At 44.2% G+C, this 57,671-nt stretch carries 43 protein-coding genes and 1 pseudogene (1 of these 44 running past the window's edge); 29 read left to right on the forward strand and 15 right to left on the reverse strand.

Annotated features, from left to right (window positions below; genetic code table 11):
• A pseudogene (locus tag L2755_RS06945) lies at positions 1-375 on the forward strand (chloride channel protein); the annotation flags it as partial.
• Between the two features lie 136 nt (positions 376-511).
• Positions 512-1,624, forward strand: coding sequence for a glucosaminidase domain-containing protein (locus L2755_RS06950; RefSeq protein ID WP_248979964.1), 1,113 nt, complete (start codon positions 512-514; stop codon positions 1,622-1,624).
• Positions 1,625-1,732: 108 nt separating this feature from the next.
• Here the strand turns inward: L2755_RS06950 and L2755_RS06955 are convergent, their stop codons facing one another.
• Complete coding sequence (locus L2755_RS06955; protein WP_248979965.1) at positions 1,733-3,595, reverse strand: methyl-accepting chemotaxis protein; 1,863 nt, start codon at positions 3,593-3,595, stop codon at positions 1,733-1,735.
• 324 nt (positions 3,596-3,919) lie between these two features.
• Between L2755_RS06955 and lhpI the strand changes: the two genes are divergently transcribed.
• From lhpI to L2755_RS06975, 4 genes are all read left to right on the forward strand, one after another.
• Positions 3,920-4,879: a bifunctional Delta(1)-pyrroline-2-carboxylate/Delta(1)-piperideine-2-carboxylate reductase gene (gene lhpI / locus L2755_RS06960; protein ID WP_248979966.1), complete on the forward strand. Its 960-nt coding sequence runs from the start codon at positions 3,920-3,922 to the stop codon at positions 4,877-4,879.
• A gap of 210 nt (positions 4,880-5,089) precedes the next feature.
• Positions 5,090-5,623, forward strand: a complete 534-nt coding sequence (locus L2755_RS06965) for an RNA polymerase sigma factor (protein ID WP_248979967.1) — start codon at positions 5,090-5,092, stop codon at positions 5,621-5,623.
• Positions 5,624-5,875: 252 nt separating this feature from the next.
• Complete coding sequence (locus L2755_RS06970) at positions 5,876-6,406, forward strand: hypothetical protein (RefSeq protein ID WP_248979968.1); 531 nt, start codon at positions 5,876-5,878, stop codon at positions 6,404-6,406.
• A complete protein-coding gene (locus tag L2755_RS06975; protein WP_248979969.1) occupies positions 6,403-7,344 on the forward strand; it encodes a DUF4097 family beta strand repeat-containing protein in 942 nt (313 codons plus the stop codon). The genes L2755_RS06970 and L2755_RS06975 overlap by 4 nt, the downstream gene beginning before the upstream one ends.
• A 76-nt stretch (positions 7,345-7,420) precedes the next feature.
• On the opposite strand, the gene L2755_RS06980 is transcribed toward L2755_RS06975, so the two are convergent.
• Complete coding sequence (locus tag L2755_RS06980; RefSeq protein ID WP_248979970.1) at positions 7,421-8,326, reverse strand: LysR family transcriptional regulator; 906 nt, start codon at positions 8,324-8,326, stop codon at positions 7,421-7,423.
• Positions 8,327-8,975: 649 nt separating this feature from the next.
• Here L2755_RS06980 and L2755_RS22155 point away from each other — a divergent pair.
• Entirely contained in the window at positions 8,976-13,955 is a 4,980-nt protein-coding gene (locus tag L2755_RS22155; RefSeq protein ID WP_283102743.1) for a S8 family serine peptidase, read from the forward strand.
• A 305-nt stretch (positions 13,956-14,260) separates the two neighbouring features.
• Positions 14,261-14,434, forward strand: coding sequence for a DUF4097 family beta strand repeat-containing protein (locus tag L2755_RS06995; RefSeq protein WP_248979971.1), 174 nt, complete (start codon positions 14,261-14,263; stop codon positions 14,432-14,434).
• 206 nt (positions 14,435-14,640) lie between these two features.
• On the opposite strand, the gene L2755_RS07000 is transcribed toward L2755_RS06995, so the two are convergent.
• Positions 14,641-15,537: a LysR family transcriptional regulator gene (locus L2755_RS07000; protein ID WP_248979972.1), complete on the reverse strand. Its 897-nt coding sequence runs from the start codon at positions 15,535-15,537 to the stop codon at positions 14,641-14,643.
• A 444-nt stretch (positions 15,538-15,981) separates the two neighbouring features.
• On the opposite strand from L2755_RS07000, the gene L2755_RS22160 reads away from it, so the two are divergent.
• Complete coding sequence (locus tag L2755_RS22160) at positions 15,982-20,913, forward strand: S8 family serine peptidase (RefSeq protein WP_283102744.1); 4,932 nt, start codon at positions 15,982-15,984, stop codon at positions 20,911-20,913.
• A gap of 284 nt (positions 20,914-21,197) precedes the next feature.
• Here the strand turns inward: L2755_RS22160 and rsuA are convergent, their stop codons facing one another.
• Positions 21,198-21,890: a 16S rRNA pseudouridine(516) synthase RsuA gene (gene rsuA, locus L2755_RS07015; protein WP_248979973.1), complete on the reverse strand. Its 693-nt coding sequence runs from the start codon at positions 21,888-21,890 to the stop codon at positions 21,198-21,200.
• 116 nt (positions 21,891-22,006) lie between these two features.
• On the opposite strand from rsuA, the gene L2755_RS07020 reads away from it, so the two are divergent.
• From L2755_RS07020 to L2755_RS07040, 5 genes are all read left to right on the forward strand, one after another.
• Complete coding sequence (locus L2755_RS07020) at positions 22,007-22,561, forward strand: sugar O-acetyltransferase (protein ID WP_248979974.1); 555 nt, start codon at positions 22,007-22,009, stop codon at positions 22,559-22,561.
• 225 nt (positions 22,562-22,786) lie between these two features.
• The gene (locus L2755_RS07025; protein ID WP_248979975.1) at positions 22,787-24,871 is read left to right on the forward strand and encodes a M13 family metallopeptidase; all 2,085 of its coding nucleotides are present in this window, start codon (positions 22,787-22,789) and stop codon (positions 24,869-24,871) included.
• A gap of 171 nt (positions 24,872-25,042) precedes the next feature.
• The gene (locus tag L2755_RS07030) at positions 25,043-25,825 is read left to right on the forward strand and encodes a RelA/SpoT domain-containing protein (RefSeq protein ID WP_248979976.1); all 783 of its coding nucleotides are present in this window, start codon (positions 25,043-25,045) and stop codon (positions 25,823-25,825) included.
• A 119-nt stretch (positions 25,826-25,944) separates the two neighbouring features.
• Positions 25,945-26,346: an SMI1/KNR4 family protein gene (locus tag L2755_RS07035; protein ID WP_248979977.1), complete on the forward strand. Its 402-nt coding sequence runs from the start codon at positions 25,945-25,947 to the stop codon at positions 26,344-26,346.
• Positions 26,347-26,382: 36 nt separating this feature from the next.
• Positions 26,383-26,883 (forward strand): DUF4447 family protein, encoded by a 501-nt coding sequence (locus L2755_RS07040; protein ID WP_248979978.1) that lies wholly within the window; start codon positions 26,383-26,385, stop codon positions 26,881-26,883.
• A 158-nt stretch (positions 26,884-27,041) separates the two neighbouring features.
• Here L2755_RS07040 and L2755_RS07045 read toward each other — a convergent pair whose 3' ends face one another.
• Positions 27,042-27,683: a glutathione S-transferase family protein gene (locus tag L2755_RS07045; RefSeq protein ID WP_248979979.1), complete on the reverse strand. Its 642-nt coding sequence runs from the start codon at positions 27,681-27,683 to the stop codon at positions 27,042-27,044.
• A 225-nt stretch (positions 27,684-27,908) separates the two neighbouring features.
• Here L2755_RS07045 and L2755_RS07050 point away from each other — a divergent pair, with 225 nt between their 5' ends.
• From L2755_RS07050 to L2755_RS07085, 8 genes are all read left to right on the forward strand, one after another.
• A complete protein-coding gene (locus L2755_RS07050) occupies positions 27,909-28,439 on the forward strand; it encodes a PH domain-containing protein (RefSeq protein WP_248979980.1) in 531 nt (176 codons plus the stop codon).
• A 337-nt stretch (positions 28,440-28,776) separates the two neighbouring features.
• On the forward strand, positions 28,777-29,934 hold the full coding sequence (locus tag L2755_RS07055; protein ID WP_248979981.1) for a serine hydrolase domain-containing protein: 1,158 nt from the start codon (positions 28,777-28,779) through the stop codon (positions 29,932-29,934).
• Between the two features lie 70 nt (positions 29,935-30,004).
• A complete protein-coding gene (locus L2755_RS07060) occupies positions 30,005-30,481 on the forward strand; it encodes a YehS family protein (RefSeq protein WP_248979982.1) in 477 nt (158 codons plus the stop codon).
• Positions 30,482-30,688: 207 nt separating this feature from the next.
• Positions 30,689-32,377: an NAD-dependent malic enzyme gene (locus L2755_RS07065; protein ID WP_248979983.1), complete on the forward strand. Its 1,689-nt coding sequence runs from the start codon at positions 30,689-30,691 to the stop codon at positions 32,375-32,377.
• A gap of 881 nt (positions 32,378-33,258) precedes the next feature.
• Positions 33,259-34,203, forward strand: coding sequence for a hypothetical protein (locus L2755_RS07070; protein ID WP_248979984.1), 945 nt, complete (start codon positions 33,259-33,261; stop codon positions 34,201-34,203).
• A gap of 12 nt (positions 34,204-34,215) precedes the next feature.
• Positions 34,216-34,620: a TerB family tellurite resistance protein gene (locus tag L2755_RS07075; RefSeq protein ID WP_248979985.1), complete on the forward strand. Its 405-nt coding sequence runs from the start codon at positions 34,216-34,218 to the stop codon at positions 34,618-34,620.
• 3 nt (positions 34,621-34,623) lie between these two features.
• Positions 34,624-35,535 carry a DNA repair protein gene (locus L2755_RS07080; RefSeq protein WP_248979986.1) on the forward strand — a complete coding sequence of 304 codons (912 nt, stop codon included), beginning with the start codon at positions 34,624-34,626 and terminating at the stop codon, positions 35,533-35,535.
• A gap of 16 nt (positions 35,536-35,551) precedes the next feature.
• Positions 35,552-37,315, forward strand: coding sequence for a hypothetical protein (locus L2755_RS07085; protein ID WP_248979987.1), 1,764 nt, complete (start codon positions 35,552-35,554; stop codon positions 37,313-37,315).
• A 102-nt stretch (positions 37,316-37,417) separates the two neighbouring features.
• On the opposite strand, the gene L2755_RS07090 is transcribed toward L2755_RS07085, so the two are convergent.
• Positions 37,418-37,855, reverse strand: coding sequence for a DUF3069 domain-containing protein (locus L2755_RS07090; RefSeq protein WP_248979988.1), 438 nt, complete (start codon positions 37,853-37,855; stop codon positions 37,418-37,420).
• Between the two features lie 177 nt (positions 37,856-38,032).
• Between L2755_RS07090 and queG the strand changes: the two genes are divergently transcribed.
• Positions 38,033-39,217, forward strand: a complete 1,185-nt coding sequence (gene queG / locus L2755_RS07095) for a tRNA epoxyqueuosine(34) reductase QueG (RefSeq protein WP_248979989.1) — start codon at positions 38,033-38,035, stop codon at positions 39,215-39,217.
• Positions 39,218-39,256: 39 nt separating this feature from the next.
• On the opposite strand, the gene L2755_RS07100 is transcribed toward queG, so the two are convergent.
• Together L2755_RS07100 and L2755_RS07105 are read right to left on the reverse strand one after the other, a co-directional pair.
• Complete coding sequence (locus tag L2755_RS07100; RefSeq protein ID WP_248979990.1) at positions 39,257-39,466, reverse strand: dodecin; 210 nt, start codon at positions 39,464-39,466, stop codon at positions 39,257-39,259.
• 167 nt (positions 39,467-39,633) lie between these two features.
• Positions 39,634-40,137, reverse strand: coding sequence for a carboxymuconolactone decarboxylase family protein (locus tag L2755_RS07105; RefSeq protein ID WP_248979991.1), 504 nt, complete (start codon positions 40,135-40,137; stop codon positions 39,634-39,636).
• A gap of 129 nt (positions 40,138-40,266) precedes the next feature.
• Here L2755_RS07105 and L2755_RS07110 point away from each other — a divergent pair, with 129 nt between their 5' ends.
• On the forward strand, positions 40,267-41,160 hold the full coding sequence (locus L2755_RS07110; RefSeq protein ID WP_248979992.1) for a LysR family transcriptional regulator: 894 nt from the start codon (positions 40,267-40,269) through the stop codon (positions 41,158-41,160).
• 101 nt (positions 41,161-41,261) lie between these two features.
• On the opposite strand, the gene L2755_RS07115 is transcribed toward L2755_RS07110, so the two are convergent.
• From L2755_RS07115 to metE, 3 genes are all read right to left on the reverse strand, one after another.
• Entirely contained in the window at positions 41,262-41,786 is a 525-nt protein-coding gene (locus tag L2755_RS07115) for a protein disulfide oxidoreductase (RefSeq protein ID WP_248979993.1), read from the reverse strand.
• 137 nt (positions 41,787-41,923) lie between these two features.
• Positions 41,924-43,960, reverse strand: a complete 2,037-nt coding sequence (locus L2755_RS07120) for a protein-disulfide reductase DsbD family protein (RefSeq protein ID WP_248980038.1) — start codon at positions 43,958-43,960, stop codon at positions 41,924-41,926.
• A gap of 339 nt (positions 43,961-44,299) precedes the next feature.
• Entirely contained in the window at positions 44,300-46,570 is a 2,271-nt protein-coding gene (gene metE, locus L2755_RS07125; protein WP_248979994.1) for a 5-methyltetrahydropteroyltriglutamate--homocysteine S-methyltransferase, read from the reverse strand.
• Between the two features lie 175 nt (positions 46,571-46,745).
• Between metE and L2755_RS07130 the strand changes: the two genes are divergently transcribed.
• Positions 46,746-47,642, forward strand: a complete 897-nt coding sequence (locus L2755_RS07130; RefSeq protein WP_248979995.1) for a LysR family transcriptional regulator — start codon at positions 46,746-46,748, stop codon at positions 47,640-47,642.
• A gap of 51 nt (positions 47,643-47,693) precedes the next feature.
• Here L2755_RS07130 and L2755_RS07135 read toward each other — a convergent pair whose 3' ends face one another.
• Together L2755_RS07135 and L2755_RS07140 are read right to left on the reverse strand one after the other, a co-directional pair.
• Positions 47,694-48,422: an HDOD domain-containing protein gene (locus L2755_RS07135; RefSeq protein ID WP_248979996.1), complete on the reverse strand. Its 729-nt coding sequence runs from the start codon at positions 48,420-48,422 to the stop codon at positions 47,694-47,696.
• A gap of 346 nt (positions 48,423-48,768) precedes the next feature.
• Positions 48,769-49,359 carry an arylesterase gene (locus tag L2755_RS07140; RefSeq protein ID WP_248979997.1) on the reverse strand — a complete coding sequence of 197 codons (591 nt, stop codon included), beginning with the start codon at positions 49,357-49,359 and terminating at the stop codon, positions 48,769-48,771.
• A gap of 362 nt (positions 49,360-49,721) precedes the next feature.
• Between L2755_RS07140 and L2755_RS07145 the strand changes: the two genes are divergently transcribed.
• Positions 49,722-51,878: a TonB-dependent receptor gene (locus tag L2755_RS07145; RefSeq protein WP_248979998.1), complete on the forward strand. Its 2,157-nt coding sequence runs from the start codon at positions 49,722-49,724 to the stop codon at positions 51,876-51,878.
• Between the two features lie 87 nt (positions 51,879-51,965).
• Here the strand turns inward: L2755_RS07145 and lgt are convergent, their stop codons facing one another.
• Complete coding sequence (gene lgt, locus L2755_RS07150; protein WP_248979999.1) at positions 51,966-52,754, reverse strand: prolipoprotein diacylglyceryl transferase; 789 nt, start codon at positions 52,752-52,754, stop codon at positions 51,966-51,968.
• A 296-nt stretch (positions 52,755-53,050) separates the two neighbouring features.
• Between lgt and L2755_RS07155 the strand changes: the two genes are divergently transcribed.
• From L2755_RS07155 to nhaD, 3 genes are all read left to right on the forward strand, one after another.
• Positions 53,051-54,070, forward strand: a complete 1,020-nt coding sequence (locus L2755_RS07155) for an aspartate carbamoyltransferase (protein ID WP_248980000.1) — start codon at positions 53,051-53,053, stop codon at positions 54,068-54,070.
• 28 nt (positions 54,071-54,098) lie between these two features.
• Positions 54,099-55,388: a glutamate-1-semialdehyde 2,1-aminomutase gene (gene hemL, locus L2755_RS07160; RefSeq protein WP_248980001.1), complete on the forward strand. Its 1,290-nt coding sequence runs from the start codon at positions 54,099-54,101 to the stop codon at positions 55,386-55,388.
• A gap of 434 nt (positions 55,389-55,822) precedes the next feature.
• Positions 55,823-57,070, forward strand: coding sequence for a sodium:proton antiporter NhaD (gene nhaD / locus L2755_RS07165; protein ID WP_248980002.1), 1,248 nt, complete (start codon positions 55,823-55,825; stop codon positions 57,068-57,070).
• Between the two features lie 95 nt (positions 57,071-57,165).
• Here nhaD and L2755_RS07170 read toward each other — a convergent pair whose 3' ends face one another.
• On the reverse strand, positions 57,166-57,671 hold the 3' portion of the coding sequence (locus tag L2755_RS07170) for a general secretion pathway protein GspB (protein WP_248980003.1). It continues 517 nt past the right edge of the window; 506 of the gene's 1,023 nt are visible here — the last part of the coding sequence; its start codon lies off the right edge, out of view; its stop codon occupies positions 57,166-57,168.

The raw sequence follows: 57,671 nt of genomic DNA on the forward strand, positions 1-57,671 counted from the left end.
GCTCCGGTTAACTTAGGGCTACAAAAAGTCGGCGTTCGCCACCTTATGGATAAACGCTTTATTATTGTCGGTGATAACGATGAGCTACTGCTGGAAGTGCTGAAACGGGCCGAAGGCCGCTCAGTATTAGTCCGTAATGCCATGGGCCAAGTTGAAATGATCCAGCTTGAACTGCAAGCCTGTGATGATGCGACAACCTTGACTCGCCACCCCATTCTAGGAGTATCTGATACCGCAACGCTCAATGAAGTGTATTTATTGCTGTCTAAAGAGCGACGAGGTGAAGTGTACATTTACCAAGAAAATGAAGACCATATTGTCGGTGTCATCAACTGGACAATGTTGCAAAAAGAGATCCGTTCAGGGCAGGTTTAATGGCATATTCAGCCAGATTAAAACGGCGATCATACACGTTGGCAACAATGAAGGAATGTTAGTTAAGGATCGACTAAATTTAGACGGTAACGATTAATTGATGTCGCCTCATTGCTATCACCGAAAGGACGCTTCGATGCTTAGAAAACCCCAAACCCAAATTGCGCTGCTCACGATTGCAGTCCTGTTACTGCTTTATGCTGCTAATTCTCAGTTTAATCCCGATTATAATAGTGCCGTAATAAAGACTCCTGAGCCGGCCGTAAACCCAGAGTTCATCACCAAAAGCCACAAGCATAAGAATAGATCTGAGTCAGCTAAAGTGGAGTCAAATCAGCAACACATAGTCGCTGCAGACCTTGCTACTGCGGCAGATTCAACGGCAACCCAAATGAGCTTTATTAATGTCTCTGATGACAGGCCAACGTACGCGCCTAAAGAGATACGTATAAACTCACTCGATGAATTGTCGGCCCTGTTTGATTCGCTAAATTACAATAGCCAAAGCTGGAATGATGGCAACCGAGAAGTGCCGAGGCTGACCTTTAGCTCTGTGAGTGAACGTTGGCAAGAGACCTCGAACAACATTCCTGTACAGCAAAAGAAGATGGTGTTTTTTAGGTTAATTGCGCCGCTGATTTTAGTCGCAAATGAAAATATTTTACTCGAAAGGCGCCTTATCGAATCAGCACCTTTAGATGATATTGTATTGCTCAATATTGCCGTTAAATACAGTATGATCAAAAGCGTAGAGCAAACAATGACCGAACAACAACGGCAACAGCTTTTGCAGGAGATTGACATACTGCCGCCGTCATTAGTATTAGCGCAAGCGGCTGAAGAAAGTGGCTGGGCAACCTCTCGCTTTACCGTCGAAGGCAATGCATTTTTTGGGCAGTGGGATTTCAGTGGCAACGGCATGATCCCGAAACAGCAACGTAAAGAGCTTGGCAACTATGGTTTAGCCCGTTTCGATACGCCTTTGGCATCTGTTGAGGGCTATATGCTTAACCTAAACACCAATAATGCCTACAAAAAGTTGCGTAGCCTAAGGGCTAGCCTGCGTGCCAGCAACTCCGCTATTACCGGTATTGAGCTGGCAGGCACTTTGGACAAATATTCAGAAAGAGGCCAAGCCTATATCGATGGGATCCGGCAGATGATCAGTTATAACAAGTTAGATCAAGTTGATGAAGCTTACTTAAGTGACTCTGCGCCGCTTCACCTTCTCCCAAGCACTGAACAATAATGCTACTTTAAGGCTGTAGCACGCAAACGGATCACTACACATGTAAAAGCAAAAAAGGGTTAGCTTATTCAGCTAACCCTTTTTTCATAAAGCTTTGCGCTTAAGAAGCTACACCTTAAATTTACTCACTGCCTGCAGTAAAAACTCAGCGCGCTCTTTTACACTCTCTGTCGCTGATGAGTTCTCTAGCGCGGTATTGGCTGTCTCTTGGGCGATATCTCTAATCACCACCACATTTTTATTCACTTCACTTGCCACCATGCTTTGCTCTTCAATCGCTGCGGCTATCTGCGTGCTCATATCCATAATATTGGTCACATCGCAGTTGATCTGCTGTAGAAGTGCCCCGGCAGAAGCTGCCTGTACCGCGCTTTCATCGCCTTGTATTCGACTGGCTTCCATCACCTGTACAATAGAGCGAGTTCGACGCTGTAAGGTCTGAACAATGGCGGAGATCTCTTCGGTAGACTCTTGCGTTCGCATCGCTAAACTACGAACTTCATCAGCGACGACGGCAAAACCACGGCCCTGCTCGCCTGCCCTTGCCGCCTCTATCGCGGCATTTAACGCGAGTAAGTTGGTTTGCTCAGCTATCGATTTGATCACCCCAAGCACGCGACCAATGGTCTCAGTGTCCTTTTCAAGCTCATTAACGACCAGTGAAGATTCATTAATTTGCTGTGCCAAAGACTCAATTTTCTCGATGGTATGTTCAACGCCTCTTTGACCGAGCAAAGCATTCTCATGGGTTGTACTGGCTTTATTTGCCGCAAGCTCAGTATTTTTAGCGATCTCTTCAATCGTTGCGCCCATCTCAGTGATTGCGGTCGCGACCATATCAGTTTCATTTAATTGACTGGCGACACCATTGGATGCCCGAGTGACATTAGCGGCGAGATCTTGGCAAGAGTGATTCATGGTGTCGACAGATGTTGTTACCTGTTCAATCAGCTCTTGGAAGCTTTCAACCATACTGTTGAAGTGTTTGGCGATTTGGCCAAGCTCATCATCACTGCTAGCATCACATCGCATCGACAAGTCTTTATTCACTTCGATGTGGGTGATCACCGCGGTGATCTGTTTAACAGGGTCAATAATGCTGCGGATAATTAAAAAGGTTGCCCCTGCTAAAGCCAGTGCGATGAGTACTGCTATCAATAAGCCTAAGTAAAATGCAGACTGTGCTTTATCTTGAATCGCTGTGCTTGCTAAAGCTTCAAGCTGTGCCAAGGCGCTATCAGTATTAGCAACAGCTTGCCTTAACTCACCCATTTGACCTTGGGTTATAGATAAACCCAGTTGCTTCTCTTTTATCACCAGCTCTTTAAAGTCAGTATTATATTGTTGAATCAGCATCGATATTTGCTGTGTAGCCGTCGGCGCTAATATCGATAGGGCTAATACCGACTCGAAGTTGCTTAAACTGTTATCAAACTTTGCCACATAACTTTCGCTACGCCTGAGCATAAAATCTTTTTCTGCTCGACGTAATTGCAGCATCTGCACCATTAATGCGGGTTGGTCATATTGCTTAACCAGAGACTCAACTTGATGTACTGCATTACGCAGTGTGCCGTATAAACCTGTCTTTGGCGTTAAACCAATCTGTTGATTCAACACAACGACCTTGCCAAAGGTGTTGCTATATATAGCAAGATCATTGTTGAAGTTAGTCAGTGCTTTAGTCGGAATCTTGTACTTAGAAAATACACTGTCGAGTTCACGGGTAAGTGACTCAATGTCATTGTTGTTCGATTTGTGCTTATCAACGTATTTAAGATCCAATCTGGCAAGAAAGTCTTTCTCGTCTCGGCGAAGGCTTAATACTTCGCTTTTAAGACTAGAGATCCCTTGTGATGCTTGAGACAGCTCAGATTGAACTTGACCAAAATACAGCTGTAAAGCAAACATAGCAGCGAGTGCAGTAATAGAGACGGTGGCACTTAAAAGTAACTTATGACGGATCAACATATAACCCCAACAGCAAGATGAGAACATCTAGTGAGCAACATTAACGAGGGGCGCGAGTCTACAACATTAAACCAGTCATCACCGCATATTTAATCGTTAAAACCACTTTAAGCGAGAAAGGTAGTTTTAAATAGCATCAAACACCAAGGAGGCAGCGATTTAAACCAAACTAACACATTGAATTCCCAGCAATTTAAGCTCATTTTAATTTGAATGTTTTTTGTACGACATTGTTTGAAGTTAATGTGCTCGGATAGCAATATGAAGTTGATTGACTCATACTGCCCCAACAAATAATATAAAATATACCTTTAAGAGGCCCTCATGCTAGTCATCAATGCCGAGTCTGTGCACCAGTCTTTAAATTTCAACGAACTTGTCGATGCCCTCGACGAAACATTCTCTCGTCCCGCAGGTATGCCACAAAGACAGGTCTTTAGTCTTGATGAGTCTTCAAGCCACAGCGATGCATTTGCAGTCTTACCCTCTTGGAACGACAAAACTATTGCCGTTAAAGCCTTTACTTACTTTCCGGGAAATCCACAAAAAGATCCTCAGCTTGCCAGCCTCTATTCTAAAATTTTAATCTTTAGCCGAGCCACGGGTGAGCCACAGGCATTGGTCGATGGCACCAGCGTGACCTACTGGCGCACCGCGGCGGTTTCAGCGCTGGGAAGTCGTTATTTATCCCGTGAAGACTCAAGTAAGTTGCTGGTGTGTGGCAGCGGTAATTTGGCCTCGTTTATGGCACTGGCTCACGCAAGTGTACGACCAATCACGCAAATCACAATTTGGGGACGTACGGAAGCTAAAGCACGAGCAACAGTCGAACTTATCCGTGATCAACGCCCAGAAATTGAGGTTATCTATTGTGACAATCTAGAGGCCAGCGTGCGGGATGCAGACATCATTAGCTGCGCTACAGGCTCGCCAGCACCACTATTCCCAGGAGAGTGGGTGCAAGCAGGTACTCATACTGATTTCGTTGGCAACCACAACCACGATCGCCGTGAATGCGATAGCAACCTCATCCAAAAATCGGCTGTGTTTGTTGATTCAAAAATCAATGTATTTGCTGAGGCGGGAGAGCTGCTCATCCCGATTGAAGAGGGTGTATTCTCACTCGATGAGGTCAAGGGTGAACTGGCACAATTATGCCAGTCCAAAGTATCGGCCAGAGAAAGTGCTGCACAGATCACCCTCTTTAAAACAGTAGGCACTGCACTATCAGATCTTGTCGGCGCGCAACTGGTCTACGCTAAAATGTCTCAGAACTCGGCTTAAGAATTCATACTTTTCAGACAATAAGGCTGCTGTTATCAGCCTTATTGTTTCTATTACATTGTCGCCCCACAACCCTGACCCTTCACTAAATCCGATTTAGACTCATCTGCAACAATATATACCCAAACAATTATTTATTTTATTTCTGTTTAAACCTTTTTATGGGTTAGCTTTGTCTTATCTATATCGGTAGCACATAAGGAACATGTAGTGACAGCACAATTAAAGGTCTTGGAGCAGAGTTCATTCAATGAGCCTGACCTTATCGATAGCGCAAAGAGAGGCGACAAAGCTGCATTTAAACAGCTTTACCTACAACACCATCGACGTGTTTATGCATTGTGCTTTCGCATTACTGGTCAAGTCGCATTAGCAGAAGATGCCACCCAAGACTGCTTTGTCACCTTGTGGCAAAAGTTGCCCCAATTTAAAGGCCAAAGCCAATTTACCACTTGGTTACACACGCTATCGGTTAACCAAGCACTCAATAGTCTGAAGAAACATCGCTCTTTTTGGTCTCGATTTGTAGCAGCGGAGATCGATGTTGAAGCAGTACAAGATGAATACGAAGATCTCGACAAAATCTTAGTTAGATTGCCAGAAAGAGCTCGAATTGTTTTTGTACTATTTGCACTTGAAGGCTACAAGCATGAAGAGATTGGTCAACTAATGGGAATAGCGCCTGGTACCAGTAAAGCGCAGTACCACCGAGCGCAAAAATTACTCGCTGAGATATTGGATTAACGATTGAGTATGGATGTGGGCAAGGGTGTGAGTAAGGGTACAGCGCCAGCCACCTGCAAAGCACAATACCACCGAGTCGATATAACCGAACACAAGTTACTCGCCGAAATTCTGGATTGAATTCTGGATTGAATTCTGGATTGAATTCTGGATTGAATTCTGGATTGAATTCTGGATTGAATTCTGGATTGAATTCTGGATTGAATTCTGGCTTAAGTACTGAATTAAATATTGTTTAAAAGGAATGCACAGATGAGTCATTCACAAGATAAGTTGCAGCAATTAATAGCCAAAGCACCTAAATCATTGGCGCCCGAACGTGAGCTATGGAGCGATATAGAGAAGCAACTCGATAAACCCGAATATGCGCAGCCCAACCATTGGCGCCGTATTGCCGTAGCGAGTGTAATTTTGTTGACTGGCATATTAGGTACTGCGATGTGGAGCAACGGCGTAATTATGCCGCTCTATACAGCACAATCAAATGCATCACCGCTGCTGGTAACGCTATCGGAGATCAAGCAAGAACATGAACAACAGATAGCATTATTGCACCAGAGCCATAAGGTCAATTGGCAAGCCACTGAGCTTGGTATGCCTCTGAATAAAGGCATTGAACAGTTAAGAAAAGCGGCCGAAAAGATCTATCAAACACTCACTAAGACACCCCATGACAAAGAGCTATGGCAGCTTTGGCTTTGGACCCAACAAAGAGAAATAGAATTATTGCAGCAAGGGCAAAAGCTGCCCACTGCCGACCAACATCAGGGAGCATTAATATGAATAAAACACCGCTTATCAGCTTTGCATTGACGGCACTGTTTATCAGCCAAACCACACTTGCTGGTACTGCTGTCGATCAGTCTCAACAAGTTCAAGGGAGCCCCAAAGTCAGTGTCAATGTACAACGAGGCGATGTGGTCTTTAAGTCATGGGACAAGAACGAAATTAGCGTTAAAGGCGAGCTTGATGAGTTGAGTGAAGGGCTAACCTTTACTGTGAAAGGTAGCCATGTGGTCATCGAAGACAAGATGCCAAGGCGATACAATGGCAGCAATAAAGATGGCTCGCAACTGACCATCATGTTGCCACGGCAAATTAAACTTCAGGCTGAAGCGGTATCGGCCAATTTTAGTATCGATGCATTCACCGGAAAAATGGACATCAGCTCAGTCAGCGGTGATATCAAAGCCAGTAAACTGACTGATAAAGTCATGCTGCATACCGTATCTGGTGACATCTCCAGCCGAGAGCTTGACGGAAAAGTAATGTTAGAAACGGTATCGGGTGAAATTAAAGATACCGATAGCTCTGGTAAGGTCGGTTATCGTCTCGTCAGCGGTGAGTTAACGGCAAATACGACTGCAACTCAAGTCGTCGTCGAGCTGGTATCGGGTGATGCAACAGTAGCACTTGCCAATATTGATAGCCTTAGTATTAAAACCGTCAGCGGCGATATTGACCTATCCATTGCCAGCCTTAAAGATAAAGCAAAACTCGGCAGCGTCAGTGGCAATATTGATATTCACTTTATCAACGAGGTCAATGTTTCGTTCGATATTAATGGTGGCCCAGGTGGCAGCATCACCAATAAGTTAAGCGGTGATAAGGTATCTAAAGAGCAGTATTCACCACAAACGTATCTAAAGTTCCAAGCGGGAGATGGTAGCGCGGACCTCAATGCGTCAACCATTAGCGGCGACATAAAGCTATCCAATTAGCCTACAGGCTAGCAATCGTTTCGCTATGAAAAGAGGGAACCTTTTGGGTTCTCTCATTTCGCTAATATTATTAACTTTACGACTCGGTAGCCTTTAAGAGGAAATCAACGAAGCTTTGAACTGTAGTACTCAAACGTTGGTTCTTAAGATAAACAATACTAAAGCTCGCTTTTATATTTGGCATATTCTCAACACTTAGCGCCACTAACCGCCCCTCTTCTATCTCTTTCTTAACCGATAGGTTAGGTGTAATGACCACTATATCGCAGTTATACAGAGCCTCCTTGATAGGGTGAAATTGGTCAAACCTCACTAACCCCGCAAAATCATGCCTATCATCATCAAATAAGTCACCAAATTGATCTGTTAGTTTTTGCGGCATTGAGCGAGGTACAGCTAACGGATAGTCTCTTAAAGTCGGCAAATAAACATGATTTTCAGACAGCAAAGGGTGCTCTGGTCGACAACAAAAAATAGCATCGGATGCTGGTAGTGGTAGCACCATCAAATCATCTTGCTCATCAAGAGAGGTCGCTTTAGCTTCGGCAATAAATAAAGATAAACTGCCTTTAAGCAATAGTTGATACAAATGGCTCCATTTATCAACTTTAAGTTCAACACTTATCTTGGGGTTATCCCGGATGAAATGCCCTATTACAGGACCAATTAAACTGTTCGAAGGAATAGGGCTGGCACCAATAATTAGGCGTCCAGACTCAATACCTCTAAGAGATTGGATCTCAGATTCTAGATAATCTACATGACTAATAATACTTCCGCCATGCTCGAGAACCAATTCACCATAAGTGGTCAGAGACAAACTACTGGCACCGCGGTTTAGTAACTTCACGCCGAGTAAATCTTCCATTTTCTGGATACTTCGAGATAAAGAAGGTTGTGCCAGATTTAACTGATTGGCAGCTAGGTTAAAGCTCTTTAACCTAGCTAACACCATAAAATGTTTTAAATGTCTTAATTCCATAACCTTTGCTCACTTATTATTTTTATTCAACAAAGATAGTTATCTATTGCCCCACCCCAAAACCGATGCGAACTATGTTAGTTATTTAACTTTTTTGCTTAAAAAGTGCGATTCCCCATCAAGGTAATGACTTTACGATATGAATTCAAGCACTCGTTGCTTACATTTTGTATCACGCATAATTTCGACTTGTAAACGTACACAAGTAAGCGTAATAAGCTGTATTTAAACAGCTTTAATTTCAGTAATCAATTGTCACGGCAATGGGAACAGCATTGGCAGTTGATGGCTGGACAACTGACAGCAACAAATACTTAACAACTTGTATCAAATATATCAATCCGCGCGTCAAAGTTAAAACACAAGCCGTAAAACATTCCACTAAACAGCACAAGTCACAGCAAAATATTCATCCGTAACACCGGCAGCAAGCAGAGATTAACACTGGCAATACCATTCATCACAGCAACCCCAAAGAAGGCGTCAATCGAAGATTGCTGATACAAACAGGGTCCGAATGCATAAAGCACATAACCCAATGCAAATTACGCATTGGATTATTTAACCCTCCGCGTTTAAAAATCGTCCTTGAAAAATGTCCCAGTTCTGAGAATTAACCCATTCAAAATAAAAAAATAGGGAACAATCAATGAAGTTAAAAAAAATCAGCCTGATGACCATAGCAGCAATTTACGCTGCGGGAGCAGGCAGCGTGGCAGCTTCAGGGCCAGAAACAGACAATGGTATCCGCAGCATTGTCATTACAGATGCAATACTCAAATACAATGAAGAGCTCAATTCAGGAAAGGACCGCGCGGGCAATGCGCAAACTCGCCCTAACAGCAATGGTAAAAATGTTCACCGCGGGGTAGCACTCACGCGTGACGGTAAGGTGCCTTTCAAGTATCAAAAGGGGCTCACTGGCGAACAAACCTATATTATTGAGCTAAGTGAAAAGCCAGTGTCACTCTATAGAGGGGGAACGGAGCAGTTTCAAGCGACCTCGCCGACGGTTAACACTGTGCCAGCCATGCTCAACCCTAGGGGCTACAACAAACTTGATATCAATAGCAATGCAGTGAAGCGCTACAGCCAATACCTTACTCAAAAGCAAGACAATATCTTATCGCAGATCTCGGCTACAGTAGGCGGTAATCTTGATATAAAGAATCGCTATACCCTAGCGTTTAACGGCATGGCAATGCGCATGACCCAAGAGCAAGCTGCGCGTACTGCCGAGCTTCCTGGTATTCGTAATGTCAGCATAGAGAAAATGTATGAACTTCATACCGACAATGGCCCTAAGCATATTGGTGCTGATGGGCTTTGGACAGGCAGTGCGGCCGATGACAAATACAAGGGTGAAGGCATAGTTGTTGGTGTGCTCGATACGGGGATCAATTCGGATCACCCCTCTTTCGCCGCAGTTGCCGGTGACGGTTACGTCCACACCATGCCCACTCGATACGATGGCTACTTAGGTGACTGTGAAAAAGCCGAATTTGCTAGCATGTGTAACGATAAGCTTATCGGTGTCCGCTCCTACGAGAGTATCACCGACAGCTATATGGACGCTGCCTTCCAACCAGAAATGCCATGGTGGGATATTAGCAATCCTAAACGGCCACAAAACGGTGAAGACTACAACGGTCATGGTTCTCACACAGCATCTACCGCAGCGGGTAATGAACTGATGGATGTAGATTATGTTGTGCCGCTTCCCGCAGAAGCCGGTGATGGAGTAGCAACCGGCCTTACATTCGCTAAAGTCTCTGGCGTCGCCCCCCGGGCCAACATCATCATGTACCAAGTCTGCTTCCCCGGTGATGGCAGCTATGGTGATGGCTACGGTGGCTGTCCAGGCTCTGCATTACTCGCAGGCATTGAGGATGCGGTCGCAGATGGTGTAGACGTTATCAACTACTCGATCGGTGCCACCTTCGGTACTTTTCCTTGGGATGACCCAATGGAGCTCGGGTTTCTTGCCGCGCGAGAATCCGGCATTTCAGTATCGGCGTCTGCGGGTAACGCATACGATCCTAATTATGCAACGCAAGCTCGTGGAGCAATCGATCACTTCTCACCTTGGTTGACCTCGGTTGCCGCCACCACCCATGGCCGCGAGATCGCCGTTGAAGGCAAGATGCTGACAGCAGCTTCTGGCGGAGATCAGCCTCTTGCAGAGCTGATTGGTGCAGGCATCACAGATGAGTACACGGGTTCAGTTGTCGAAGCGAAAGCCTATGGTAGCGAATATGAGATGTGTAATGAGGCATTCCCAGCGGACTTCTTCGCTGTAAACCCCGACGGTGATCCATATGCAACCGCGCCAATTGTGGTCTGTAAGCGTGGTGATATCGCCCGTGTTACCAAGGCGACGAATGTCGAGGCCGGTGGCGCCGGTGGATTTATTCTGTGGAACGCGAGTTCTTCCGAGCCTATTCATAATGACCCCTATTCAATCCCAGGCATTAACATCGACAATGGTAGTTACTACGGCAATAACAGCAACGACTATTATGGCCTCCGAGACTGGTTAGCATCGGGCTCAGATCATACATTAACCATTTCCGCTTCAGAGGTTATCACCAGAGAGCGTACTGCCGATTATGTTGCAGACTTCTCATCACGTGGACCTAACCTTGAAGCGCCAGATGTGATGTCACCAAACCTTGCCGCGCCAGGAGTCGATATTTACGCCGCTTGGGCCGATGAGATGCCGTTTAGCATGTATGGTATGCCCGCAGATTATTCCGCAATTAGCGGAACCTCAATGGCTGCACCACATGTAGCTGGTGCGATGGCCCTATTGACTCAGGCACATCCAGAATGGAGTCCAGCTCAAATTCAATCTGCGTTAATGACAACGGCTTCATTAGAGGGAGTAACGCGTTCTCGTGATGCTTACCCATTTGATCCAGTCGCTGCAGGTTCTGCCGATGCGGGTAGTGGTGTTATCAACGTGGCTCGTGCTAATAACGCCGGTCTGTTACTCGATGAAACCACTGAGAACTACCGTGCAGCTAACCCAAATAATGGCGGTAATGTTCATAGCTTGAATCTACCCTATTTTTTCCACGATAGCTGTGCCGGTACTTGTACGCTAATGCGCATAGTCACCGCGACTCAAGATGGGACTTATACGGTTGAAGCGACACCTGATATGCTCGATGGTGCACCTATGCTTGAACTTGAAGTCGCTCCGAAGACTTTCACCTTGAAAGCGGGGGAATCACAAGCGATCAGGTTAACGGCTAACGTTCTCGAAGTTGAGGCCATTGGCGCAGACTCTTCCAGTCTACAGCTAAGCGGTAATGTGGTACTGACACCGCAAGATAGCAGTGTACCGACGCAGCATATGCCTGTCGGCATACGCTTTAGCGGCGACAACTTACCGTCAGAAATATCAGGCATCATTCATCGTGAACAGGGCCATACCCTGACACCGATGCTAAATACAGCAGAGATACAGTCACTAAACTCTAAGGTGTTTGGTTTGGCCAAAGGCCAACGCTTTGAATTCCAGCTCCCAACCGCAAATGCACGTCTATATTCTGACGGACTAACCGTGGCGGAGATAGAGGCCGATGGCGGCGCTAAAGTCACCTTCTTCGATGTACCAGAAGGCACTAAACGCGTTGTTTGGGAAGTGTTATCAGCACCTAAGCATGCTTATACCTCAATCGATATCGGTATGGATATCAACGAAGATGATGAGATCCAATGGTTAGATGAAGCTATCTGCTATTCATACACAGATAATGGCGATTTTTGTGCCATCAACGATCCCGTACCGGGTCGCTACTGGGCCATTGCGGCAAACTGGAAATGGGGGTATGAAGACCCTAAAAACTTAGCCGACGAGTTTATCGTAAGCTTAGGCATCGTAGGTGGATCAGATGACGTCAACATAACAGTAGAAGGCCCGGCCTCTACTGACGGTTTAACGCCTTATCAATTGAAACTCAACTATAACTTACCTGGTGCAATGGAAGGGGATACCTACTATGGCGTTGTCGGCTTAGGTAGCGATGAATATAACGCAACCAACCTTGGTGACTTTGCCGTGAAACTGCAACACTTCGGCTCAGACACCCGCATTGACGCCTCGCAAACTGCCGCTAAAGTGGGTGACATAATAGACTTTAGCGTTGAACTAGCGCCTAACCTATTAGGTGCAGAGCGTGAGTTCACCGTTAACACCACACTTACAGAAGGTATGCAGCTCATTGAGGAGTCCATCGTCGTTGGCGGTATCGGTGATTATGTCGATGGAATGACACTTGATGGCAACACTATCAGCATCAGTGCGGCGCAAGTCTCGTCGAGCGATATGCCACGTCACTATGTATATACGACCAACCTAACCGATGCGACATGTAAGGTGCCATATGGTGAAGATGAGACCTTCTATGATCTGCCGATGCAAGGCTATAGTCATATGGGGATCAGTGGTTATTCAAATCAAATTCTTCGTATTCCGTTAGCGGCGAGTGGCTTACCCCATGTACCACTTTATGGTAACCCAGAGGTCTTTGGTCAAGATGTGCTATCTATCTCACCCTTTGGTTATGTGCAGTTCGATCCTATGAATGAGTTTTGGAATATAAACTTAGCATTTGATGATAACTTCCAAAACTTCCCAGACACTATGGTGGCACCACTTTGGCGTGGCGATGTAAGAATGCCTGAAGCCAGCATAAATTGGGATACTTACCGCTGGCAAAACGTGGTTTACGGTGCTGTTACCAACAAGCACTACATCTTCCAGTGGGATGGCGGTGAAGAGTGGGCCGCGTTCTTTAGCGGTAATGTAAACCCTGATCCCGATGCAAAGTTCAATATTCAGACCATTATTGCGACGGATATTAGCTTCGATAACGAAAGCCCCGAAGTGATCTTCGCCTACAAGACCCTAAGCACAAGTAATGATCAGTTTGGTTCAATCGGCCTACACGGATATTGGGGAGAGCGCGCACCATTCGGTCCAGCTAATGGCTGGTATAATGATGGTTTTGCCTACGGCGATGTCGATGAAAAGGTCAGCGAAGGCATGGTGATCTGTGCCGACTATCGAGGCCCAGAGCAAACAGCCATGTCACTGAAGTTCTCGGCCCGAGTCTCTGCCGGTGCTATTGGTGCAGACAGCATGGTAACGGTTGAGTCTCAATATGCCGATTCAGAGATGGTCACAGCCAGCCACATTGTGTCGACAGCGAGTAACATCACCGTTGCACCTATGTCAGATATGATGATGGAAGAAAATACCATCCTTGAAGGCTTGAACGTCATTTACAACGACGTAAAAGGCACGGCTAACGGCGTGACGGTTAGCGGCGAGAACATTACCGCAGTCGTTAACGCTGAGACATTTGCGATTACCCCGGATGCCGACTGGCATGGTACCACCCAAGTCACTGTGACCGTACACGATATGGCTTACCCGTCTGATCAAGCATCAACGAGCTTTATGCTTACAGTTAAGTCGGACGGTGTGGACCCCACTCCACCACCAGTAACCACTCCTCCAGTAGTAGAGGAATCGGATGATTCGAGTGGTGGTAGCTTAGGCTTCTTAGCCCTTGCGCTACTCGGCTTGATTGCAAGCTCTCGACGTAAACGTGGTTAACTAAAAGAGCAACTAGTTAAGCATTGCGATTTACTTAACCTTGTCATTGGGCCCTCATTTGAGGGCCCCTTTGTTTATCAACATTGACTTGGCTAAGTTCAATGACAGGGCTTGGTAACGAGTGACTTAAAATATTCAAGAAACAATTTGTTAGTCCCATCGGGAACTCTAGACTTATGAAACACCACTCCATAATCAACTTTAATATCTGATGTTGTGGCTCTAGGTAAAGAGATAGGAAAACCTTTTAACCTTGGAGTATAAAGATATTTGTCAATTTCCGTATCGAAGCATTGGATGGAAAAATGGACATCAGCTCAGTCAGCGGTGATATCAAAGCCAGTAAACTGACTGATAAAGTCATGCTGCATACCGTATCGGGTGACATCTCCAGCCGAGAGCTTGACGGAAAAGTAATCTTAGAAACGGTATCGGGTGATGCAACGGTGGCCCTGGTGGCAGCATCACCAATAAGTTAAGCGGTGATAAGGTCTCTAAAGAGCAGTATTCACCACAAAAGTATCTAAAGTTCCAAGCGGGAGATGGTAGCGCGGACCTCAATGCGTCAACCATTAGCGGCGACATAAAGCTATCCAATTAGCAAACTGCAGCACAGATAGATTCTATAAGTTAAGGCTTAAAACAGGGCGCTAAAACTCACTATTTGGCGCCTTGTGTTTACGGATCATCTGTTATTAATAAATTCGATAAACTCTTTAGTCGCTTGTGATAATACCTTGTCCTTTAACGTCACCATTCCATATTCAACTTCGATTTCAGGCATATTTAACACATTGAGTGTCGCGACCCTGCCAGCATCTAATTCTTTTTGGATAACTAAATCAGGTAATAAGCAAATAATGTCACTTTCATGCAGGGAATGAAGAATTGAATGGATCTCTTCAAATTTAACCAACCCGCTAAACCCCTTTCTTTCTATGTCAAACAAGTCATCAAATAAACTCTCAATTTCATGGGGTGTCCCTCTAGGCAAAGCAACTTGGTAGTCCTTTAATCTAGGAGTATACAAGTATTCTTCACTTAACAAAGGGTGCCCTGAACGACAGCAAAATATACCTTTTGATTGGCAAAATGGGATAATGTTTAAATCTGACTTTTGGTCTAATCTTGTTATTTTTGTCTCGCCCAAAAACAGATCAATCTCACCTTTAACGAGTAAATCATACAGTTCACTTACATACCTAAAGCAGAGCTCCATATTGTAGTTAGGATTATCTTTGGTGAATTCACTTAATAACTCATTGAGAATGTGAGGCCCGGCTAGCACTCCCCCGCCCAACACTAGGTTACTTGCAACCTGACTCACATTTAGACTAATGTCAGATTCTAAACTACTTACATTACCCAGTATTTTTTGACTATGCTCTAGCACAACACTGCCAAAATAAGTCAACTTCACATAGCGAGAATTTCGCTCCATTAACTTCACATCTAGTATTTTCTCTAGACGCTGGATACTTCTTGATAAAGACGGTTGAGATATATTGAGTTGACCTGCTGCGAGGCTATAATTTTTATATTCAGCCAGGGTAACAAAATGTTTTAAATGCCTTAACTCCATACCCTACCTATTTCAAAATGACTTAAAATACCTTTTTAAAGTTAACTGCACCTTAAATATTTCTTATTGTTAATATTTAAGCATAGGAAACTAACAATTATCACTGCGTATACAGTGAAGTTAAAAATACAAAAAATACGCTCTGATATCAACTGTTAAAAATCACAAATGAAACAACTTGTATCACGTGTAACTAACTAACATTTTCAATCTTAAAAACAAAACCTGTTCTAGATTGAATTAATAAGCATTTTTCCAAACTCAAATTTAAATTGTATAAAATAGTGGTTTTACACCCTTTAAAATACCTTGTACCTATCCCTCTATGCCTTCTACGTATTGGATTCCCAACTCGAAAAAATCTAACAATCTACATACCGCGCTGCAACAGGTGGTTAATAAAAACAACGAATGCGTTTAATCCATATAAACGGGAAGACATACATGAGACTAAAAAAAGTCAGTTTAATGACCCTAGCAGCAATATATGCTGCAGGGGCGGGTGCAGCAGGCACGGCTTCAAATAAAGAGACACTAATGTTTGGCGATATTAGCGTCAACCCTGTCAACATCTCCTCAGAAGAGTACAAAAAAATACAGGAAATTCAGAATGCGAGATTAAATAGAAGAGGATTAACCAACGGACCGAACCAACATCGAGCCGTCGCCAGCAATGAAAATATTCCTTTTCAGTTTGAATCTAACTTAGCCCCAGGCGAGCACACCTATATTATTCAGCTAATAGAGCAGCCTGTTGCCACTTATGATGGCAGTATCGCCGGATATTCTGCAACGGCGCCCGCTGTCAGCCCTCAAGGTTTTGGCAAACAATCTAAAGCTAAGGTAAATACCCAATCGAGCGCGAGTCGCAGCTATGTAAACTACCTAGAAACTCGGCAAGCTAACATTCAGTTAGATATTAGTGGCGCGATTGGTCAGCAAGCTCAAGTTAGACAGTCATACAAATATGCCTTTAACGGCATGAGTATCAATATGACTCAAGCCCAAGCTGCAAAAGCCGCTTCATTATCAGGAGTTAGAGCGGTAACCCGCTCTGTCATTTTAGAACTTCATACGGATGTAGGCCCACAGCACATTGGCGCTGACAAAATCTGGAGTGGCGAGACGACTAATGGCACTAAATTCACCGGCGCTGGTGTAAAAGTCGCTATTTTAGATACTGGTATTAACTCCAACCACCCCTCCTTCGCCGCCATGGGTGATGATGACATCGCCATTAAGAACCCACTGGGGAGCGGCAACTACATTGGCGATTGTGCTAAAGAAGAGTTTGCTAATTTGTGTAATGACAAGCTCATAGGTATCCGTTCTTACACTGAAATTACCGACTCATACGGCGATCCAGTATTTCGCGATCAAGGTTGGTGGGCCGATTGGGATAGAGCACGACCGGCCAATGGTGAAGACTACAATGGGCATGGCTCGCATACCGCATCGACTGTTGCCGGTAATGTATTATTTGATGTGGCATACCAAGTATCAGAAGCAGGTTACGGTGATGACATAACAGGTCGTGATACAGAACTGGTGTTCCCCCGTGTTTCAGGTGTTGCACCCCACGCCAACATTATTGCGTATCAAGTGTGTTGGGCTGGAGGCGGAGGTGCCCCCTATGCAGGCTGCCCTCAAGAGGTCACTTTGAAAGCGATTGATGACGCCATTGCTGATGGCGTTGATGTGATTAACTACTCGATAGGTGGCTCTGAGCAATTTCCATGGGAATCACCCAGTGAACTTGCTTTCTTAGCCGCTCGAGAAGCGGGTGTATCGGTAGCAGCCTCTGCGGGTAATGCCGGTCAAGCGTGGATGGATCACGTTTCACCTTGGTTAACCAGTGTTGCAGCAACGACCCATGGTCGTGTTATTACCTCGAACCCAAAAACCATTGATAACTTTGAAGGTGGTGACGAAAGTCCAAGCCCTTACGGAGCAATGAGTGCCGCCTCAATAACCGGTGCCTATACAGGACCTGTAGTGTTAGCGGCAGATTACAATAGCGACAATGCAAGTTGTGATACCCCTTTTAACGCTGGGACGTTTAGTGCTCACCCTGATGGAAGTGCACTATCTGAGATGCCAATCGTAGTCTGCCAACGCAGCGATCAAGCCCGAGCAGCCAAAGCCGACAATATCAAAGTGGGCGGCGCGGCTGGCTTGATTCTTTATAACATCCAATCAGATTGGGAATACCCAACGGGTGCAGCAAAAGTTGAAGATTTCTACTCAATCCCAACTGCCCATGTTGGCAATTATGACGGTGGCAAGATTGTCACCTGGCTCGCTTCAGGTACCGGTCATCGCGCCAGTTTAAGCGATGGGTCACTGTTTACCGAAATGGGCGAAAGTGACACTTTAGCTGACTTTTCATCACGAGGACCTAGCACCACCAACCCCAATATTCTGGCGCCAACATTAGCAGCGCCTGGGGTTGATGTGTTTGCCGCTTATGCTAACGATCGTCTGTTTACGTTATCGGGTTATGGGATGAACTGGGCTGCGATTAGCGGCACATCTATGGCCTCACCCCACGTTGCAGGTGCGATGGCATTAGTTAAAAATGCCCACCCTGATTGGACCCCTGCCGAGATCCAATCAGCACTAACCACCACGACCACAGAAGCTGGTTTTAGCTTTGATCAAGGCGGCGCAGGTGTGATTAACGTTGCAGCAGCCGTTAACGCATCATTAGTGTTAGATGAAACAGTTGAGAACTACACTAATGCTAACCCTAACGCTGGCGGCGATGTGTCAATGCTGAACACGCCATACATAGTGAATCGTGAGTGTAAAGGAAGCTGTAGCTGGTTTAGGACGGTAACCGCTACCGCAGACGGCTCTTGGAATGTATCAGCTGAAGAGACTGGCTATGAAGGCGCTTCTTTGCTGGATTTGACGGTTTCACCGAGTCACTTCTCTTTGCAAGCAGGTGAAACTCAGCGCATTGTGTTGACCGCTAAGTTACCTGATGTGGATTATCAGTCAGATTCACCATTAGGCGCGGGTAATACTAACGGCTACACCTTTTATGGCAAGTTAGCGATTACGCCAACAGACAGCAGCAAGCCAGTACAAACACTGCCAATTATCACAACCTACAAGAAAGCTGACATTCCAGTGATTATTGAGGCAGACTTTGGTCGCGAACAAGGCTCTATGATGACAGCTGGCATGATGTTACCTGAGTCGCCTTCCATCACTGCCACAGTATTTGGTATGACTCAAGGTGAATTAAAGGAGTATCACCTAAAACAGAATCAAGGCTGGCCAGATGAACTTGAAGATGCGCTACCAGCGGCAGATTCTCAAATTGGTTACCGTATGTTCAACGTGCCAGAGGGGACTAAGCGATTAGTAGTTGAAATAACAGAAGAAGATAACCTCGCAAAGTACTCCAGCCGTATCGATCTAGGCCGTGATGTCAACAATGACGGGAAGATCCACTGGCAAGATGAAGCTATCTGTGTCTCTAATTGGCGTATGCGCGATTACTGTGCCATCAACAACCCTGAGCCGGGTCAATATTGGTACATGGTTTCAAACTTGAAATGGTCCGTCAACTGGGAAGACCCTTATGATGAAGCCAATCGTATTGTGACTAATGTTGTTCTTGTGAGCGATCAGGTAAGCAGCGAACTGTCTATTCCTACCATTGAAAGCAATGGCGTTGCGCCAGTAACACTGTCACTGGATTGGAACATGCCAGATGCTGCAGAGGGTGACATTTACCACGGCGTGGTCGCACTTGGTACTGATCCAGTCAACATTGATGATATTGGCATGCTACCCGTTCGCCTGAGTCGTACCTTGCACGAAGTGGAACTGACCAGTAGCCATACCGGTGCTCAAGTCGGTGACATTGTCGATTTTGAGGTTATTCACGGCGCAAACCTCAATGGTTTAGAGCGTGAAATCAACTTGAATATCACGCTACCTGAAGGCATGACGTTAATGCCAGATAGTGTTCGTGGCAATGAGTTTCATGAAGCACTTACAACCGCTATTGAAGCTAATCAGATTACCATCAGTGGTATCCAAGCATCATCAAGAGATTCTGAACGTCGTTACGAGTTCACCACCAGCCTTGAAGATGCAATGTGTCGCCTACCGTTCAGTGATGCACCGCAGTTTCTAGACTTATCCGCAATTGGTGTTCCACAACTGCCGGGATTTGACAACGAATGGAACCAGATGTTTGAAATTCCTGACTTTGTTGGCTATGACAACTACTTCCCGCATATTCCGCTCTATGGCGTAGAGGCGAAAGACACCACTAATATCATCACCATTCAAGGTGATGGCTTAATGAGGTTTGATGCCCATGCACTATTCTCTTTCCCAGGTGAAACATTAGCGTTTGATGGCGCTCGTGATTTATTGATTGCTCCGTTCTGGCTAAAAAATGGTGTGACACTAAATGAAAGTGGAATGGACTTTGCGACCTTTACACCTTATCAATATGGTGTTTACGCAGCAGCGCTTAATCAAGGACAATACTTAGCGATTCAGTGGAAGAGAATGTACGCCACGGAACAAAGTATGTTTGGTAAAGAGGTTGACCGTGATACTCACTATAACTTCACCATGCTCGCTTCTGCTGACATTGATTTTGCGCCAAACACCTATGAGATCATGTATAGCTATGAGGAGATGAATGAAGATAAGGGCATTCACACCGTTGGCACTAAAGGTTACCAAGGAGTTCGTGGCTTCTTTTATCCCGTAAACGGCTATCACTATGATGAGTATGCAATCAATCAACCTGAAAAATTAGCCAGCAACATGGTTATCTGTGGTAACTATCAGGGTCCTGAAAGCACACGTTTAGTGACTCGCTTCTCTGCAAAAGTAAACTCTGCAGCAGTAGGTAGTGATAACACCGTGACGTTAACCGCTGATTTAAGCACGGCAAATACTGTGACTAAATCCTTGCCATTCCCGGTATCAAGCCATATTACGGTTTTCGAACTTGCCAATATGGAAATGGCAGAGAATGACGCGATGGAAGGTATCAATGTTGAATACATGCACACTCAAAACCGTGCTGTAGAGATGATGGCAAGTGGCGATAATGTGTCAATTGAAATTGATGGCATGAGCTTAAACATCACGCCAAGTACCGATTGGCATGGTGAAACAGAAATCATCGTAACGGTAATGGACAGTGCCAATAACAATGACCAAGCCAGCACTAGCTTCATGCTAACGGTTAATTCTGATGGGGTTGAGCCGACTCCGCCGCCAGCGACAGAAACACCTGATGAAGAGACGTCTGATGATTCAAGCGGGGGTAGCTTAGGCTTCTTAGCCCTAGCGCTATTAGGCTTAATTGCGAACTCGCGACGTAAGCTTCATTAATCGTGAAAACACTTTTAAAGAGCTATTAGTTAGCCATTATAGATTAGCTTAACCTTGTCATAGGGCCCTCACTTGAGGGCCCTATTTTATACGCTTTGTCCCATACTAAAAGGGAGTTCTTCAACTCGTGCCACTAATTAATGACAAATGATGCCTCCAGATACAACAAAGCACCGAACGTATCCACGTGCAGTGCTCTATCTAATTTGTCACTATGCGCTCCGGTAAGCTGATATGACTTATCCGGAAAGCGTCAGCTTATTTTACTGACTTATTTTACTGACCTATTTTACAGACTGGGCTTCAGCGTCAGTTAAAAAGCGCCATTCACCCAGCTCAAGTGTGCTATCGAGCTCAATTTCGCCTACTTTTTCACGGTGCAATTTAGTCACGTGGTTACCAACGGATGCCAACATACGCTTAACTTGATGGTACTTACCTTCGGTAATCGTTAAACGCGCTTGATGCGTGCCCAATAATTCAAATATTGCTGGCTTAGTGAGGCCGTCTTCATTATTGAGTTGTAACCCTGTGGCAAACTGCTCAACCAACTCAGCAGCAAGCGGTTCTGCGGTCTCTAACAAGTAGCGTTTGCCACACTCTTTTTTAGGAGAGGTTACTTTGTGCGACCATTTACCGTCTGTGGTAATCAAGACTAAACCTGTGGTGTCGGCATCTAGACGCCCAGCAATGTGCAAGTCTTCAGGTCGAATAACATCTAATAATCCGATCACTGACGGATACTCTTCATCAATAGTCGAGCAGATAGTATCAACCGGTTTATTGAGCATGATAAAACGTGGACCAATAACCTTAAGTACCACCCCCTCTAAACGAATTTCATGCTCGTCAGTCACTTTAAAACCTGAGGTTTTAACCACCTCACCGTTACAAGTGACATCGCCACGATGCAGTGCTTTTTTGGCTGAAACACGAGAATGGGAAGTTGACTCACAAATATATTTATCTAAACGCACTGTAACACTCAGCTATATGACCATAATGACCGACATTATGAGGCCAGTAGGGCTAAAGGGCAAAGATTTGCTTGTTCCCTAGACTATTGTGCCTAGCGCTAACCAAGGATTATTTGATGACGCCACTACTTACTCCAGTGAAAAATAAACAATTTGATAAAATGGTGAAGGGTGAACAATACAATTGTTTTGATCCTGAACTATCAAGCTATTGGCAACAGCAACAGGCTCTTAACCATCGAGTTAATCTCTCCAGCGAAATTAACCGAGATTTACTGCCTAACATTGCAGCCGATGCAGTGATCCGAACCCCCTTCTTTATCAGTTATGGCATCAACCTTTATCTTGGCGAACAGGTATTTGTTAATGTCAACGTTACCTTGCAAGACAACGCCCCAATCCACATTGGCCGTCAAACGATGATAGGGCCAAATGTACAACTCTATACCGCCAGCCACTCTTTAGATCCGATAAAACGCAGTCAAGGGTTTGAAATTGCCCAATCGATTCATGTTGGTGAGCGAGTATGGATTGGTGGAGGCGCGATAATTTTACCAGGTGTACGTATTGGTGATGATGCCGTGATTGCAGCGGGGTCTGTTGTCACTAAAGATGTCCCCGCGGCGACTGTCGTTGCTGGAAACCCTGCAAAGTGGCTGAAGTCGATATAAAGCTGATGTTCTGGGGCCCTATTGAGATAAATGACCTCAAGGAAACCTTTTCTTACAGATCATCTGTCGATTATCTAGATTTGCGGTCAACATAAACTTGTTTACCCAAAGGAAAAAGCCTTAACATGTGTGACTCGATGTAACCTCCATGTTTATTAACATGGGTTTTAGTTGTCATTGATTGCAAAAATAATAACAAATTGACGGTATAGAAAAGGAAGAAAAATGAAAAAAGTACTCGTTGGGGGCTTATGCGCTTCCCTTATCGTTGGCCTAAGTGCTTGTAATAGCGACACGCCAGCACCAAAGGCAGCAGACACAACTAAAACAGAAGCGGCGGTTGCCGTACAAAAAGCACTTTCATCAGGCATCGATTTTGCGAATTTCGATAAGTCAGTTCGCCCGCAGGATGATTTCTACTCATACGTTAACGGCACTTGGGTAAAAAATACCACTATCCCTAGCGACCGCACCAGTTCAGGTGCATTTTACGATCTTCGTGAAAAGTCACGTGATGATGTCAAAGCCATTATCGAAGAAGTGGCTGCGACTCCAAACCTAAAAGCTGGCAGTGACGAACAGAAAGTAGCCGATCTTTATCGTTCATTCATGGATGTTGAGACCCTCAACAAATTAGGCATAAAGCCCATCCAAGGCGAACTTGATAATGTCAGCGCAATTAAGTCAAAAGATGAGCTAGTCACTTACTTTGCTCGTAGCCAAATTGTTGGTGGTGGCACGCCAATGGCATTTTACATTAGTGTCGATGCTAAAGACTCTAGCCGTTATGCCACGCATATCTGGCAGTACGGCCTCAGTTTGCCAGAAAAAGATTACTACTTTAACCAAGACGAACGCTTCGTCAACATCCGCAAAGCATTTGTAGAGCACATCGAAAAGATGTACACCTTGGCTGGTCTCGCTAGTCCTAAGGCCAGTGCAGAAGCGGTACTTGCACTTGAAACATCAATTGCTGAAAAGCATTGGGATGTGGTTGAAACACGTGACAGCACTAAGACTTACAACTTATACCAAGTTAAAGACTTAGCGACACTTGCACCGGACATCAACTGGGACGGTTACCTGGCAACACTGGGGGCTAATAAGCAAGCTGACATTATTATCAATCAGCCTAGCTTTATCTCAGGTCTAAATGACGTCATCAAGAATACTGACCTTGATACCTGGAAAACCTACATGCAGTGGCAAGTACTAACCCATGCAGCAAGCAGCCTAAGCGAGCCACTTGATACTGAAAACTTTGAGTTCTTCTCTAAAACGCTTAACGGCCAAGAAGAGCAACAGCCTCGTTGGAAGCGTGGCGTTTCGTCGGTAAACAACTTACTCGGTGAGGTCATCGGTAAGGTCTATGTTAAGCGTCACTTTACGCCTGAAGCAAAGACACGCATGCAAACCTTAGTTGAAAATCTGCGCGGTTCTTACGCTGACAGCATTGAGTCTTTAGACTGGATGAGTGCTGACACTAAAGTTGCCGCTAAAGATAAGCTAGCGAAGTTTACCCCTAAGATTGGTTACCCTGACCGTTGGGAAAATTACGACAAACTAGCGATTAAAGCTGACGACCTATTGGGTAACAACCTGCGCGCAAGTCAGTTGAGCCATGAACAAGATCTTGAAAAATTGGGTGGCCCAATCCGTACATGGGAATGGGGCATGACGCCACAAACGGTTAATGCTTACTACAGCCCAACGATGAATGAAATCGTATTTCCTGCCGCTATCTTACAGCCGCCATTCTTTAATATGGAAGCTGATGATGCAGTAAACTACGGCGGTATCGGTGCGGTTATCGGTCATGAAATGGGCCATGGTTTTGACGACCAAGGCGCTAAGTTTGATGGCGAAGGCAACATGCGTGATTGGTGGACAGAGCAGGACTTAAAAGAGTTCTCTATTCGCGGTAAGGCGCTTATCGAACAGTATAACAACTACGCTGTATTTGAAGACTTAAACGTTAACGGTGAATTGACCCTAGGCGAGAACATCGGCGACCTATCTGGTGTGACTATCGCTTATCGCGCCTATAAGAAGTCACTAAACGGTCAAGAAGCTCCAGTGATTGACGGCCTAACCGGCGATCAGCGTTTCTTCATTGGTTTCACCCAAATATGGCGTGCAAAAATCAAAGAAGAGTCAATGCGTAATCGTGTTGCAACTGACCCACACTCACCAGCACAGTTCCGCTCTCTTGGCGCACTGTCTAACATGCCAGAGTTCTACAACACCTATGATGTGAAACCGACAGATGCTATGTACATAGCACCAGAAAAACGTGTAAAAATCTGGTAATTCTATCTAAGAATATCTAACAGCTAAAAAGCCGTTGATGACACAATTCATCAACGGCTTTTTTATTTCCTCTGTATTAGATCACATTATGAACAAAGGTTAATTTGTCATTCAGCATAGCTTAAGCATTAGCGATGTAGATTAAGTCCACAGCCACAAAAAAGGACTGCTATGAACCGGTTATTGCGAACATTTTTTATCTTCTTATTATTACTGTCGACTCGCACGGCTTTTGCACAGACATTCCCACTGGCGCAAGATGCTCACGGCGCCAACTGTAATTCTTGCACCAAGCTTACTTTCGCTAGCAACCTCGATGGACTCGCTGCAATTGAGTCAATCCAATATCAGCAACCACGGCAAACCAGTGCCAACCTCGATATGCTTTATGCCGCAGCTCCAGCTGCACAACAAGAGTTAGCAGAGCTCTTAAGCAGCATCACTCATCAAACTCAAACTAGCGCTATCCTTGCTGATATAAAAAGCCGCGACAGAGCGCAGGTGAAACTGCAAAATAAACTCAACAATGATGCTAGCCAACTCACGGACCTTGTGCGAGCCAGCATCGTGAGTAAAGATATCAATAATCTGATGCAAGCCTTTGCATTAGTAAAATCTGACAGCCAAATCGTGCAAGTTAAAAATCGCTTTTCAGACCCTAAAGATTCAGGATATAGAGATTTAAACTTGCTCGTTAAGCTGCCGGAATCGCAGATGATTGCCGAAATCCAACTGCACTTAGCCGATATTGCAGAGATAAAAAGCGGTGATGAGCACCTGGTTTACCAGCAGGTGCAGCAGATACAAAATAACGCCCTGCAGCAGCAACGTGATTTAAGCGAACTTGAAGCCACTAAAATCGTGCAACTTCGTCAAGAATCACACAAGCAGTACCACAAAGCATGGCTCAAATATAAGCGTCTAGACCAAGCTGACATGCTTGCCGCGGCATAACGTCAATAACGGGAGCACAGTGATACTGGTGCTCCCGAAGACTCTCTGCACTGCTTCTTTGTGCCTTTCTCGATAAAAGTCTATACTCCCGCCCAATAGCCTTAACACACGAAAAAATTATGAACGATATCATTGAGCAGCTACAAGAGATAAGCGAGACAGTTCCAGTACCATTAGAACTCGCAACCTTTGAACAGATTGTAGAAGTAGAAGAGGAGATTTTAATGCCACTTCCTTTGGCATTAAAAGAGTACCTGTTGGAAGCCAGTGACCTTATCGTTGGCAGCTTAGAGCCTGTGACCGCCAGTGACCCACATTCGCACACCTTTTTATCAGAGGTTACGGCATACGCTTGGTCTATCGGTTTACCCCGTGAATATATCCCTATCTGTCAGCAGGGTGATAGTTTCTTCTTCATCACCCAGGAAGGTGAAGTGCAATTATGGCAAGACGGTGAAATTCACGAAGACAGCTGGGAATCATTTTGGGAATGGGCCGAGAATGTTTGGATGCGCAGCTAAGCAGTTAGCAGCATAAAAATTAATTAAGGAAGCACCATGTCTAAAGATCTTGGCCTCAATGCCATTGAAATGCAGTACCTTCGCCTCTCACTAGCGTTAACCACTGCGCAAGTAGCCGAAATAGGCAAAGTCTCAGAAGCGGATGTTATCGCCTGGGAAGCCGGTGAAAAACCAGCGCATGTACCAACACAAAAGAAGCTGATAGAGATTGACGAAGCGATTGAAATGCAGGTACTTAATACCTGTGATGGTATCGAAGCGCTCTTTGCTAAAGAGCCTAAGCGCACCTTAAGTTTTGTGGTCTACCCAACGCAAGCACTCTACGCACAATATAATCCTGAGTTTTTAGGTACCTTGCCATTAGCTGAGTTGTACAACACGTCAGCTTGGCGTATTAAGAAAGAGTGCAAGCTGATGCTTGAAGTTGAAGTGGTACTGGTCGCGCTTGAGTTTGAATCTTATAAAGCTTATCGCGACAAAGACGGCCTAAAAGAGAGCCGCGAAAATCGAGCAAAATGGGCTGCCACGCAGTTATAAAAGCTAGGTTCTAGGAACAAGCAAAGACGGTACAAACTAAGACGGAACCGCCGGAAAATCTGAGACGGGAAAGATTAAAGAAGGTGCTAGGTGCTAGGTTCTAGAGAAACTGAAAATAAAAAAGCATCCATTTGGATGCTTTTTTTGTTGAGTCACTTCTACTCTTCTGCAGTGCTTGCCGCTGCTCCGGCTTCCTCTTTCGCTAGTGCGGTTTTCATCGCCTCTCTCGCGGTAACACGATCTCGATACTCAGCCAGCTTTGGCGGAATAGCTTGCTCAAATCGGGTCGCCCACAACAGAGTATGCGCTAATAGGATATCGGCAACGCTGATCTCAGTACCGAGCAAGAACGGCGTGTCGGGTAACCACTGCTCAGCAATGGCCGCCGCTTTATCGAACTCCCATTTAGCCACTTTAAACATCGCCTCAAGCCTAAGCTCTTCAGGTATGGCAAACTTGTGTTTACCAATAGTCCACAAAGGCTGCTCAAGCTCATTGGTGATAAAACTTATCCACTGGTGATGCAGTGCAGATGCATCCGAACCCGCTGCAGGCAATAGTCGGCCCTCGCCGTACTTTTCAGCTAAGAACAGAGTAATAGCCGCTGACTCTGTCATAACAAAGCCATTATCGATAAGCGCTGGCACTTTACCACATGGGTTGATGGCCAAAAAATCGGGGTGGCGGCTGTCACCTTTTGAAAAATTTATAAACGTGTATTCCCACGCTAAGCCTAACTCTTCTAAAGTCCACGATACTCTCAGTGAACGGCTACGTGGAACCCCATATAAAGTAATCATTTTCCCTTCCTTTGCTGCGTTAACAATTATGACATTGATGACATTTGATGTTGTTAAACTACTCCGAAGACAGCAAAATTGAAACCAGCAAGTTATTCTAAAATGATAAAAAACTTCAAATTAGATTCGATTTTGCTTAAGTTAACCAAAGGCTGTTAAAAAGCCCGCTTCAATAGCAAGACTTCGCACCGTGGCTAGCTGATAAAAAGATCAGAAGGATAAACCATGCAAAATAGTCAAGAAAAAAGCATCAAACATGCACAGTTTGTCGCTAATTTAGGTCAATACTGGTTAACGCCAGTGACCCTTGTATTGACCGTATCCATCATTGGGATCCCCCTTTTACTATTGTGGTTACCCATAGGGGGGATTTTTACCCGCCGCTATATTGCCAATATGAGTACCGAACTTACAGACAGAAAACTCATCGTTCGCAAAGGGATTTTTACCCGCACTGAGAACACAGTTCCACTGGATAAGATCACCGATATGGCGCTCATTCAAGGGCCATTGATGCGATTCTTTAAGCTATACAAGCTAACGATTGAAACCGCAGGGCAATCGGGGGCTGGCGCGCTATTGAATTTAACCGGGATTATCGATGCCGCCGACTTCAGAAGCTTGGTTTTAGCTCAAAAAGAAGCACTAAACCAACTTAAAAGTGGCCCTGTGGCAGATGAAAATAATGACACCGATGTGGTCACTCTTTTACAAGAGATCTCCGATACCCTTAAACGCATTGAAAAACAGCCATAAAATATAAATGTTGAGATTCATCTAAGCCCCTTTCCAGCTACGCTCGGTCATGGACCTAAAGCTTTTAATGGTCGCCGCAACCATTGATGCCTCTCATGGGATTGCATCGACTCGAGCAGATGCTGAATTTGGCTGGAATTTGTTATTATCCTCGCGTTTCTACCCATAGCCATTTTCGCAGCGCTTATCTATAAGTTGATGATAAGCACTGCACTTCCTGTTGAAGACAGGTATGCTAGCGCGATGAGAGTACTCTCATGGCTTGGCTTAACTTATTAGTTTTACGGCTTTATTCATCTACTGGATGTTGACTAAATAACGGACCACGATACTTGCAATGCAATTTATAATTAAAACAATTCTAAGCATTATATTACTAACACTTTGCCTATGGGCGGCTAATAAAGCCAGTGCAAACCGCATAGCCAACAGTGATATAGCCAAACAGTTACCGACGATCATCACTCAAAATGATCGCCCTTTTAACGGCATTATTATGGTAAAGCGTAATAACCAACCCTTGTTTACCTATATCTCCGGTGATGATGTTAGCCTACAATCTGAATTTATTATCGCCTCATTATCTAAACAGGTAACCGCCACCTTAGTGCTTAAAGCCGTTGATGACGGCAAGCTAGCGTTAGCCCAATCCGCAAATACGTACCTTGGCTCAAACAACACAAAAAACAGCCACGATAACATCCCCGCCAGTGTCACCATCTCTCATTTACTGAGCAATACCTCCGGCTTAGTCGCAGCGGGTAAACCACCATTATTTGCGCCAGGTAGTCAATTTAAATACTCTAACTATGGTTATGCTCTGCTTGGTGAAATACTTGAAAACGTCAATCATCAACCGATAACAGCCCAGGTAAATGCACTCAATCTGCAAGCCGATTTCGGCGGTTTAGGTGCGCACATAGGTAAAACATCGACCATTAAAGAGGCCTTCCCTCAGCTGCTACTTGGCCGCGTGGAAACAAGGCATCAACAACCCGATGCTACAGATACATCAAGCTACGCAGCATCGGATGTAGAGATTAGTCAGCAGCTGATCAGCGCGGGGGGAATGATAGCCTCGGCCGATGCTTATAGTCATTTTCAATATGCGCTATTCACAGGCCAACTCATTAGCGATAAAAGCCTGCAAGATATGACCAACATCCACAGCACTCGCCCTCATCGTTGGGGAGCATTGGGTTATGGTTATGGCACTCAAATCAGCAGCATAAAGGGCATCACCGAGTATAGCCACAGCGGTTACTTGCAAGGATATGTCAGCCTTGCACTCTATTACCCCCAATCAAACGTCAATGTGGTTATTTTAGAAAATACCTCTTGGGATCTACACGATATCAAGCGCACCTTTGGGCTACACGATAAGATCCGTAATAGTATTAGCAGTAAACTGGTGGCGTTAGAAGATAGACCGGTGGCTAAACTATACCAAGCGGGTAAAGCGGCAATCACGGCTACATTGATTGCCGCTAAGTGAGCGATGCTGCTATAATACGCAGCGATGATTACGCAGCCGCGCAATCAAATAGCATAAAGAAAATACCAATATGATTAACAACGATATAATACGTAAAGTCCGCTACATTCTTGATTTAAGCAATGCCAAAATGCTGCGCATTTTCGCTAAAGCTAAGCACGAAATCACTCAAGAAGAAGTCATCAACATGTTGAAAAAAGAGTCTGAAGAGGGCTACCAGCCTTGTAACGACAAAATCATGTGTATGTTCCTTGATGGACTAGTGATTTATAAGCGCGGACTTAAGCCTGGTGCAGAAGTACCAGAGCCATTATCACAGCTAACCAACAACCTTATCTTTAAAAAGCTAAGAATTGCTTTTGAGTTACGTGAAGACGATATTATTGAAGCATTGACCCTAGCCGAATTTAACATGTCTAAATCGGAACTTGGCGCACTGTTTAGAAAACCTGGCCACAAGCACTATAAGGCCTGCGGCGATCAAGTTTTGCGAAATTTCCTTATGGGTTTATCCCTGAAGTATCGTCCAAAACCAGCCGAAGCTTAGGCTTTAGTTTAAGCCTCAGTTAGACAAAAAAGCACAGCATTTGCTGTGCTTTTTTGTATCTATAAATGCTCCTTGCTTAAAACGATTCCCTCACTAAAAAATTCATTTTATCGGCAGACAAAACGCAACAACGATCACGGTTTGTGTTAATCTTCCGTGATTAACATCACTCCTTCTAAACTAACAAAAACAGAAAAAAGGTTTCTAATGGACGATAACAAACGCCCGCTCTATCTTCCTTTTGCCGGTCCTGCCATTCTTGAAGCACCTTTGATTAACAAAGGCAGCGCATTTTCCGACGAAGAACGTATTTTTTTCAATCTTGAAGGCCTATTGCCCCATGTGATTGAAACGATCGAAGAGCAAGCATCACGCGCCTATGATCAGTATAAGAATTTTTCTAATGATTTAGATAAACACATCTATCTTAGGAACATTCAAGATACTAACGAAACGCTCTATCATCGTTTAGTGCAAAACCACATCTCTGAGATGATGCCTATTATCTATACCCCGACTGTGGGTATGGCGTGTGAGCGTTTCTCAAAAGATTATCGTCGCAACCGTGGGCTGTTTATCTCTTACCCGAACAAAGATCGTATCGACGATATCTTAAATAACTCGACTCGCCAAAAAGTAAAGATCATCGTAGTCACCGATGGTGAACGTATTCTAGGTCTTGGCGACCAAGGTATTGGTGGGATGGGGATCCCGATTGGTAAGCTTTCGCTCTACACCAGCTGTGGTGGTATTAGCCCCGCGTACACTTTGCCAATCACTCTCGATGTGGGTACCGATAACCCGCAATTACTGGAAGACCCTATGTACATGGGTTGGCGTAACCAACGCATTGGCGGCGAAGAGTACAAAGACTTTGTCGAAGCCTTTATGCAAGCGGTCCACCGCCGCTGGCCTGACGCGCTGATTCAATTTGAAGATTTTGCGCAAAAGAACGCTATGCCATTGCTTGAGCGTTACAAAGATCAATACTGCTGCTTTAATGATGATATTCAAGGCACAGCCGCTGTTACCGTAGGTTCACTTCTGGCAGCCTGTAAGGCCGCAGGGACTCAGCTTTGTCAGCAACGTATCACCTTTTTAGGTGCGGGCTCTGCCGGTTGTGGTATTGCCGAAGCGATTGTGGCGCAAATGGTGTCTGAAGGCATTAGTGAAACCCAAGCACGTCAACGAGTATTCATGGTTGACCGTTGGGGATTGTTGCAGTCAAACATGCCTAACCTACTGCCTTTTCAACAAAAACTGGCGCAACAATGCTGTGATGTAGAGAGCTGGAGTAATTTCAGCGACAACATATCCCTACTCGATGTCGTCAGTAACGCCAAGCCAACCGTATTGATTGGGGTGTCTGGCTCGCCAGGGCTATTTAGTGAAGCGATCATCAAGGCGATGCATAGCCATTGTGAACGCCCTATTGTGTTCCCACTGTCGAACCCAACGAGTCGCGTAGAAGCCACACCAAAAGACATTTTGCATTGGACCAAAGGCCAAGCATTAGTGGCAACGGGTAGTCCGTTTGAGCCAGTTGTGGTTGATGATACCAGCTATGAAATTGCCCAGTGCAATAACAGCTATATCTTCCCAGGCATTGGCCTTGGTGTGTTAGCTGCAGGTGCTAAGCGTGTCAGTGATGCAATGCTAATGGCTTCAAGCCGCGCGTTAGCTGAGTGCTCACCTTTAGCGATTAATGGTGAAGGCTCCTTACTGCCACAGCTTGAGAATATCCATAAAGTCAGTAAACATATCGCCTTTGCTGTGGCTAAAGTGGCCGTTGAAGAGGGTCATGCATTGCCGTGCAGCGATGAGTTATTGATTCAAGCAATCGAAGATAATTTTTGGACGGCAGAGTATCGTCGTTATAAGCGAACTTCGTTCTAAGTTTCGCTTCTAAATTCTAGCCATGAGCGATTGAACTCAGCGACAGGAATTTAAGCGAATAACTTGAGCTAAGAACTTGAACTAAACAAGCTGTCAGTATTTACTGACAGCTTTTTTTTGCTTCTAATTTGACGGTAAGACTGCAGATAACATGGATCCATATCTAGTCCTTAGGGAAATCAAGAATGTCATTATGAAGTAGGGAACAGCATTGACCATGCAGTGATGAAATTCGGAGATAATCTCCTGCTGCTCCAACTCCCACAGCTGACAAGGCCAAATTCTGTGCCGACAGAATTTGGCATTACCTCCATACTTCGGAATATGATGAAAACACCCATTACCGCCACATGATGAAAGGAAGTTGATAGTAAGCAACATCGTCATGATGCGCGGAACAATATCGGATTAACGGCTAATTTGATTTTTGTCAGGGTTGTAGAGAGGGAACACATTCGACTATCTGAAACAATTACATCCAAAAAGTAGATATAAATCATAATTGTATGACTATAAGCGTTGTACTTTATCAAAAGAATACATTAATGTTACTCAAAAGAGCTAACGCTATATTTAGTCGTTGTATATAGAGTATTTAGTGCTCTAAACCTCAATCTTAGCGGTCATTTATTTATTGGTAATAATTCATCCTGAGAGAGGGGCTAGATTGTTTTTTGAACAATGTCGAGATTAGAGACATTTAAATCGATATCGTCGAGTTAAAAACATACAGCAATCAAGCGTCGTTTTTGCTCGGATAATGAGCAGACACCTCCATTGACAAAAGAATGAATTCTTAATATTCACTATATACAGCTAAATCACTGAAGAAAAAACTTCAACAAGACTTAGTGACATACATAAAATAAACAGAGGTTTTTATGGAAATTAATCTAACGTACGCGTTCTCAGCAGTAATAGCCCTAGGACTTATTAACCTTGCTTTCATTTTTTCTTTAAAAAATAAAGTCCAATCAATGGAAACAAAGCTTCAGCAACAAAATGAATCTGATTCACAGATGTTAGGAAATGAACTAAGTAATGTACAAACTGATTTAAACTCAAACATCAAGCAGTTGTTTGAAACGCTAACAATAGCGCAAAATGAAACTATTTTAGACTTTAAAAGCACCCTGCAGTCTGAATTTAAAGGCAGTAAAGTCCAAAATCAGGAACAAATGAAGTCCATTATTAAGAGATGGAATGAACTTAGTGACAAAAGTAATTCAAACTTAGAACAGAATAATACCGCTCTAAATAAAACGCTTCATAAAATAGCTTTAGATTTAGACTCGAAGTTGAACGATGTTAACCAGGTCCTAAAAAGTACCGCGGTAAATATACACAACCGTTTTAACGAGTCTGAAAAAGAACAAAAAACCAAGGCATTTTCAAGTAAACAAGAGCAACTTTCCAATCTTGCTCAATTATCAAGCCTTGTAAGAACATTAAGGATTGAAAATGTTATTGAGTTAACCAATGAGCTTGGTAAACATAATGAGCTAAAAGTAGAAACTTCTGATTTCATCAAGCACCTTGGTGATTGTAAGGTGTTGAAAATTGAAGATATCCATTCAGGACAAGTCACTCAGGTTTTCTATGAAAATGGCATAAAAAGAAGTACTGACACTTTTGCTGGCGAAAACTTAAAGTATCAAATGTTTTATGATACAACAGGTAAAGCACAACGTGGCATAGAGCTTGATACTGATGGTAATACCACCTTTGAATATATTTATGATGATGCTGGCGAAATTAGTAAGCGTATTGAATTCAGCTACGATGGCACAGGTAAAAAAAGTAACCAAATTGAAAAAACTTATTAGAGGATCAGTAGCATGTATTTATCAGAGCTAAATGTTGGTGAGAAGAAAAATTTCTTAGAAATAACTAAGTACGCTATGGGATTAAACGGTGAATATAAAGAGGAAGAGCTTGAAGTATTCACTTCGTTCATTTATGAGTGTGGATTATCGTCTTACGACTTACAAAAACAAGACAATATTGATAGTGTTATTAAAGTGCTCGCTAAATCAGACACTAAAATGAAGCGCATTATACTCATAGAACTCTTTGGAATACTCTTAGCTGATGGCAATATATGTGACAAAGAAGAAGCTTTCATGACTAAACTAGCCAGCGCTTTCAATATTGAAAGTTATGAATATAAACGCTATCAACGATGGGTTGAGGCGATGAATGACATTGTAAGTGAAGGTTATAACTTAATCAATAAGGGGTGATTTATGGGATTATTTAGCTGGGCAGCAAGCAAATGTCGTTCAATAAAAAATGCCGTATCTAATGTTATCGATAAAGTAAAAGAAACGGTATCTAAGGTTTGGAATGCTTTTACGGGAAAATACTATACCGATGAAGCTGAAGCCATTTATGATGAGATCAATGAAAAGTATAAGAAGTCAAAAATAGAGTATGAGGACGCAGTAAAAATAATGGGTGAGAATATCGAAAGTAAAATTAGTCATCTGAATAATTTTAAATCTGATATTTACCAAAACCATTTTAAGCGTTTTATTACAATTGCAAGCAGACTTCATAATGTCACGGTGCAAGGTGTCCCATTTGCAGAGTTATTTGATGATTCAATTTTAGAAATAAAAAATGAAACTGGTGTTAGCCACAAACAAGACCTCTTTTTAATAGATTTTAATAAAATGGGTTTCTTAGATACCGCTGGGATGATTCTAACGCTAGGTTTTTTTAGCAGAAAAAAAGCAAAAGAATCCTTAGAAAAAGTAAAACAGGAGCAGATTAGAGTTAACGCAGAAATAGAAGCAATGAAATCTCAGCAGAAAAAACTAGCTGTTATTGCTGAATCTATAGACAACGTCGTTGAGTATTTTGAGCAGTTGATTGCTAATTATGAAGCGTTATTAGCGCGTTTTGAGTTTGGTATACAGACACAGCGTTTTAAGAAGATGTCCCAAGCTGACAACGTGTTTGAGCTTAAATTAAATTTCAAACATATGCCAATTGTACACATTGAAGAGTTTCAGGCTTTATTCAATTTATCCATAGTGTTAAAGCAAATGGCGACATTAGGCTACTTGAACGCAGCAGGCGAACTTATCGAGGATGATAAAAAAGCGGCCGTGAGTTTATTTGAGCAAGCTGTAGCATTAAAAGTTTGCGCTTAACAAAAAGGATGGCTAAATGTCTGATAATACTAAATATAATCAACCTAAATTAACCACAGAGGATGTGTTAGCAAAGTTAACTAACGCTTCCCCTCTTCAGGCTAGTCGAGTGTTGATTGATATGGAACTGCATGATCAGCGCTCATCGATTGATATTTTGGAAGAGATATATAAAGATTTTGAAGCAAAAGAAGACGTTATTGATGAATTAGTAACGCCTATGGGCTTAAGCTTACTCGACAGTATTATTACCCATAAAGATTTAAAATTAAATCGAACCGGGCTAACGGCCTCAAGAGTTTGGCATGAAATAAAGGGCTTTGAATACTCTAAAGTAGCCATTGCGACTTCGTCACTATCCAGCAAGCTCCAACTTGAAGGATTACGTGAAACAGACCCAAACAAGAGAGGCAATGTTCAAGCGCATAAGTTAACTAAACATAAAGAAAACAGTACCAATAGCGACGGGGCGATCATCAATGAAATTGATGGCGACAGATTATTAAGAGCAGACGAAGCTGACTCTACGCTTAATGCTGTCAATACAGATCACTTAGAATCAGCTGATGCGTACCATAGAAAGTTCGCAAACAATATATTTTTAACTGATAAGGATATGAAAATCATTGTAAATCATGATGATAATTTGGCAAGCATATCTGAATCTCAAAATAAATCTAAGGGCGCAGGATCTTTTTCCGAAATTAATCAGAAAAAAATTGAATTGGAAAAAAGATTTAAAAGTGGTACAGCGAGCCCCAAGGACCGAAAAAAGCTCGATGAGATCAATGAAAAATTCTCTGAAGGCAGCCTTCAAGAAGGTATTAAGTTAGAAAATAAAGCCAGTAAAGAAAACTTAAAAAAATCTCAACAAGCCGCTGTGAATAATGCTTTGAACAACAAGGTAGAGGTATTAGGTAAAGCAGGAAAACAAGCTGCTGAACAGGCCGGTTTTCAGGCGATTGGCCATGCTGTAATCCTTTTTATCAAGCCGCTTTTTTATGAGCTAAATGATGCTATAAAGTTTGGTATTGATAAAGGTGTTGGCATGGGATCGACTATGGAGGGGTTACAGTTTAGATTTAAAAGGATCGCTGAGTATATTAAAACTGAAATAATCCCAACCTTAGTTCAAGGAGTTAAGGATTTAGTGAGCAACTTTTTAAAAGTGCTTATTGAGGGTATTTTGGGATTAGTTACTGGACTCTTCAAATCCCTAATGAGAATTGTCTCAGAAGGCTTTTCCGCCTTAGTTGGTGCATTCAAAATTCTTCGTAAATCGGAAGAGGAAATGAGTTCAGCTCAAAAGGCTGATGCTATTTTAAAGTTGTTTGCGTCTACTGTTGTTACCTTCGTTGTATTTTATTTTGAATCAACGATTATGTCAGCCATTCCAAATAATTTCATTAAAGATATCGCACTTGCATTGTTAAGTGGTGTGGCATCAACAATAGTAATTTACATATTAGATAAGGCCGATATATTTTCAACAAAAGCAGAGTTAAGAACGAAAAGAGTTAAAGATATTTTTGAAATGCGTATTCAGCAAGTAAAGGAAAATACAGATGCCTTTGAAGGTGCCTCTATTGAAAAACTCGCAAAGGATAGGCTTCAATTTAGGGCGATCTCTGAACGTATGACTAATGCCATTGATAATGATGACAATGTTAACAGTAGCATTAGTGATTTAGCTGATTTTATGCATATAGATTTAAAAATAAAATCTACCGATGATTTTATGCACTTGCTTTCGAAGCAAAAAACGCTTGTTGTAAATTAAAGAATATATACCCATCCTACTTGAAGATGGGAATAGGCAACAAAAAAAGGCCGTTATTTTCCATGGCCTTTCTCTTTAACTCATCTCAAGCGAAGCTAGCTGTTACTTACCTTCTATAACCGCTTTAATGCTGTTTAGCATTGAGCGATCGGTACGAGCTTTTTTAAGCTTACGTACACTTTCTTTGAGCGATGCATCAGACAAACGAGTGAAGATACCGTTATATTCTTTCTCGGCGATCTCATCATCAGAGTCGGCCATCTCGGCTATATCTTGTGCTACGCGGCTCAATTGAAACCAAGCGTTAGCGATGTAAAAGCCGTGAAAATCCTCTTTTGGTAATAATGCTCTGGCACTAGCGGGTAACGCGTCCCAGCCACTGTTGAACTTAAGATCGCTATCTTCAATCAACTCATTACAAAGGTTGGCATAGGCTTCCAGCAAGTTTTCTGGGATCTGATCCATTGGCATAACGGTATTACACACATTTAATGCCACCAGCTCAGCACGAGCTCTATATTCAGCGTTTACTTCAGTCATCTTTTAATCTCTATTACAATGCTACGATACGGCCTAGAAAGAGCCGCTAATATACACGCCATCGCTGCCGTTACCTACAATTGACGTAATGGTAATCTTTTTATTTATCGCTGAAGATTACAGCCTCGAAGTAAATACTGCTATTATTAGCCGTCTCTCTTCATCGCTTTCATATCTATGCCAAACTCAACCGATAATCTAGCACCAACCTCTCAGCTAGCCCCTGCAGCACTGCGTAAGCTTGCCGAACAGATAAAAGTGTGGGGAAGAGAACTTGGTTTCGCTCAATTGGGTATTTGCGATACTGATTTAACGGCCGAAGAGCCTAAATTGCAGCAGTGGCTAGACAACGACTACCATGGCGAAATGGGTTATATGGCGAATCACGGCATGATGCGTGCGCGGCCACATGAGCTACACCCTGGTACCCGAAGAGTTATCTCAGCTAGAATGGATTACCTGCCGCCTAACGCAGGTTTTGCCACTAATTTAAAAGATCCCAACTTGGGCTACATCTCTCGATATGCCGGTGGCCGTGACTACCACAAGATGATCCGTAGTCGCCTTAAAAAGCTAGGTGACCGCATAGAGTTAGAACTCAAAGAGATGGGGTTCAGTAAGTCCAACTCCCGTCCTTTTGTCGATTCAGCCCCGGTGCTGGAACGGCCTCTCGCTGATAAAGCGGGCCTAGGCTGGACAGGTAAACACAGTTTATTACTCAATCAAGAAGCGGGAAGTTGGTTTTTTCTAGGCGAGTTATTTATTGATCTGCCCTTACCCGTTGACGTACCCATCAGTGCCGATTGCAATACTTGTGTTGCTTGCATCAAATCTTGCCCAACCAATGCCATAGTCGAACCCTATATTGTTGATGGTCGTCGCTGTATCTCCTACCTTACTATTGAGCTTCAAGGCGCAATTCCTGTCGAGTTTCGCCAAGCCATAGGTAATCGAATCTACGGTTGTGACGACTGCCAACTTGTCTGCCCAATCAATCGTCAGGCACCGATCACTGCAGAGCAAGATTTTCATACCCGAACGCCGCTGCTACAACCTGAGCTACTGACGCTATTTGCTTGGACTGAAGCTGAGTTCTTAAAGTTAACCGAAGGCAGTGCCATCCGCCGAATAGGACATCGACGCTGGCTGAGAAATATCGCGATAGCGCTTGGGAACGCACCCTCTGAGCCAGCCATTATATCGGCACTTGAAGCACGTAAATTATCAACTGAAGTTGATGAGATGGTAGCAGAACATATTGACTGGGCACTCGAACAACAAAGCGCTAAACAGAGTCTAATAAGCCGCAAAACACAGCGAGTTATTCGTAGTGTAGAGAAAGGATTGCCTCGAGATGCATAAAAGGCTGCTCATAAAAGAGCAGCCCTTGTATTCTTCACTTTATTTGGGGTTAAGTGTAAAGCCGACTTTGATTGTCACTTGCCAGTGAGCAATCATCCCCTCCTCCAAATGACCCCGAGTTTCCGTCACCTGAAACCAACGCATATGTTGTATAGACTCATTTACTGCAGCAATGGCATTTTTGATTGCATCATCCGAACTGATCGGCGATGAGCCTGTAAGCTCAATAATTTTGTAGGTGTGACTCATTGCTGGCTCCAACGGTGATTCAAATAATGATGTTTATCAGTATAGGACAACATCAGTATTAGTCAGGGCTAAGCGTAAATGATAAAGCTTGCACGTTTTACATTAGCCGAAAACCCTATTGCTAATCACTGCTTGATCCCATGTTTCCAACCAACATAACTCATCGTTTAGTTCGCCACTTCAAAGCTACCGACACCAAAGTCAAACGTTTTGGCTAGGCGATTCCAGGCATTTATTTGGATCACAGCCAAGGTAAGTTCACTGACTTCCTTATCAGAGAAATAAGCCTTCAGTGCCAAAGTAGCTTCGCGCAGACGAGACTCCTCATGGGTGACACCGCCATGGGGTAAATCAGTGAGGGCCTCGGTCCAATTCAATAGCACACGTTCTTTATCGGTATAGTAAGGTGCTTCACGCCAGATGGACAACGACGTCATTCGCTGGGCGGTTTCACCAGCAGCAAGGGCTTCTTTAAAATGCATGTCGATACAATAGGCGCAGCCATTGATTAACGATACGCGGTAACGAATGAGTTCCAGTAAAGCGTGCTCAATGCCGCTGTTATTGACATGGTTTTCTGTCTTTAGCATACAAGCCATCACGCTGCTGGAGATCTGTGCGCTGCTGAGCGGTGCCGTGATAGAAAGATTTTGCTTAATCGATTGAGTCATCTGTTTCACCTTTTGAATAAATTAAGTTAACTGAACACGCCCTATTATCCATACACACGATAAAGCTGGAATACCCTATAAAACTGCTTTACCTTTGCATATAACGCAAAGATAAACGTTAAGGCTATTATGTTCAGTGAAATGCGGATTTTTATCAAAGTAGTGGAGTTTGGCAGCTTCTCAAAGGCGGCCGATGTGCTCAACATGGCGCCCTCTAGTGTCGCCCGTAATATCGATAATCTAGAGCGAGATTTTAACGCGACGCTATTAAAGCGCAGTACACGGCAACTGTTGCTCACCGAAGCGGGTGAACAATTTCTAGCGGGCGCACGCAAATTGCTCAGCGATGAAGCGGCACTAAAGGCATCGCTATCGGAGCAAGATAAGCAGCCTGAAGGTGTATTGAGAATTTCAGTATTTGAAGGGTTTGGCCGAGTAAAGGTATGCCCCATCTTGTCAGGTTTTTTAGCAAAATATCCGCAAGTACAAATTGAAATAGACTTGGACAATCAACTCGTCGATCTGCACTCTGAAAACGTCGATATCGCCATTCGGATCGGTACCCCAGTAGATTCAAGCCTGCATGCTAGAATGCTGATGGCAAACCAAACCTTGCTCTGTGCCAGCCCTGCATATTTAGCCCAATTTGGCACCCCGAAAAAACCTGATGATCTGCTACAACATAACTGTTTACGACTCGACCGCGACAGGCAGCGAACCTATTGGCACTTTCGTAAAGCTAAGCAATATAAAAAAGTTGCCGTGCGTGGCAATTTAATCTCACGAGGAGGAACCCCTATTTTGGAGGCGGCCATCCACGATGGCGGTATAGTGCAATTATCTAGTTGGATGATGGACAACTTAGTCGCTGACGGCACCTTAGTTCGTTGCCTCCCTGATTGGCAGCCCTCTTTATCAGAGCATTCCAGTGGCGATATCTACGCTCTTTACAGTGGTGGCAAACATATGAGGCCGGTGATCCGCGCCTTTATCGACTATCTCGTGCAAGCGCTTAAGTCATAAACCGACAAAAGCCACATATACCCATCCTACTTGAAGGTGGGTATAGTCAAATCAATGTGGCTTTGCCGGCGGGGGAACTCAATCAAATGTGTATCCGTTCATTAAGCCAACAGCATCCGCCACCACATCCCAGGTAGACTGGTAAAACCGCTGGTATAGAACTGTAGTTCTCCGTCTTTAATCACCATCAACGTCGGCGTCAGATTGACAGACCAATCGTGGGACAGTTGCCCTTTCTCATCATTAACCACCGGAAAATCGTATTGCTGGTGCTGTAAATACTGGCTTAGTTTTTCATTGCTACCGGAGTTCATCGCTACCGTCACCACCGAATACTGGGTCGCCATGATATCCACCGAGGGGCTGACGAAACGACACACCGGGCACCATGTCCCCCAAAAGTACAATAAAACAGGCTGTTGATGACTCATAGCAAGAATATCGACAGTGTCTCCATTGAGTGTTATTGCTTTTAAGTCAGCTAGATTATCGGTGGGTATATCTCTGCTGCGCCACAGATCGAGTGCGGCAGAAAACAGGGTAAAAACCAGCAGCATCATGGCTACCTGTTTAGTCCAGCTGAGCACTCTACTCAACATCGTTACTGAAGAAGATTGATTAGTCATTTGGCTTCTACCTTAATTCTTTTTTTAGCTGAATGCTCTCTTCGAACCACTTTTTAGCCGCTCTCAACCATTGCGGCTTAGCTCACTAGCGGCTGTCATTTCAGGCGCTAGTGAAGTTGCCGAATTAACCAAGCGAGCTAAAATTGGGCTTTAGCTGAAGCTTGATTGATAGCATCGATCACCTGCTTTGCAGACAAGATTACCGGGAGCTTGATCCCATCCGGTGCATTGGGTCCAAAAACCACATTAAACGGCACACCATAACGATTATGGCTTTGTAAATAATCAGTAATAGCCGCAGAAGGTTTAGTCCAATCACCGATAACAAGATCCATATCAGCCTGTTTCAAGCGGCTATAAACCGGGTCCTGTAATATCACCCCGACTTTATTGGCTTTACAGGTAATACACCAATCGGCAGTCACATCGACGAAAACCGTTTGTCCTTTAGCGACTTGAGCCTGAATGTCACTTTGTTGAAGCGCAGTCCAGCTAAGATCCGTGGGTAATGGACGCGCCCAATTATCAGAGGTGGCAAACGCGGTTATCGCACTAGCAAGAATACCCATGCTAATGCTGGCTATCACGGCAGCAGAGCCATGTACCCTTGCCAACAAGGTGATAAATAACAGCACTAATATCGCCGCTACAATCCATAAAGTGGTGCTAGAGATAAAGTTTGCTAATAAGCTAATTAACCAAAGACTGGTGAGTAACAGTAAGCCAGCAAAAATAACCTTTACCACACTCATCCAGCGGCCGGGCTTTGGAAAGTAGTTAGCCACTTGTGGAACTGCCGCCACCAGCAACCATGGCAACGCCATGCCGACGGCTAAAGCAGTGAAGATAACAAACAAACTGATGACATCAGCACCTAGTGCAAATGCGACTGCAGTGCCTAAAAAGGGAGCGCTACAAGGCGTAGCTAATAACGTGGCGAACATGCCTTGTAAGAAGTGACCGCGGTTGTCATTTCCACCAGTGGTCGCAAGTTTTGTTTGCACACTCGAAGGAAGATTGATTTCGAAGGCGCCTAACATGTTTATGGCAAATACAGAGGTCACCAGCGCCATAAAGCCGATAAACCATGGGTTTTGGAACTGCACGCCCCACCCTATCGCTTGGCCAGTGATTTTTAAGGTAACGATAAAGCCTGCTAACAACCAAAACGAGACCAGAATACCTAAAGCGGAGGACAAAAATTGTTGGCGAATTTTAGTTTTGTCGACCGAAGGTGCCGCTACAACAGCGCTTAACTTCATCCCCAGAACAGGCAACACACAGGGCATGACATTCAATATCAATCCACCGAGCAACGCTAGCAGTAACATAGTCCATAACGATGAGCCGCTACTAATAATGTCCACCGCCGTCACAGAGGCACTGTATTCCATTGCAGTGTCAGCCTCTATTACGGTGACATTCAGCATTTTACCGATGACATCGGTTGCGCCTAACCAGCTACTACCATCGAAAATGGCTTTAAGCTGCTTATTACCCTGCTCATCGCTATTTGCCTCGAGGTATTTAAGCTTAAAGTTAACCTCAGGTTCACCATCAATGATTAATTGTGGATATTGCCAATCGCCCTCATTAAGTAACACTTCAAGTTGTTGCTTTGAACTGTCCCAACCCAGATTGATATCGGCGGTGGTGGTGCGTTGTGGCACACTGGATTTTGCCTTGTTATAGGCAAACATAGCCGCAGGATCCGCAGTCATGTTGTTAAGATTAACCTTTAAGTTAATGTCATAATCGGTGAGCACGCAGATATTGGTGCAACTCGACAGCGTCAGCAGCCCTTTGAGACTAAGCGGCTGCTTACTGTCTTCTACCTGCAGCTGCATAGGAAAAATCACATCATGCTTATAACCAAATGTCTGTAAGCCAAGCAGCGAAAAGGCTTCAGGCTTGGGCCATTCCCAGGTGACATCGGCAAGATTTTCTGATTGGTCCCAATTAATGCTGGGGGCTATGCCAGCTTCTCCGGGGCTACGCCAATAGGTTTTCCAGTCATCCTTGAGTTTTACTTCTAGAATAGCGGCTAGTGTCTGACTGACAGGATCGAGTTCGCCAGTCAGCATAAACTTAACTTGTACTGGCGGGTGATTTGGATTTTCAATCCAGCCAGTAGATTGTGCCAAAACAGAGCTTGATAATAACAAGCTAAACATCAGTAAAAAGGGGTTAATCGTTTTCAATTTCGTCTCCGTAACAATGCATAATTTCAGCTCTCTAATCGGTAAAGAGACTGAACTTCAGTCTGGCTGTGCGTGCTCAATGGCGGCATTTCTTTTGCGACAAACTGATTTATGCTGCGCACATCATTATCGATTATCACCAGCGCCACGCGCCAGCAAAAGATAAGACCGAGCTTTAACTGATTTAGTTCATCACTCAATAAAAAAATTAGCGCCAATGATAAAAAGTCCAATGACACTCATTGAAACCGAGCACATTGGACTGCTTAATCATTAACGCTAGGCAGAATGATTAACTAAATTCGATTTTAATTAACTCAGCTTTCTTCTGAGAAACTTAGTCGCCGCAACAAGATTGACTAACGCGGGCTCAACTTCATCCCAAGTACGGGTTTTAAGGCCACAATCGGGGTTAATCCACAGCTGTTGCACATCAATTTTAGTCGCTGCTTTTTCCATTAATGCCACTATCTCATCTACTGATGGGGTATTGGGGCTATGAATATCGTAAACACCGGGTCCTATTTCATTTGGATAATTGAAATCTTCAAATGCGTTTAGCAGCTCCATCCGTGAACGTGAGGTTTCAATGGTGATCACATCCGCATCCATGGCCGCTATTGCAGCGATGGTTTCATTGAATTCGCTGTAACACATATGCGTGTGGATCTGGGTGTCATTAACCACGCCTGCGGCACTCAATTTAAAGGCATTAACAGCCCAATTTAGATAGTGCTTCCAGTCACTCTTTTTCAGCGGTAGCCCTTCACGAAATGCGGGCTCATCGATTTGAATAATGCCGATACCCGCATTTTGCAGGTCGACCACTTCGTCACGAATAGCTAAAGCAATCTGAGTGGCTATCTGTTCACGGCTAATATCTTCACGGGCAAATGACCAATGTAGGATGGTAACGGGACCCGTTAGCATCCCTTTGACCGGTTTTTCCGTCAGACTCTGGGCAAACTCAGCCCACTCTACCGTCATGGCACTTGGACGTGACACATCACCATAAATTAGCGGTGGCTTAACACAGCGTGAACCATAGCTTTGCACCCAACCAAACTGCGTAAAGCCGACGCCGTCCAACTGCTCTCCAAAATATTCCACCATGTCATTTCGCTCAGCCTCACCATGTACTAACACATCGATACCCAGTTTTAACTGCCGCTCCACCGTATCTCTGGTGACTTGACGTAATTGCTCATTGTAGTTTTCTAGCGTAATTTCGCCTTTACGCCAGCGACTGCGCAAGCCACGAATAGCGGGGGTTTGTGGAAAGCTGCCAATGGTCGTCATCGGTAATAATGGCAGTTTATATTTCTGCCTTTGTGCTGTTTGACGTACGGCGAATTCATCATCACGTTGGTAATCATTAACACTTAACGCGGCAACTCTTTCGATAACCTCTTTATTAGCGGCCTTCGCTCGAACAGCTCGACGTGCTTCACACTCTTTAACAATTTCAAGGCTCTGGGATGAACTAGGCTCGGTCAACAGCAATTTAAGTTTGCTCAGTTCTGTCAGTTTCTGTTTGGCAAAAGAAAGTTGCAGTTTCAGCTCTGGGGCTAATTTCGTTTCCACATCTAAATCGACAGGGCTATGCAATAATGAACATGAAGGCGCTAACCAGAATCGCTGCTTGAGATCATTGGCAACACTAGCGATTGAAGCAGCAATATTGTCAAGATCAGCCGCCCATACATTGCGGCCATTAATGACACCCGCTGATAGCACCTGTGTTGGTCCTAATGTGGCGACAAATGGCGCTAACTGCTCTGGCGCAGTCACAAGGTCAAGATGTAAACCTGCAACCGGTAACGCTGCTACTAAGTGATGATGATGCTCAATACTGCCGTAATAGCTCGCGAGTAAAATGCTCACCTCGCAGCTCGATAATGCTTGATAAGCAGTCGTAATCGCACCAGCCCAGCTTGTGTCTAACTCAAGCGCTAAAATCGGTTCATCTAACTGCACCCACTCAACGCCTTGCGCGGCAAAACGGGCCAATATTTGACTGTAGGCAATCAGTAATTGCGGTAATAACGACAGTTTATCAAACTCACTATCCACCGTTTTGGCTAAATAAAGAAACGAAACCGGTCCAAGCAATACAGGTTTGGCTTGATAACCTAACGCTTGTGCTTCTTCGACCTCGGCAAATATCTGCTCATAGCCAATGCCAAACTGCTGTTCTTCAGTTAATTCTGGCACGATATAATGATAATTAGTGTTAAAATACTTGGTCATTTCTGCCGCAGGAGCATCTGTACCAGTGGGAGCTCGGCCACGACCCACTCTAAACAAAGTGTCTAAGTCGATACCATTTACACCGCGGTGACGCGCTGGAATTACGTCTAAAGTTGCAGTTAAGTTAAGGATCTGATCATAATATGCAAAATCTCCTACGGGAATTAATGACACCCCAGAATCGGCTTGCCAGCGCCAATGTTTTTCACGCAATTCCTTAGCAATATCAACCAGTTCAACTTGACTACACTCTCCTCTCCAATACTTCTCTACGGCGAACTTCAATTCACGTAAACGACCTATTCTAGGAAATCCCAAACTATTTAACTGCATATTGTATACCTTTTGGTGTTAAGATGAGTAAAATTCAGACACTCGTCCATCTGAATTTCATTATTCCAGTCTCGATATGGAAGTCTGGACGTCTAGAAGTTTATTGTGATAGTCTCTTTCATCGCAATCGAAATGAATTCAAGAGCAACATGAGAAAACTTCATGTGAGGATAAAATGATAGAGCTTAGACATTTACGTACATTAGTTGCCCTAAAGGAAAGCGGCAGCCTTGCTGGGGCTGCCAAGAAACGCTTTGTCACACAGTCGGCACTGTCTCATCAGATCAAGGAACTTGAAACAAGGATTAATTCATCCATTTTTGTGCGTAAGAGTAAGCCCCTCTCTTTCACACAAGAAGGGACTAGATTGCTAAACCTTGCAGAAGATATTTTACCTAAAGTCATTGAGACGGAGTTTGACCTTAAAAAAGGACTTGAAGAGGGTGACAATCAGCTGGGTGTCGGTATTGAATGCCACAGCTGCTTTCGCTGGTTAATGCCCGTTATTGAACAATTCAGACAGGAGTATCCGCAGGCTGATCTTGATCTCTCTAGTCGCCATCTTTTCGACTCCCTCAACGCGCTTGAGTTAGGCGAACTTGATGTGGTGTTAACGTCAGATCCAGTACCGGGACAAGCGATTGCTTATCAACATCTTTTTGACTTTGAGGTGCGACTTGTTGTGGCAAGCGATCACCCGCTTGCAAAACAGCAATATGTCACCCCAAAACAGTTAGAAAACTTAGCCATTATAAGTTATCCGGTATCGCTAGAACGTTTGGACATTTATCGTCATTTCATGGAGCCTGCCGGTATTCAAGCGGGACCGGTGATCAAGTGCGATCTAACGATGATGCTACTACAGCGCATCGCATGCAAAGACGGCATTGCGGCACTACCAAACTGGTCTATTAGCGAAAGCCATGGCTTAGACTTAGTCAGCATTAAGCTCGGTTCTGAGGGGTTGAAGAGGCCTTTGTTTGGCGCTTACCGCAGAAATGGGCCGAATGCTCGCTTAGCGCAACACTGGCTAGAGATGGTGGCAAAGGAAGGGATCGCTAAACAAAAATAAACCAGCCCGTTTAACACTAAAAAGCCTGCTTCGAGCAGGCTTTTTTTTAAGTTATAACGGTCGTAGTAATAGCTTTCTTTTGGCGAGCGTGCGCCTAAGAACGAGTCCGGGCGACGCAGCATTATGTGTTTGGCGTAAATTATGTGCTATCAAAAACTCATCACGTAACTCTTCATCGAGCCCCAAGGATTCAAAGGCTTCCATTGTCAACGTTTGTTGCTGGTTTTCAATAACCGCTTTAAGCACGCTAAGCGAATAAGGCTTGTCATTATCACAGTTTAAATAAGCAAATGCAGTCAAGGCTATGATGTCGCCAAATACACTAAACAATGCCAGTGTTTGCACTTCATCAGGACTGATATCAAAACTTTTCATTTGATGAAGACTATCGACAGCATCAATTGCAATGGCTTCCGTTAGTGCCCAATAGCCATGAATTAACTTCTTATAGGGTTCTGGTAACTCATCTAACCTTTCTTTCAGATAAAAGGTAAATGCATAGCGGTAGATATTCACTTGCCCCAGTCTCACCAAAGCATCTTTCAATGAACGATTCTTTGCCGAGTGAGCCGATATTTGATTAGCCGTGCTGCTGCGCCATAATAAATGTGCCGATAGCGCCGGATCTGACGAGACAATATCAATCACATTGCGGATATCACCATCGGCTATGATGGCTTTTTTTAACGGGATAAGTATCCCCCTACGGCCGATTACCTGCTCTTCATTGCCGATAATAGCGCGTACTTGAGTAAATACCTGCTGCTCAAGATCTGTCATTTGACGCTTTAAACCTTTTAGTATGTTTATTTATATGCGCAATCAGCTCAAAATGGTTAGCTATTGGCATTTGGGATCAAGCCCTCTTTCACTAGCTTATCAAGATTCAGCCATCTTTTGCGCATTTTATTTGGTTGAGATTATAAATCTGTGATTACGGCAACAATCCAACTAAAGAGTGCGCCAAAGGCTCAGTGCCAAGCAATAATTCTACACTTTAAGCATTTCACAGTTGGATACTTCAAAACTCATTTACCACCAAGGTTAAATCTAAATTTATATTGAGTATTTTAGCAACTTTAAATCGATAACACTGCTGACAATCTCGCATTTGCATACATCATCCCTACTTTATCTTTTCTAATATAGCATTAGCAAGCCTTAGGTAGCCGCTATCATTAAGGTGAATTGCATCAGATTTCATACTCGCGCTTTTCAGTAGTTCGCTCAGTGCATCCTCAACCAATACTAATTGATACTCATCTGCCAACTCGGCATAAATGGGCGATGGTGACAGAAACAGACTTTTTTGCGGCACCGCAATGAGTAGTACTGTCACCCCTCGCGATTGAGCGAGTTCTATCATTGCCGCTAAATTAGCTTTAGTACCCGCTTTAGGCTGATTTCTTAGAAAGTCATTACCCCCCTCAAGCAAAATGAGCAGCTCAGGCCGATGCTCTGACAATACTCTAGGCAATCTCTTTGCACCTTCAGCAGTCGTCTCTCCCGACACGCCAGCATTAATCACCTTTAGACCACTCAAAACGGCAAGCTGAGTTGGATAGTCTTGCTGACGTGATGCTCCAACACCCGCGGTTAAACTATCGCCGAATGCAACAACGGTGGCGTTTGCCGACAAAGGCGCAATACTCGCCTCTTGGCACGATTGCACTAGCAGCAAACATGGCAGCACTAACAGGAGTAATTTATGTCTCATATCGTAAATTCCGCCTTAATCTTAAATCAGCCTATCGACAGCATAGTAAAACAGAATGCATAAAATTACCGCTTTATCATAGGCGACTGCAATCATGGGATGGGTATAGATTCGCCTTTTAACCAAGTAATAAGCTGACTATTACTTGACCAATACCACGCTATATACTGATCTAAATCACAACTCTTATCATTTGCATTAAGATGATTGAACTTTTCATAGACTCAACAAATACGCTTCGACATACTGCCGCCAACAATAATCATTATCATTTACACACTGCGGTTAACACATGCAAGGGATAGCGTTACCATTGGATGGCGTTGTTTAAACGCAGTGTCTCCGCCTAAATGGGATCTATCATGAAGTTTAAGACCTCCTTAGTTGCGCTTTCTATCTCTGCAGCACTTCTTCCCAATATCGCTCATGCTCAAGATGAGGATATTGAAGTCATTACCGTGACCGCCAGTAGAATGGACAAGCCGGTGAGTTCTATCCCAAATACTGTGACTATCATCGACCAAGAGATGCTCGAAGAGCAGTTTAGAACGACTAGAGATCTCTCAACCATCATAGGTAACTTAGCGCCTAGCTTCTCTCCAAGCCGTCAAAAAATGAGTAATACCGGCGAAACATTGCGCGGTAGAGCACCATTGATCATGATTGATGGCGTACCACAGTCAAACCCTCTACGCAGTGGCGGTCGCTCTGGTCAAACTATCGATCCTGCGATGATCGCTCGAATTGAGATCATTCATGGCGCCAATGCGATGCATGGTCTTGGCGCGCAAGGCGGTATCATCAACTACATTACTAAAAAACCGACAGGCGATAATGAGCATCAGGTTAGCTTTGATGTCACCGTCCCTAACAGCCTTGATGCTGATGGGATTAGTTTTGGTACTAGCTATTCGTTTTCAGGTGAATCTGAAAACTTAGACATGATTGGTTCTGTCAGTTACCGCAATAATGGCGTTTACTACGATGCTAACGACGACATGATTGGTGTTGATACCACTCAAGGTGAGTCAATGGACAGCCAGAGTGCCGATTTCTTTCTTAAGTTAGGTCACAATTTCGATGAGTCGCGCCTTGAGTTAATGGTCAACCATTACAACATGGAAAATAATGGCGACTATATGGCCGTTAAAGGCGATAAAGAAAATGACATTCCAACAGGCGCTATTGAACAAGAGCAGCCATGGGAAGCGGCGAACAACCAAGTCACCACCACGAGCCTAACTTACACCCATCAAAACATTGCCGGCCAACAGTTAAACCTACAGTTTTTCAATCAAAACTTTGAAGCTGTTTATGGCGGCGGCTGCTGGGCTGATTTCTACGACCCGAGCATGGAAGGCAGCGATCAAGTCACCGTATGTGGTACTGGCAGTAACGGCGAGTCACTCTATTATGAACAATCGCGTAATAAGTCAGTAAAATGGGGCATGAAGGCATCGATGCTTGCAAAGGATATCGCTAACTCAGGTGTCAGCATTGCTTACGGTTTAGATGTTTTCCGTGATACCACAGAGCAAGATATGGTGGTCAGCGGCGAATCTTGGGTACCAGAGAGTACCTACGACAACATTGCACCTTTCGCTCAGATAGATTACGACATCATCGACAACCTAACGCTATCTGGCGGCATGCGTTATGAATACGCCAAGCTTAATGTCGATGACTATAAAACGCTTTATGGTTATGGCGACAAGAACATTGAAGGCGGCAGCCCTGACTTTACTGAAACACTGTTTAATATCGGCGCGTCTTACAAAGTAAACTCTTCACTGCGGATCTACACCAGCTTTAACCAAGGCTTTGGTATGCCCGATGTCGGCCGTGTGCTACGTGATGGCGACAACTTCCAAGGTGTTAATCCAAGCATTGAGGATTCCTTAGCATTGGATCCTATTGTGACCGACAATATTGAATTTGGCGCTGATTACCAAGGTGAATATTTCTCCGCAAAAATTGCCTATTACCGCTCTTCAAGTGACTACGGCGCACGCATGGTCGATAAAGGCGACGGCAGTGGTTCATTTGTTATTAAACGTGAAAAGAGCGTTATTGAAGGGATAGAGTCAAACATCACTGCTTATCTTGGCGATCATGATGATGTCGGCGTTAATATTGCTATCCAAAATGGCGAGTATGATTCCAATGACGATCAAAGTGTTGATACTGATTTAGATGGCGCTAACCTCTCACCAAACCGTATTAACCTGTTTTGGACACATAATTTCGACAACGATATCTCGACTCGTGTACAAGCAAACTTCTATATGGATAAAGACTTCAAAGATGCCAATAATGATGAATATGCCAATTTTGATGGCTACACCACCGTCGATGCATCTGTCGCAATCCCAGTCTACGATGGCACCCTAAGCATTGGTATTCAAAACCTGCTTAACGAAGACTATTACACCTACTACTCACAAACAGTGGGTAAAGACACCCGCTACTTTAAAGGCATGGGCCGCACGGCAACCATTGGCTTTACGCTTCCTTTCTAAGTTGAAGCAATAAAAAAAACCGCTAACGCATCGCGCTAGCGGTTTTTTATTGCTCAATTTCTATTGCCTATTGTTCTGTTGTTCTATTTAAGCCGTTTTGGCTTTGCGCACATAAGGTAAAACGAGTAGCACGATACCCACCAACAGAAAGGGAATACTCAGCAGCTGCCCAGCACTGAAAGTCCATGCATCGGCATACACAGCTTGCTTGACCTTAACCATCTCGATAGCAAACCGAGCACTAAAGATAAGCACCAAGAACAAGCCAAATATGGCTCCGTGTTTCTGCTTCATCTCCGTCTTCTTATAAACAACCCACAGCAATATGAATGTCGATAAGTATGCGATAGCTTCATAAAGCTGCGCCGGATGACGCGGCAACATATCAACTCGCTCAAACACGATCCCCCAAGCTTTGTTAGTGGGTAGACCAAGGATCTCCGAGTTAACGAAGTTAGCCATGCGCACAAAGAAGCCAAAAATGGCTGTCGCTATCGCCAAACGGTCGAGTAAAAACAGGAACGGCAGCTTAACCTGACGCTGGTAATAATAGAGTGCCAAGATAGCACCGACGCCACCACCATGACTTGCTAACCCGCCTTCCCATATAGCAAATATCTTAAGTGGGTGACTAAAATAATAGGCTGGGTCGTAAAAGAGGCAGTGCGCTAATCGCGCCCCAACAATAATACCCACCACACAATACATCAGTAAGTTATCCAACGACTCCACGGCTAGCTTTTCTTTTACGTAGATGTGCTTCATTACCTGAAAACCTGAGGCTATCGCCAGCGCAAACAATATGCCGTACCAATGTACTTTAAGCCCCATAAAGCTAATCGCTACAGGGTCTACATTCCAAATAAAATGGTCCAAATTTAACCTTCCAAGTGTGTTGGTTTACATCGTAAATATGATTTCTTATGCGCAGTTTTACGCGCCAGAAAGCATTTAGCAAGCGCTAAGCGATATTTGCAGCAACAGAATGTTTCAACTGTCCCATAATTGCCGAAAAATTGACTAATACACCTTTCTGTTACTTACCGCAGATATTCCACTACAACAGAATTTTTGCTATAGTGCCGCCTCAGCCACCCTACATAAATTTAGGGCTAATGAGCCGCGATTTAATGCGTGCTATAAAGCCCCCCAGAAATTGGAAATATAGGCTGATGACTCAGTTTCAAGGTTCACATATCCTTTCGGTAAACCAACTTAGTTTGGATTCCGTACAGAACATATTCGACGTTGCCACCCGAATGACCCCTTATGCCCTGCGGCAGAAACGCACCACCGTTTTAGACGGAGCGGTGTTGGGTAATCTTTTCTTTGAACCCAGTACCCGTACCCGCATCAGCTTTGGCTGCGCGTTTAGTTTGCTTGGTGGCAAGGTAAATGAAACCGTGGGCATGGCGTCATCCTCTTTGTCAAAAGGCGAATCACTATACGATACCGCCAGAGTGCTATCGAGCTATTCAGATGTCATTGCGATGCGCCACCCTGAAGCGTTCTCTGTAAAAGAGTTCGCAGAGGGTAGCCGCGTTCCAGTCATCAATGGCGGTGACGGTTCAAATGAACACCCGACTCAAGCATTGTTAGACCTGTTTACCATCCAAAAAGAGCTCGCTGCAGGTGGACGCGATATTAGCGGTATGCATATCGCTATGGTAGGTGACCTGAAATTTGGTCGTACTGTGCACTCGCTTTCTCGCCTGTTATGTATGTATAAGGATGTCAGCTTCACATTAGTGTCACCTAAAGAGTTAGCAATGCCTGACTATGTGATCAATGACATTGAAAATGCTGGGCATAAGATCACAATAACGGACCAACTTGAGGGCAATTTAGATCGCGCTGATATACTCTATCTAACTCGAATTCAAGAGGAACGCTTCCCTTCTCAAGATGAAGCAAATAAATACCGTGGTAAGTTCAGACTCAACCAAAGTATTTATACAAAGCATTGTAAATCGAACACAGTGATCATGCATCCGCTGCCACGAGACTCTCGTGAGCAAGCAAATGAATTGGATAACGATCTTAATAACCACCCTAACCTCGCCATTTTTAGGCAGGCTGATAACGGTTTATTAATTCGTATGGCACTGTTTGCACTGACGCTAGGTGTTGACTCTCAATTAGAGCAATATGAGCGCCCAGTTAATTGGTATTCACGAAAAGCTGAATTTTAATCAGGCTACTGACTTTTAAGGATCTAAAATGACCCGTTCCGACGAACTCTTTGAACAGGCTAAAAAATCAATTCCAGGCGGCGTTAACTCTCCAGTCCGTGCATTTAGTAGTGTGGGTGGTTCTCCACGTTTTATTGAAAAAGCCGATGGCGCATATATCTTCGATGCCGACGGTAACAAGTACATCGATTATGTCGGTTCTTGGGGCCCGATGATCTTAGGTCATAACCACCCAAAAATTCGTCAAGCAGTACTGACTGCGGTTGAAAATGGCCTATCATTTGGCGCGCCAACCGAACTTGAAATCACTATGGCTGAGAAAGTCATCGAAATGGTGCCTTCAATCGAACAAGTGCGTATGGTGAGTTCAGGTACTGAAGCGACCATGAGTGCGATTCGCCTTGCACGTGGTTTCACTAGCCGCGACAAAATCCTTAAATTTGAAGGTTGTTACCACGGCCATGCAGACTGCCTACTTGTTAAAGCAGGTTCTGGTGCATTGACGTTAGGTCAGCCAAGCTCTCCAGGTATTCCTGAAGATTTCGCCAAGCACACCTTAACCGCGACCTATAATGACCTTGATTCCGTTAAGGCACTATTTGAGCAATATCCAGATGCGATTTCGTGCATCATCCTAGAGCCCGTTGCTGGCAACATGAACTGCATTCCACCCGTTGAAGGTTTCTTACAAGGCCTACGTGCTATTTGTGATCAATACGGTGCATTGATGATTATCGATGAAGTCATGACAGGTTTCCGCGTCTCTAAGGGCGGCGCACAGGGTCACTACGGCGTAACACCAGACCTAACAACATTGGGTAAGGTCATTGGCGGCGGCATGCCAGTGGGTGCTTTTGGTGGTCGTAAAGATGTGATGCAGTTTATTGCTCCTACTGGCCCGGTTTATCAGGCGGGTACGCTTTCTGGTAACCCAATTGCGATGTCTGCTGGTCTAGCGCAGATGGAAGCGCTTTGTGAAGATGGCGTCTATGAGCAACTAGCTGCAAAGACGCAATATATTGCAGAAGGCTTTAAAGCTGCGGCAAACAAGCACGGCATTCCGATGGCAATCAACTACGTTGGCGGCATGTTTGGCTTCTTCTTTACTGACCAAGAAAAAGTCACTTCATTTGAGCAAGTCACTAAATGTGATGCTGAGAAATTCCCAGTGTTTTATCATGGCATGCTAGATGAAGGTATTTACTTAGCACCAAGTGCTTATGAAGCGGGTTTCTTATCTCTGGCTCATGGTGAAGCGGAACTTGAAGCAACATTAGCAGCTGCTGATCGCGTTTTTGCAAAAATGGCAAAAAGCTAACTCAAAATTTAGCGGTTCGGCAATACACCTAAAAAGGAACACTAACGTGTTCCTTTTTTTGTTTATGCCCATGTTCACTATTATCGTTAATCGCTGCCTCGGCTTTTTGCCCCTACTGATGTTTTAATAAGCTCACAGCGCGATAATTAAAAACGATATTAGTTAAGCGCTCTAATGTAAGCCCGAGCATTAGAGTCAAGCCGTACATGCAACTGCAAAAAAAGCCTATCTCAGAGAATAATGCCAACCAAGCCGCATTAACCCAGCTTTACATCACGCTTTCTCAATAAACCGGACACAGATAACGGTTGCGTTCCTTTTTTCACTGTGGTCTGATCGCCGCGCTCCATAAAGAAAGCTTAATTTAAGCTTAAATTGCAGTAAATAGTACTGATTTCAGTATCCAATATAAAAACCTGTCTGTGAGTAGCCCTATGTTGTACGCATTTCTAATATCGCTTGCTGTACTCGCGTTGTTGAGTATTGTGTTTGAAGAAGTTACCCATCTCAATAAAGCTAAAACCACGCTATTTTTTGGCTGTATCTCTTGGGTTGTGCTATTTATGGCCGCGGGAGACCCTGGTCATGAAAAGTTAATTGAACAACAGCTAAACGAAAATCTACTCGAAATTGCCACCTTGTGGTTGTTTCTAATGTCTACCATGACCTTTGTTGCCTACCTTAATGCCAAGGGTATGATCCAAATACTGGTACAAAAGCTATTCCCACAGCGGGTATCGGTGCGGATGTTAATGCTGCAAGTGGCGCTATTCTCACTGGTACTTTCCGCCATTTGTGACAATGTGACCGCAACCTTGGTTTCCTTAGGCTTACTCACCACGTTTAAGCTCGAGAAGCAGATGCGCCGTCGCATGGCAGTACTCATCATCTTCGCCGTTAACTCGGGTGGCGTTGCGTTAATCACCGGTGATGTGACCACCTTGATGATCTTCCTTGGTGGCCATGTCAATATGTCAGAACTACTGATGCTATTTGTACCCGCCGCGGTTAGCGTCATGCTATTGGCAGTGCTATTTTCACTTAAGGCTGAAGGGGAAGTCAGTACCACACCAATAAAACGAGAAGTTCGCGCTGTTGATATCCTCATCGCAATCATTTTCTTTAGCACGATTGTGATGACTATGGTGCTTAATGTTCTGTATGGGATCCCGCCAGTACTGACTTTTCTGACCGGGCTGTCGGTGATGTTTCTTGCTGGACATACAACGCGCAGCAATAAAGAGGAACTGCAGATCCTCGAGTATATACGTCAAGTTGAGTACGACACTCTATTGTTCTTTTTAGGGATTTTACTGCTTGTCGGCATGCTTAAAGAGATCGGCACCTTGGATCTATTAACTCAGGTTTATACTCAATTCGACCCCAATATCTCTAACTTTGTCGCTGGTATTGGCTCTGCACTGCTCGATAACGTGCCACTCACCGCTGCATTGTTAAAAGCCGAACCCGTGCTCAATACGCCCGAATGGTTAGGATTAACATACTCTGTAGGCGTTGGCGGATCGTTACTCGTTATCGGTTCAGCAGCTGGCATTATCGCCATGAGTAAAGTAAAGGAGCTCACCTTTGTTAGCTATCTTAGGTATGTGCCCGCGCTTGCTCTATGCTATTCAGTCGGCTACGCACTCACCTTACTAATGGCTTACCATTTCTATGGCTAGCACGAGCACCCACGAAAAGTGATCAGTATAAAAAAAGCCTAACAGTTGTTAGGCTTTTTTTGTGACGACATTCAGTGACCGATAACTGTCAGCAATTAGATTGCCGGGACCTTAAACTCGGTGCCCTGTATCGACAGCACCACATCGCGAGGTCTAATCTCTACGATGGTTAACTTTCCTTGGATCTCATCGCCCTGCTGCAGTTCAGCGCCATCCACATTCAACCAGCGGTTTCCCGCAACGCTGGAGTATACATGGGCATTAATTGTAAATTCTGGTACCTGCAACTGTAAAACTGCCGGCAACTGTCCATATTTAGGAATAGCATCAGATTTCGGTGTCGTCGGGATAGGGTCTAATTCCGGCCGTGTCACTGGCGTGGCCATCGCGTTTTCTCGCTCGATATCTTTAAGTGCCGCTTCAAAAGCGGCGACGAGATTATTGTCATTTTGTGGTTTAGGTTTTGAATCTAAACCCACGTCTGCGGCGGCGAGATTGACCTCGTATTGCAGCGATGCCAACATATCTTGACCGCGTTGGTTAGCGTTTGCCCCCAATATAATGGGTTCATCCTCATTACTCGTCGCTTGCGGCCTAACTT

Origin of the sequence: Shewanella abyssi (assembly GCF_023284025.1) — a bacterium.
In the GTDB taxonomy this organism is placed as follows: Bacteria; Pseudomonadota; Gammaproteobacteria; order Enterobacterales; family Shewanellaceae; genus Shewanella; species Shewanella abyssi.

Coding starts and splice junctions, on each gene's coding strand:
- queG (WP_248979989.1), top strand. CDS start 38,033: ATGCCAAACTCAACCGATAATCTAGCACCAACCTCTCAGCTAGCCCCT.
- L2755_RS07050 (WP_248979980.1), top strand. CDS start 27,909: ATGCAAAATAGTCAAGAAAAAAGCATCAAACATGCACAGTTTGTCGCT.
- L2755_RS06950 (WP_248979964.1), top strand. CDS start 512: ATGCTTAGAAAACCCCAAACCCAAATTGCGCTGCTCACGATTGCAGTC.
- L2755_RS07080 (WP_248979986.1), top strand. CDS start 34,624: ATGGGATTATTTAGCTGGGCAGCAAGCAAATGTCGTTCAATAAAAAAT.
- L2755_RS07155 (WP_248980000.1), top strand. CDS start 53,051: ATGACTCAGTTTCAAGGTTCACATATCCTTTCGGTAAACCAACTTAGT.
- L2755_RS07135 (WP_248979996.1), bottom strand. CDS start 48,422: ATGACAGATCTTGAGCAGCAGGTATTTACTCAAGTACGCGCTATTATC.
- L2755_RS07130 (WP_248979995.1), top strand. CDS start 46,746: ATGATAGAGCTTAGACATTTACGTACATTAGTTGCCCTAAAGGAAAGC.
- L2755_RS07110 (WP_248979992.1), top strand. CDS start 40,267: ATGTTCAGTGAAATGCGGATTTTTATCAAAGTAGTGGAGTTTGGCAGC.
- L2755_RS06995 (WP_248979971.1), top strand. CDS start 14,261: ATGGACATCAGCTCAGTCAGCGGTGATATCAAAGCCAGTAAACTGACT.
- L2755_RS06980 (WP_248979970.1), bottom strand. CDS start 8,326: ATGGAATTAAGACATTTAAAACATTTTATGGTGTTAGCTAGGTTAAAG.
- L2755_RS07075 (WP_248979985.1), top strand. CDS start 34,216: ATGTATTTATCAGAGCTAAATGTTGGTGAGAAGAAAAATTTCTTAGAA.
- L2755_RS07115 (WP_248979993.1), bottom strand. CDS start 41,786: ATGACTAATCAATCTTCTTCAGTAACGATGTTGAGTAGAGTGCTCAGC.
- nhaD (WP_248980002.1), top strand. CDS start 55,823: ATGTTGTACGCATTTCTAATATCGCTTGCTGTACTCGCGTTGTTGAGT.
- L2755_RS07000 (WP_248979972.1), bottom strand. CDS start 15,537: ATGGAGTTAAGGCATTTAAAACATTTTGTTACCCTGGCTGAATATAAA.
- L2755_RS07065 (WP_248979983.1), top strand. CDS start 30,689: ATGGACGATAACAAACGCCCGCTCTATCTTCCTTTTGCCGGTCCTGCC.
- L2755_RS07120 (WP_248980038.1), bottom strand. CDS start 43,960: ATGTTTAGCTTGTTATTATCAAGCTCTGTTTTGGCACAATCTACTGGC.
- L2755_RS07020 (WP_248979974.1), top strand. CDS start 22,007: ATGACGCCACTACTTACTCCAGTGAAAAATAAACAATTTGATAAAATG.
- L2755_RS07030 (WP_248979976.1), top strand. CDS start 25,043: ATGAACCGGTTATTGCGAACATTTTTTATCTTCTTATTATTACTGTCG.
- L2755_RS07100 (WP_248979990.1), bottom strand. CDS start 39,466: ATGAGTCACACCTACAAAATTATTGAGCTTACAGGCTCATCGCCGATC.
- L2755_RS07025 (WP_248979975.1), top strand. CDS start 22,787: ATGAAAAAAGTACTCGTTGGGGGCTTATGCGCTTCCCTTATCGTTGGC.
- L2755_RS07105 (WP_248979991.1), bottom strand. CDS start 40,137: ATGACTCAATCGATTAAGCAAAATCTTTCTATCACGGCACCGCTCAGC.
- L2755_RS22155 (WP_283102743.1), top strand. CDS start 8,976: ATGAAGTTAAAAAAAATCAGCCTGATGACCATAGCAGCAATTTACGCT.
- L2755_RS07045 (WP_248979979.1), bottom strand. CDS start 27,683: ATGATTACTTTATATGGGGTTCCACGTAGCCGTTCACTGAGAGTATCG.
- L2755_RS07040 (WP_248979978.1), top strand. CDS start 26,383: ATGTCTAAAGATCTTGGCCTCAATGCCATTGAAATGCAGTACCTTCGC.
- L2755_RS06955 (WP_248979965.1), bottom strand. CDS start 3,595: ATGTTGATCCGTCATAAGTTACTTTTAAGTGCCACCGTCTCTATTACT.
- lhpI (WP_248979966.1), top strand. CDS start 3,920: ATGCTAGTCATCAATGCCGAGTCTGTGCACCAGTCTTTAAATTTCAAC.
- L2755_RS07085 (WP_248979987.1), top strand. CDS start 35,552: ATGTCTGATAATACTAAATATAATCAACCTAAATTAACCACAGAGGAT.
- L2755_RS07140 (WP_248979997.1), bottom strand. CDS start 49,359: ATGAGACATAAATTACTCCTGTTAGTGCTGCCATGTTTGCTGCTAGTG.
- L2755_RS07090 (WP_248979988.1), bottom strand. CDS start 37,855: ATGACTGAAGTAAACGCTGAATATAGAGCTCGTGCTGAGCTGGTGGCA.
- metE (WP_248979994.1), bottom strand. CDS start 46,570: ATGCAGTTAAATAGTTTGGGATTTCCTAGAATAGGTCGTTTACGTGAA.
- L2755_RS06970 (WP_248979968.1), top strand. CDS start 5,876: ATGAGTCATTCACAAGATAAGTTGCAGCAATTAATAGCCAAAGCACCT.
- L2755_RS07035 (WP_248979977.1), top strand. CDS start 25,945: ATGAACGATATCATTGAGCAGCTACAAGAGATAAGCGAGACAGTTCCA.
- L2755_RS07060 (WP_248979982.1), top strand. CDS start 30,005: ATGATTAACAACGATATAATACGTAAAGTCCGCTACATTCTTGATTTA.
- L2755_RS07055 (WP_248979981.1), top strand. CDS start 28,777: ATGCAATTTATAATTAAAACAATTCTAAGCATTATATTACTAACACTT.
- L2755_RS07145 (WP_248979998.1), top strand. CDS start 49,722: ATGAAGTTTAAGACCTCCTTAGTTGCGCTTTCTATCTCTGCAGCACTT.
- L2755_RS06975 (WP_248979969.1), top strand. CDS start 6,403: ATGAATAAAACACCGCTTATCAGCTTTGCATTGACGGCACTGTTTATC.
- hemL (WP_248980001.1), top strand. CDS start 54,099: ATGACCCGTTCCGACGAACTCTTTGAACAGGCTAAAAAATCAATTCCA.
- L2755_RS07070 (WP_248979984.1), top strand. CDS start 33,259: ATGGAAATTAATCTAACGTACGCGTTCTCAGCAGTAATAGCCCTAGGA.
- L2755_RS22160 (WP_283102744.1), top strand. CDS start 15,982: ATGAGACTAAAAAAAGTCAGTTTAATGACCCTAGCAGCAATATATGCT.